Source organism: Bacteroides sp. AM37-9 (genome assembly GCF_003603455.1).
In the GTDB taxonomy this organism is placed as follows: Bacteria; Bacteroidota; Bacteroidia; order Bacteroidales; family Bacteroidaceae; genus Bacteroides; species Bacteroides xylanisolvens.
Genome location: NZ_QTNF01000036.1, coordinates 1 through 57,671, shown reverse-complemented (window position 1 = coordinate 57,671; position 57,671 = coordinate 1). Strand labels below are relative to the sequence as shown.

At 43.3% G+C, this 57,671-nt stretch carries 43 protein-coding genes and 1 tRNA gene (1 of these 44 running past the window's edge); 28 read left to right on the top strand and 16 right to left on the bottom strand.

Annotation, left to right across the window (positions count from 1 at the left end; genetic code table 11):
* From DW862_RS20800 to DW862_RS20790, 3 genes are all read left to right on the top strand, one after another.
* Positions 1-164 carry the 3' end of a glycosyltransferase family 2 protein gene (locus DW862_RS20800; RefSeq protein ID WP_004311596.1) on the top strand. The gene continues 1,051 nt to the left of window position 1, outside the view, so the window shows 164 of its 1,215 coding nt (coding positions 1,052-1,215); its start codon lies off the left edge, out of view; it ends in the stop codon at positions 162-164.
* A gap of 70 nt (positions 165-234) precedes the next feature.
* Positions 235-2,892, top strand: a complete 2,658-nt coding sequence (locus tag DW862_RS20795) for an ATP-binding protein (RefSeq protein ID WP_087321887.1) — start codon at positions 235-237, stop codon at positions 2,890-2,892.
* A gap of 45 nt (positions 2,893-2,937) precedes the next feature.
* Positions 2,938-4,038, top strand: a complete 1,101-nt coding sequence (locus DW862_RS20790; RefSeq protein WP_120070183.1) for an endonuclease/exonuclease/phosphatase family protein — start codon at positions 2,938-2,940, stop codon at positions 4,036-4,038.
* 230 nt (positions 4,039-4,268) lie between these two features.
* Here the strand turns inward: DW862_RS20790 and DW862_RS20785 are convergent, their stop codons facing one another.
* On the bottom strand, positions 4,269-7,622 hold the full coding sequence (locus DW862_RS20785) for a TonB-dependent receptor domain-containing protein (RefSeq protein ID WP_120070180.1): 3,354 nt from the start codon (positions 7,620-7,622) through the stop codon (positions 4,269-4,271).
* A 216-nt stretch (positions 7,623-7,838) separates the two neighbouring features.
* Positions 7,839-9,530, bottom strand: coding sequence for an energy-dependent translational throttle protein EttA (gene ettA / locus DW862_RS20780; protein ID WP_004311592.1), 1,692 nt, complete (start codon positions 9,528-9,530; stop codon positions 7,839-7,841).
* 121 nt (positions 9,531-9,651) lie between these two features.
* Between ettA and DW862_RS20775 the strand changes: the two genes are divergently transcribed.
* Positions 9,652-9,724 (top strand) — tRNA-Lys (locus DW862_RS20775).
* Positions 9,725-9,797: 73 nt separating this feature from the next.
* On the opposite strand, the gene DW862_RS20770 is transcribed toward DW862_RS20775, so the two are convergent.
* Both DW862_RS20770 and DW862_RS20765 read right to left on the bottom strand, forming a co-directional pair.
* Positions 9,798-11,669 (bottom strand): PAS domain-containing sensor histidine kinase, encoded by a 1,872-nt coding sequence (locus DW862_RS20770; RefSeq protein ID WP_049702950.1) that lies wholly within the window; start codon positions 11,667-11,669, stop codon positions 9,798-9,800.
* Between the two features lie 193 nt (positions 11,670-11,862).
* Positions 11,863-13,248 (bottom strand): GDSL-type esterase/lipase family protein, encoded by a 1,386-nt coding sequence (locus DW862_RS20765; protein WP_004326932.1) that lies wholly within the window; start codon positions 13,246-13,248, stop codon positions 11,863-11,865.
* Between the two features lie 91 nt (positions 13,249-13,339).
* On the opposite strand from DW862_RS20765, the gene DW862_RS20760 reads away from it, so the two are divergent.
* From DW862_RS20760 to mtgA, 3 genes are all read left to right on the top strand, one after another.
* Entirely contained in the window at positions 13,340-14,692 is a 1,353-nt protein-coding gene (locus DW862_RS20760; RefSeq protein ID WP_008643882.1) for an MATE family efflux transporter, read from the top strand.
* A 162-nt stretch (positions 14,693-14,854) separates the two neighbouring features.
* Entirely contained in the window at positions 14,855-15,571 is a 717-nt protein-coding gene (locus DW862_RS20755) for an OmpA family protein (protein WP_004311588.1), read from the top strand.
* Positions 15,549-16,292, top strand: coding sequence for a monofunctional biosynthetic peptidoglycan transglycosylase (mtgA, locus tag DW862_RS20750; RefSeq protein WP_004311587.1), 744 nt, complete (start codon positions 15,549-15,551; stop codon positions 16,290-16,292). Before DW862_RS20755 ends, mtgA begins: the two co-directional genes overlap by 23 nt.
* 270 nt (positions 16,293-16,562) lie before the next feature.
* Here the strand turns inward: mtgA and DW862_RS20745 are convergent, their stop codons facing one another.
* On the bottom strand, positions 16,563-17,066 hold the full coding sequence (locus tag DW862_RS20745; protein WP_004311586.1) for an RNA polymerase sigma factor: 504 nt from the start codon (positions 17,064-17,066) through the stop codon (positions 16,563-16,565).
* A gap of 240 nt (positions 17,067-17,306) precedes the next feature.
* Between DW862_RS20745 and DW862_RS20740 the strand changes: the two genes are divergently transcribed.
* From DW862_RS20740 to DW862_RS20730, 3 genes are all read left to right on the top strand, one after another.
* A complete protein-coding gene (locus DW862_RS20740) occupies positions 17,307-17,867 on the top strand; it encodes a LemA family protein (protein WP_004311585.1) in 561 nt (186 codons plus the stop codon).
* Between the two features lie 45 nt (positions 17,868-17,912).
* Positions 17,913-18,875 (top strand): M48 family metallopeptidase, encoded by a 963-nt coding sequence (locus tag DW862_RS20735; RefSeq protein WP_008643886.1) that lies wholly within the window; start codon positions 17,913-17,915, stop codon positions 18,873-18,875.
* 182 nt (positions 18,876-19,057) lie between these two features.
* Entirely contained in the window at positions 19,058-19,555 is a 498-nt protein-coding gene (locus DW862_RS20730) for a DUF4251 domain-containing protein (RefSeq protein ID WP_117683736.1), read from the top strand.
* A gap of 210 nt (positions 19,556-19,765) precedes the next feature.
* On the opposite strand, the gene DW862_RS20725 is transcribed toward DW862_RS20730, so the two are convergent.
* The gene (locus tag DW862_RS20725; RefSeq protein ID WP_120070177.1) at positions 19,766-20,389 is read right to left on the bottom strand and encodes a trimeric intracellular cation channel family protein; all 624 of its coding nucleotides are present in this window, start codon (positions 20,387-20,389) and stop codon (positions 19,766-19,768) included.
* A gap of 92 nt (positions 20,390-20,481) precedes the next feature.
* Here DW862_RS20725 and wecB point away from each other — a divergent pair, with 92 nt between their 5' ends.
* The 4 genes from wecB to DW862_RS20700 all read left to right on the top strand — a co-directional run bounded on the left by wecB (position 20,482) and on the right by DW862_RS20700 (position 26,892).
* Positions 20,482-21,567, top strand: a complete 1,086-nt coding sequence (wecB, locus tag DW862_RS20720) for a non-hydrolyzing UDP-N-acetylglucosamine 2-epimerase (RefSeq protein ID WP_004311581.1) — start codon at positions 20,482-20,484, stop codon at positions 21,565-21,567.
* A gap of 366 nt (positions 21,568-21,933) precedes the next feature.
* Positions 21,934-24,510, top strand: a complete 2,577-nt coding sequence (locus tag DW862_RS20710; RefSeq protein ID WP_049702954.1) for a DUF5686 and carboxypeptidase-like regulatory domain-containing protein — start codon at positions 21,934-21,936, stop codon at positions 24,508-24,510.
* Positions 24,511-24,516: 6 nt separating this feature from the next.
* A complete protein-coding gene (locus DW862_RS20705; protein WP_004316871.1) occupies positions 24,517-25,788 on the top strand; it encodes a replication-associated recombination protein A in 1,272 nt (423 codons plus the stop codon).
* 147 nt (positions 25,789-25,935) lie between these two features.
* Positions 25,936-26,892: a D-2-hydroxyacid dehydrogenase gene (locus DW862_RS20700; RefSeq protein ID WP_118418702.1), complete on the top strand. Its 957-nt coding sequence runs from the start codon at positions 25,936-25,938 to the stop codon at positions 26,890-26,892.
* Between the two features lie 234 nt (positions 26,893-27,126).
* Here DW862_RS20700 and cydB read toward each other — a convergent pair whose 3' ends face one another.
* The 3 genes from cydB to DW862_RS20685 are packed head-to-tail and all read right to left on the bottom strand — an operon-like array spanning position 27,127 to position 30,107.
* Positions 27,127-28,269: a cytochrome d ubiquinol oxidase subunit II gene (gene cydB / locus DW862_RS20695; RefSeq protein WP_087318342.1), complete on the bottom strand. Its 1,143-nt coding sequence runs from the start codon at positions 28,267-28,269 to the stop codon at positions 27,127-27,129.
* 33 nt (positions 28,270-28,302) lie between these two features.
* Complete coding sequence (locus DW862_RS20690; protein ID WP_120070173.1) at positions 28,303-29,850, bottom strand: cytochrome ubiquinol oxidase subunit I; 1,548 nt, start codon at positions 29,848-29,850, stop codon at positions 28,303-28,305.
* A 20-nt stretch (positions 29,851-29,870) separates the two neighbouring features.
* Positions 29,871-30,107, bottom strand: a complete 237-nt coding sequence (locus DW862_RS20685) for a DUF4492 domain-containing protein (RefSeq protein WP_004313359.1) — start codon at positions 30,105-30,107, stop codon at positions 29,871-29,873.
* 218 nt (positions 30,108-30,325) lie between these two features.
* Here DW862_RS20685 and DW862_RS20680 point away from each other — a divergent pair, with 218 nt between their 5' ends.
* The 7 genes from DW862_RS20680 (at position 30,326) to DW862_RS20650 (ending at position 37,551) form a co-directional block, all read left to right on the top strand.
* Positions 30,326-31,723, top strand: coding sequence for a TolC family protein (locus tag DW862_RS20680; protein WP_165861955.1), 1,398 nt, complete (start codon positions 30,326-30,328; stop codon positions 31,721-31,723).
* Positions 31,724-31,769: 46 nt separating this feature from the next.
* Positions 31,770-32,990 (top strand): efflux RND transporter periplasmic adaptor subunit, encoded by a 1,221-nt coding sequence (locus tag DW862_RS20675; RefSeq protein WP_120070169.1) that lies wholly within the window; start codon positions 31,770-31,772, stop codon positions 32,988-32,990.
* Between the two features lie 48 nt (positions 32,991-33,038).
* Positions 33,039-33,782 (top strand): ABC transporter ATP-binding protein, encoded by a 744-nt coding sequence (locus DW862_RS20670; protein WP_004313363.1) that lies wholly within the window; start codon positions 33,039-33,041, stop codon positions 33,780-33,782.
* A 177-nt stretch (positions 33,783-33,959) separates the two neighbouring features.
* Positions 33,960-35,180, top strand: a complete 1,221-nt coding sequence (locus DW862_RS20665; RefSeq protein ID WP_074910792.1) for an ABC transporter permease — start codon at positions 33,960-33,962, stop codon at positions 35,178-35,180.
* A 38-nt stretch (positions 35,181-35,218) separates the two neighbouring features.
* Positions 35,219-36,280 (top strand): sensor histidine kinase, encoded by a 1,062-nt coding sequence (locus DW862_RS20660; protein ID WP_120070166.1) that lies wholly within the window; start codon positions 35,219-35,221, stop codon positions 36,278-36,280.
* A gap of 96 nt (positions 36,281-36,376) precedes the next feature.
* Positions 36,377-37,075: a LytTR family DNA-binding domain-containing protein gene (locus DW862_RS20655; protein WP_004313366.1), complete on the top strand. Its 699-nt coding sequence runs from the start codon at positions 36,377-36,379 to the stop codon at positions 37,073-37,075.
* A gap of 263 nt (positions 37,076-37,338) precedes the next feature.
* Entirely contained in the window at positions 37,339-37,551 is a 213-nt protein-coding gene (locus DW862_RS20650; protein ID WP_087323879.1) for a hypothetical protein, read from the top strand.
* Between the two features lie 35 nt (positions 37,552-37,586).
* Here the strand turns inward: DW862_RS20650 and DW862_RS20645 are convergent, their stop codons facing one another.
* The 4 genes from DW862_RS20645 to gnd form a co-directional block, all read right to left on the bottom strand.
* The gene (locus DW862_RS20645; protein WP_087318372.1) at positions 37,587-38,537 is read right to left on the bottom strand and encodes a Dyp-type peroxidase; all 951 of its coding nucleotides are present in this window, start codon (positions 38,535-38,537) and stop codon (positions 37,587-37,589) included.
* A gap of 39 nt (positions 38,538-38,576) precedes the next feature.
* Positions 38,577-39,308: a 6-phosphogluconolactonase gene (gene pgl, locus DW862_RS20640; protein ID WP_162612979.1), complete on the bottom strand. Its 732-nt coding sequence runs from the start codon at positions 39,306-39,308 to the stop codon at positions 38,577-38,579.
* Positions 39,305-40,801: a glucose-6-phosphate dehydrogenase gene (zwf, locus tag DW862_RS20635; protein WP_004314090.1), complete on the bottom strand. Its 1,497-nt coding sequence runs from the start codon at positions 40,799-40,801 to the stop codon at positions 39,305-39,307. The genes pgl and zwf overlap by 4 nt, the downstream gene beginning before the upstream one ends.
* 331 nt (positions 40,802-41,132) lie before the next feature.
* Positions 41,133-42,608, bottom strand: a complete 1,476-nt coding sequence (gnd, locus tag DW862_RS20630; protein ID WP_008022076.1) for a decarboxylating NADP(+)-dependent phosphogluconate dehydrogenase — start codon at positions 42,606-42,608, stop codon at positions 41,133-41,135.
* Positions 42,609-42,717: 109 nt separating this feature from the next.
* Here gnd and DW862_RS20625 point away from each other — a divergent pair, with 109 nt between their 5' ends.
* The 5 genes from DW862_RS20625 to DW862_RS20605 all read left to right on the top strand — a co-directional run bounded on the left by DW862_RS20625 (position 42,718) and on the right by DW862_RS20605 (position 49,515).
* Positions 42,718-43,887: a dicarboxylate/amino acid:cation symporter gene (locus DW862_RS20625; RefSeq protein ID WP_008022075.1), complete on the top strand. Its 1,170-nt coding sequence runs from the start codon at positions 42,718-42,720 to the stop codon at positions 43,885-43,887.
* 93 nt (positions 43,888-43,980) lie between these two features.
* Positions 43,981-45,051, top strand: a complete 1,071-nt coding sequence (gmd, locus tag DW862_RS20620) for a GDP-mannose 4,6-dehydratase (protein ID WP_004316341.1) — start codon at positions 43,981-43,983, stop codon at positions 45,049-45,051.
* 107 nt (positions 45,052-45,158) lie between these two features.
* Positions 45,159-46,229: a GDP-L-fucose synthase gene (locus DW862_RS20615; RefSeq protein WP_087323906.1), complete on the top strand. Its 1,071-nt coding sequence runs from the start codon at positions 45,159-45,161 to the stop codon at positions 46,227-46,229.
* A gap of 424 nt (positions 46,230-46,653) precedes the next feature.
* Positions 46,654-48,312, top strand: a complete 1,659-nt coding sequence (locus DW862_RS20610) for an AMP-binding protein (protein WP_008022073.1) — start codon at positions 46,654-46,656, stop codon at positions 48,310-48,312.
* Positions 48,313-48,366: 54 nt separating this feature from the next.
* Positions 48,367-49,515, top strand: a complete 1,149-nt coding sequence (locus tag DW862_RS20605) for an LA_2272 family surface repeat-containing protein (protein ID WP_120070163.1) — start codon at positions 48,367-48,369, stop codon at positions 49,513-49,515.
* Between the two features lie 200 nt (positions 49,516-49,715).
* Here the strand turns inward: DW862_RS20605 and DW862_RS20600 are convergent, their stop codons facing one another.
* The 3 genes from DW862_RS20600 to DW862_RS20590 all read right to left on the bottom strand — a co-directional run bounded on the left by DW862_RS20600 (position 49,716) and on the right by DW862_RS20590 (position 54,257).
* Entirely contained in the window at positions 49,716-51,710 is a 1,995-nt protein-coding gene (locus tag DW862_RS20600) for a fructose-bisphosphatase class III (RefSeq protein ID WP_008775961.1), read from the bottom strand.
* 65 nt (positions 51,711-51,775) lie between these two features.
* Positions 51,776-53,440, bottom strand: coding sequence for a putative transporter (locus tag DW862_RS20595; protein WP_008022070.1), 1,665 nt, complete (start codon positions 53,438-53,440; stop codon positions 51,776-51,778).
* A gap of 370 nt (positions 53,441-53,810) precedes the next feature.
* Positions 53,811-54,257 carry a hypothetical protein gene (locus tag DW862_RS20590; protein WP_008644218.1) on the bottom strand — a complete coding sequence of 149 codons (447 nt, stop codon included), beginning with the start codon at positions 54,255-54,257 and terminating at the stop codon, positions 53,811-53,813.
* 213 nt (positions 54,258-54,470) lie between these two features.
* Between DW862_RS20590 and DW862_RS20585 the strand changes: the two genes are divergently transcribed.
* Positions 54,471-56,045 carry an AAA family ATPase gene (locus tag DW862_RS20585; protein ID WP_120070193.1) on the top strand — a complete coding sequence of 525 codons (1,575 nt, stop codon included), beginning with the start codon at positions 54,471-54,473 and terminating at the stop codon, positions 56,043-56,045.
* Positions 56,020-57,447: a hypothetical protein gene (locus tag DW862_RS20580; protein WP_207895174.1), complete on the top strand. Its 1,428-nt coding sequence runs from the start codon at positions 56,020-56,022 to the stop codon at positions 57,445-57,447. The genes DW862_RS20585 and DW862_RS20580 overlap by 26 nt, the downstream gene beginning before the upstream one ends.
* The last annotated feature ends 224 nt before the right edge of the window (positions 57,448-57,671 follow it).

Below are 57,671 nucleotides of genomic sequence, written 5' to 3'. Positions count from 1 at the left end.
GATATTGGGGATATTATCTATCCACCAAACAGATAAAAAACAAGTTGCTTTTTATCCCCTACTATTTCTTATTTATGAATGTCAATGTGCTGAAAGGCATCCGTTATCTGAAAAAGAAAAAAGGAAGCGGAGCCTGGGAAAAGGCGAAACGCGCTGAAAAGTAAAACAAATGCTATTATCTTTTGTTATCCTTACTATAAGACATTAGTCTCTATCATCTAATAAAAAACAGACATGAACAGAATATTACATGATGCGAATAACGCACAAAGAATATTGAAACTGACGGCAGATACAATGCTATTGGTTGACAGGCACGGAGTCTGCGTAGACATTGAGCCTCATTGTGATCTATGGTTTCTGCAAGAGGATATACTTTTAGGAAAAAATATATTTGAGCTTTTACCAGAATATACGAGAGAGAGGGTGATGCCCATCTTCCAGATTGTACTCGAAGAACAAAGAAGCATCAGCAAGAACTTCAAGTTGGTGCTGAAAGGCGAAACTTTTTACTTCAAATGCCTCATGTTCCCTTATGACGGTATGGTGCTTTGCCAATATCGCGACATCACGCAAAGAAGCAACGTAAAAAGACAGTTGGAACAGGCAAATCTCACCCTGCGGGCTATTCAAAAGGTAGCCCAGATAGGACAATGGACGTACAATACGAAACAGAATATTTTTCATTATCTTGGATATACCGGTGTTTTGTGCGAGGAAAATGTGCAAAACCTTGCCATTGAGAAATATGTGGAACTGATTGTAGAAGAAGACCGTCAGAGTTTTATGGAATGGTGTCGGGTGAACGAAAAAGAACTCAACATGGAAAGCATCAGCTACCGGGTCCGCCTGAACGGAGAAATCTTCTATATGCGTATCCAGACTTATCTGCGTGAACAACGCTCCGACGGTAGTTTCAATATCGAAGGCTATATCCAGAACATCACGGACATACAGCATCGTAGAAATGACATCAATACACTGACTCATGCCATCAACAACGCCAAAGAAAGTATCTTTGCCGCCAAGCCCGATGGCACGATTATCTTTGCCAACCGTCGTTTCCTGTACAATCATGGTATTTCAGAAAACGAAGACATCAGTCAATTAAAGATTTACAATGTCGCCGCAGATATGCCTACACAAGAGGCTTGGAACGAACGTTGCAAAGATGTCATACACGGTGGCAGCAGTAACTTTGTGGCTCATCACCCATCTAAAATCAATAAAGGTATATTGGCTTATGAAGGCACGATGTACAACGTGACCAATGATTCCGGAGAAGAAAGTTACTGGTCGTTTGCCCATGATATTTCCGAGAGGATTCGGTACGAAGCCCAAATCAAACGGCTCAACCAAATCATGGATACAACCATCAACAATCTCCCTGCCGGGATTGTAGTGAAGGAAATCAACAACGACTTCCGATACATTTACCGGAATCGGGAGGCCTACAACCGCGATCTTTATAAGAACGACCCTGTCGGCAAGAATGACTTCGATTTCTACCCGCCTATCGTAGCCGAAAAGAAGAGACAAGAAGATATCCAGGTGGCCACCACCGGAAAAGGTCTGCACTGGACTGCTGAAGGAAAGGACAGAAACGGAAACATGATTATCCTCGACAAACGGAAAATCCGGGTGGACGGTGACGAATTGTCTTCGCCTATCATCGTCAGCATCGAATGGGACATCACGGAGCTGGAAATAATAAAACGGGAACTTCAGTCGTCGAAAGAGAAAGCGGAAATGTCTGATAGCCTGAAGTCGGCCTTCCTCGCCAATATGAGTCATGAAATACGTACGCCGCTGAATGCTATCGTAGGTTTCTCGCATCTCATTGCCGAAAGCGACGATGCGGAAGAACGGAAGACGTATTATAACATCGTAAACGCGAACAACGAACGTCTCCTGCAACTTATCAACGAGATTCTCGACCTCTCGAAGATTGAATCGGGAACCATCGAGTTTTCCTTCGGACCGGCTAGTCTCCATAATCTCTGCCGGGAAGTGCACGATGCTCATATATTCCGTACTCCGCAGGGAGTAAGCCTTGTCTATGAATCCTCGGACGAAAGTCTGATGATTGAAACGGACAAGAATCGAGTATTCCAGGTGATTTCAAATCTGATTGGAAATGCTGTCAAGTTTACGAAGGAAGGAAGCATCAGTTATGGTTACAAACTGGCGGACAATCAGATTGTATTCCACGTAACGGATACCGGAACAGGAATTGAACCGGAGAAAGTGGGGCGTGTGTTCGAGCGTTTCGCAAAGCTGAACAATCATGCACAGGGCACTGGGTTGGGATTATCTATCTGTAAGTCTATCGTTGAACGTCTCGGGGGCAAGATTTCCGTCAGCTCCGAATTTGGTAAGGGAACGACGTTTACATTTACTTTGCCATACACGATTGCAAATCCTGCAAATGTGGATTCTTCAAAGAAAGAGAATGGTGAAGGAAACATCGCTGGAATAGCATCTGCCGGAAAAACTGCTGATTCGAGTGTTGACAATTCTGCAAATACACGGCATGCCTGTATTTTGGTTGCCGAAGATACGGACAGCAATTTCGACTTATTGAAGGCTATTCTAGGTAAAGACCATCAGCTTATACGTGCGCATGACGGAATGGAAGCTGTCACGATGTTCGATGAAGTGAAACCGGATCTTATCTTGATGGATATCAAGATGCCGAATCTGGACGGACTGGAAGCTACAAAAATCATCCGTGAACTGTCTGCCACTGTTCCTATTATTGCTCAAAGTGCCTTTGCATACGAACAGGACCGGAAAGCGGCTGAAGAAGCGGGGTGCAATGATTTTATAGCTAAACCAATAGCGGATGATAAGTTGAAAGCAATGATTCATAAATGGTTGCTTCCTTCGTAGAGAGCTTAATCCCTCATGATATAACCAGCAAATAATTTAGATTAAATGAAAGCCTTTTACAGACTGTTTTATTACATATCCATCGTGCTGACCAGTATTTTGGCAGGAGTTACCATTGCGGGTGCTTTCGTAGGCAATGCCGCACCGGATAGTTTCAAATTTATGCCTTTCATCGGTTTGATACTGCCGATACTTTTATTGGCTAATCTTGCTTCTGCTATCTACTGGACGATTCGTTGGCGGTGCTGGGTTTTCATCCCTCTGATTGCTATATTCAGCAATTGGGGATATATGAGCTGTGTATTACAATCGCCTTTTTTCAGTCCGGCTTCGTCACCGATGGTTAAAATGAATGTATATACTCCGGGAGTGTTGACGGTTGCTACTTACAACGTCGATGCCTTTAACCACGAGCATACCGGCTACTCATGCAAGGAGATTGCTTCTTACATGAGAAATCTGCAAGCAGATATTCTCTGTTTTCAAGAATTTGGCATTAACGATGAGTTTGGCATCGATAGTATATCCGCAGCTCTTTCTAATTGGCCGTATCACTATATTCCTTCTTCGCCCGAAGGGAAGAATCTGTTGCAACTGGCTGTTTTCAGCCGTTATCCTATCAAGGAGGAGCATCTTATCATCTATCCTGATTCGAAAAATTGCAGTCTTGCATGTGATATTGAAATCAATGGTCGCACCATCCGCCTGTTCAACAATCATCTCCAAACAACAGAAGTAAGCCAGAATAAACGCAAACTGGAAAAGGGACTTCGTACGGATGATTCCCAAAGAGTGGAACATGCTGCCCTGGGACTTATCGACGGCTTACATGAGAATTTCCGGAAACGGGCCGTACAAGCTGATCTTCTCAAGCAACTGATAGCCGCCTCCCCCTATCCTACTCTAGTCTGCGGTGACTTTAACTCTCTGCCGTCTTCGTATGTTTATCATACTATAAAAGGTGATAAGTTGCAGGATGGTTTTCAGAGGAGCGGGCATGGGTATATGTATACTTTCAAGTACTTCAAGCATCTGTTGAGAATCGACTACATTCTCCATTCACCGGAACTGAATAGCACGGATTACTTCTCGCCGGATCTTAATTATAGCGATCATAATCCGGTGGTGATGAGGGTAAAGTTGTAAACTACATATAAAAAATAATCATATTATAATATAAGTAGTAAATCGCTTATTATGGTCCTTACAATCATTATTTAACCTAAACATGGGATTACTTCTATTTTTATTTATCTCTCTATATTCATAATGACCAATTTGTAAATCCCAATTATATACAATTCCATTTTTATACACAAAAAAGCCGGATAACTCAAAGTCGTCCGGCTTTCTAATATTATAAGATTAATTCTCGATTAGTTAAAAATGTAACGTACACTAAATTGTACCGAATAAGTAGATCTAAAACTTTGATATGTCCGATATGTATCGGTCAACACATTGTTTCCATTCTTATTCATTGTGAACTCTCCATTCTTATAATTAAGCAAAGAAGTATTATTTACTTGTTTATATACCCCCCAATCATTATTAAGCAAGTTAGGAAGATTCTTTATATCCACACCTACTTGTAGAATATTCTTCTTTCCATTAACATTCAAGAAGAAGTCCTGATTCAATTTAAAATCAATCTGATGATGCCACGGCATTTTAGCTCCACCTCTCTCTGTATATTTACCCTTGCGACTTTTCAAATATCTATCTTGGTTAATGTAATTCCAAAAATCATCTTTTTGATCTTTAGCTGCATAAGTAACATTACCTGATTTATCTTTTGAATCTACAAAGTTCCAGCTGTCTAATTCTTCACGTGTTGCAGGAACATACAACAGATTGTTTGCTCCATAATCACCAACCACATTTCCACCAAAAGTATATGAATAACGACTGTATGAATAACTACCAGCAAAACCCATTTGCATACCTTCATACAATAGTGATACACTTGTTGCAAAATGTTTTCCGTATTCTTTGCGATATCCGATTGTCGCTAATACTCTATCTGGTGCTACATAAGTACCATATCCCAATTCATGTTCATTAATACCATTAACAGAATAAGTATTAGTCTTATAAGCAGACGTTACCTGATCACCAATACCATCACTGTAAGACCGTGCCTTTGAGTGAGTATAAGCAAATGATACATCAAGACCAAAATCAAAATTCTTACGTAATTGTGCAGAAATAGAATAATAGTATGCACCCTTTTTCCAATTCTCTAACAAATATACATTTTGATATTTATTTCTCCAAGTTGCATCACTATACATTGTATATGTATTACGTACATCTCCCGGAGCTAGAGTTACTGTCGTTTCAGATGGTTTGTAACCTGTATTGGAAACAACTACAGGATTATAATCGCGACTATAAATACCCTCAACTGTAAAATCAATATCACCAGGCAATTTCATATCAAATGCTAAAGATGTTTTCCAAGTGGATGGCATCTTCAAATTTGTATCAATAATAGTTGGAGATTGTGGAGCAACAACTTCATTCGGAGTAAATTTCCCATCATAAAGATCTTTCAAAATATCATTTACATTTGTATGGAAATCGGGTTGTTTGCCTGTGTTAGCATCCACCTTATTATAAAAATATTGCGTTTGCCCAACATTTGAGTTTCCGACAGCAGATACTAACCATACGAACGGCAAACGTCCCACGAATAATCCTGTACCACCACGAAGCACATATTTACGTTCGCCTGTCAAATCCCAGTTAAAACCAACACGAGGCGATACAGAAAGCTTAGCATCAGGTAACTGATCAGTAGAATAACGAGTTCCTCCAAAATCCAATTTTGCAAAGTCTTCATTATAGTTATTCTTCAATGAGGGATAAATTGGTAATTCAAAGCGAAGTCCACCTGTAACCTTAAGATTTTCAGACAATGCTATTTCATCCTGCAAATATAGAGAGAATTGTTGAAATTTCATTTCTGCATAAAACTGTGATAAATCCGCAGCATTAGAGTGAGTTATACCAAAAGCAGCAGGTTTCTTACCATTTACAAAATCATCCCATGAGCTATAAACATAGTAACCTCCACCAGCTTGCATATAGCCATTTGTAGCCTTAGTATGTTCATACTGGAAACCAGCCATAAACTTATTTATCCCAACATTCCAATTAAACTCATCCGTTACTGTATATACTGAAGTTTTACGTAAATTACCTTGTGTAAATACATCCATACCAAAACCTGCATATGATGCACCATCTTTTAATATATCAACGGTCGGGAATGGATTACCATCATATTCACGCGGCTCATTCTGATAAGAATATGCAAAACGTAACATATTATTCATAGCTCCATTAGCGAAACGAGAGTTCCATTCACCAGCTACAGATGTAAAATCACGCACTTGATAATAGTTTGAGTTCTCAAAACTCATAGAATATTTAGTACTACGTCCAGAGTCCTTTCCTTTTGGAATACCCAATCCTGTATCACCTGGATAAATATCATCAGCACTCAAAGGACTAGTAGAGCTTGATGGGAAATTTGAATCTTTTGTATGAGTCTTTGTAAAACGGAGACTTAACTTATTATTCAGATTTGCATTCCAATCCAAACGAGCCATAATACGATATGCCGGAGTATTTACAGAATAGTTATTATAACGTCCTGGATCATAGTTATATTTCTCTTTCAAATATTGTCTCATATCATTCAAGCCAACCCAAGTCTCATTTCCGTCAACAATTGTATTTTCAACAGGACGACGTACATTTCCCGTATATTCTTGATCTAAAGATGTACGTGGTTGATAACTTGAACCAGCTGTTACATTGTCCTCATATTCTCCATTCACAAAAAAGAACAACTTATCTTTAATTATAGGACCACCAAAACTTGCACCATAAGTATAATACTGTGATTTAGAACGAGTCAGTTTATAATCCTCAACCTTATCACCACGCAGGTTCTCATTATTAAAATAACCATAAACCGTTCCACGGAATTGATTATCTCCCGAACGAGTTACCGCATTAATTGCACCTCCTGTAAAACCACTCTGGCGCACATCAAATGGAGTTACAGCAACTGTAACTTGTTCCAAAGCATCCAAAGAAATTGGAGATCCGTTAGCTGGAAGATTACCTCCCAACCCGAATGTATTATTAAAAGCAGCACCATCAACTGTTACAAATGACTGACGATAGTTACCACCACCTACTGCAAAACCGTTACCAACATCAGCACCTTGCGGAGAAAGACGCATAATATCGCTAATGCTACGAGAAATAGTTGGAGTGTTACTAATCATATCACGATTAGCATTCATAATAGCACCAGCTCTATCAGACTTCATATTACTCTCTTTAGAAGCAGTCACTACTACTTCGTCCAACAGTTCAGAACTCTCTTTTAAAGAAACATTTAAAACATAATTCTCTCCCAACAACAGATTAATTCCCTTGTAAATTGCTGTTTGATAACCAACATAAGAAATTTCTACTTTGTAAGGGCCGCCGGTACGCATACCTTGCAGATTAAATTGACCGCTAACGTTAGTCACAGTACCATAACGAGTACCTGATGGTTCATGAACCGCAACGATTGTTGCTCCAATGATTGGTTCATCCTGTGCGGTCACTTTACCACTCATCGTGGCTGTAGTAACCTGCGCGCTCATCGTGACGGTAATAAATAACATTACTAGCACTAAAAAAGATCGCATTCTCTTTAACATAAATGTAGTTGATTAGTTAATATAAATTGTTTGCTTTTAAAAACTGTGCACAAATATAATTAATAATATTTAGAACTACATTACGATTATACTACAATTTTTTAAGAGAGATAAACGTTTTCCCTTGTTATAAAACGATAAAGGCTCTACAATATTTGCAGAGCCTTTTATTTTGAAACAGAAAGCATTATAAATGCTTCAATCTATTACTTTATACTAGTCAGTCATTAACTTTCTATAACGAACGCGTTTTGGTTCTTCATTTCCCAAACGTTTCATTTTGTTTTCTTCATATTCTGAATATGAACCTTCGAAGTAGAATACATTGGAGTCTCCTTCAAAAGCAAGGATATGTGTACAGATACGGTCGAGGAACCAACGGTCGTGCGAGATAACTACTGCACAGCCGGCGAAATCTTCCAAACCTTCTTCCAAAGCACGCAGAGTGTTTACGTCGATATCATTGGTAGGCTCATCGAGCAACAGTACATTACCTTCTTCTTTCAAAGCCATCGCCAAGTGTAAACGGTTTCTTTCACCACCAGACAATACACCGCAGAGTTTTTCCTGATCGCCTCCGGAGAAATTGAAACGGGAAAGGTATGCACGCGCATTCACGTCACGTCCACCCATGCGGATCAACTCATTACCACCGGAAATTACCTGATATACGCTCTTATTCGGATCAATATCTCTGTGTTGCTGGTCTACATACGCCACCTTTACAGTCTCTCCTACTTCAAATTCTCCTTTATCCACTGTTTCCAATCCCATAATCAGGCGGAACAATGTCGTCTTTCCCGCACCATTAGGGCCAATCACACCGACAATACCATTAGGAGGAAGCATAAAGTTCAAATCGTCAAACAACAATTTATCACCGTATGCTTTAGCCACATGTTTGGCTTCAATGACCTTATTACCCAGACGGGGACCATTCGGAATAAAGATTTCAAGTTTCTCTTCTTTCTCCTTCACGTCCTCATTCAGCAATTTGTCATAAGAGTTAAGACGTGCCTTACCTTTCGCCTGACGGGCTTTCGGAGCCATGCGTACCCATTCCAACTCACGTTCCAGTGTTTTACGACGTTTGCTGGCGGTCTTTTCTTCCATTTCCATACGTTTGGTCTTCTGTTCCAACCAGGAAGAGTAGTTACCTTTCCAGGGGATACCTTCACCACGGTCTAGTTCGAGAATCCATCCGGCAACATGATCGAGGAAGTAACGGTCGTGCGTCACAGCAATAACCGTACCTTCATATTGTTGTAGATGTTGTTCCAACCAGTCAATAGACTCTGCATCCAAGTGGTTGGTAGGTTCGTCCAGCAAAAGCACATCCGGTTTCTGCAGCAACAAACGGCAAAGAGCTACCCGGCGACGTTCACCTCCGGAGAGATTTTCTACCGGCTGATCTTCAGGCGGACAACGGAGAGCATCCATTGCACGCTCCAACTTGCTATCCAGATTCCATGCATCAGTTGCATCAATGATATCTTGCAATTCACCCTGGCGAGCAAAAAGAGCATCCATCTTATCCTGATCCTCATAATACTCCGGCAAACCGAATTTCTGATTGATTTCTTCGTATTCTGTCAGTGCGTCAACAATGGGTTGCACACCTTCCATCACTACTTCTTTTACTGTCTTTGTGTTGTCTAAATAAGGTTCCTGTGCCAAATACCCCACGGAATATCCCGGAGAAAACACGACTTCTCCCTGAAAGGATTTCTCCAAACCGGCGATGATCTTCAATAACGTTGATTTACCAGAACCGTTCAAACCGATAATACCGATTTTCGCTCCATAGAAAAACGACAGGTAAATGTCTTTCAGCACATTCTTATTAGGAGTGAATGCTTTGCTCACTCCTACCATTGAGAAGATAATTTTTTTATCGTCAGCAGCCATAATGTATGATTATATATTGTTGATAATGGCACAAAGATAAGAAAAATGTTTGAATTCTTTTGGAGTTATAAAAAAATGTTCTACCTTTGCACCCGCATTCGAAAGAAAGCACTGAAGGATTGATTCGCTAGCTCAGCAGGTAGAGCACAACACTTTTAATGTTGGGGTCCTGGGTTCGAGCCCCAGGCGGATCACGAAACATAAAATTAATCCCTTGATAATCAGTCGTTATCAAGGGATTTTTATTTTAATATTCTTCACATATACTTATTCTACAAGCATAGAGCGACACGGTAATTCGATTATAAAAGTAGTACCTATCCCCAGTTGGGAATCGACTAATATCCGCCCGTTCATCTTCTCGACGATCAGTTTGCAGATAGGTAAGCCCAGACCGGCCCCTTGAGCAAAGGAATCCAATTTCTCAAACCTTTCGAATATCTTTTCAAGCATATTCTGTGGGATGCCCCGACCGGTATCTTTAACACCGATTCTGACAGATTGGTGATCTACCTCATAGAAGACTTCCACGTGTCCGGTGGTAGTGTTCTTTAAGGCATTCGAAAGGAAATTACTCAAGATCTGTTTGATACGCAATTTGTCCAGTTCTACCAGAGAATCATGTGCCGGATAGTTAGTCAGAAGTTCAACGCCGGATGGTACTTGATGAACATACTCCGCTACACTCTCGTCAAGAAGCTCGGTAAGGTTAACCCAGTCCGGACGCAATTCCAGATAACCGGATTCTATTTTAGAAAGATCAATTACATCATTAATCAGATTTAATAATAGTTTGTTGTTATGTCCAATCAGAGAATTATATAGTTCCTTTTCCGCTGCATTTTCCGTACTAGTCAACAGGCTTGAAAAGCCGACAATAGCATTTAAAGGAGTACGGATTTCGTGACTCATATTAGCCAGGAAAGCAGACTTTAACCGATCGGACGCTTCAGCTTTATCACGTGCCTTGACAAGCATTTCTTCTGTCCTTTTCAGTTCTGTGATATCATAATTGATGCTGATAATCTCGATAATCCGGTCTTGCGGGGCATATTTCTTTACTAACAGATTGACATGCGTCCATGTGTATGTGCCATCCTCCCTAAGAACACGCATCTCTTTGCTAAGTTTGGTAGTAAGTCCCTTTCGTGCGTCGTCCAAAAACCGAATCAACAAGGCACGGTCATCGGGATGGAAATGCCGGTATGTGCCAAAGATGTCGGACAACGGAGTTTCATCCGCTTCACCCACATTTCTGTACCAGCTTTTTTGGGCATAGCCGTGTCCACTCAAAATATTGAAGTGGGCATAACCGACCTTGGCATAATCACCGACCAGTTCAAAAAACTCCTCAAACTCCTGAATCTTATTATAGGCTACCGTTGTTTCTGTCTTATCCGCATTAATCAATAGATAGTTTATTGGCTGATGCTCACTATTATATAATGTAGTCACTTTAGTCATCAGATCAATCGTACCCTGTTTTTGGGTATTCTGATAATACGATCCAACCTTCGAGAAGTCATAACGGAAAGTAAAGTCGGCATCTTCATTTTTCTTCAGCCGTTCTTTCATTTCTTTCGGAAAAATAGGATTATCAAAAATATTGATACCCAATACGTCTTCTTTCTTCTCTATATGAAACATTTCTAATTCCTTATCGTTCAAATCCACTAATACCCCATCCATATCGTATAATTCGATACCAATAGGCAAACACTTGAAAATGTTAGATAAGAGACGCTCACTGTATTGCAAAGCTTGGTAAGCAGATGCCATATCAGGACCATCTTGCACTTCGGATATACCATAAATGATTTCGTTTCCGTCTTCATCCGTTTCTTGAAAGCATACCTTGCTACGTACCCAAACAGATCCTTTCACCGTATCAAGCAAATACACCACCTCCGGCCGTTGATACACACCATAAGAATGAACAGTTGTAGAAAGTTGTTCCTCTTTCTGAATACGTTTATTGAAATCTTCAAAACTAATAACTCCGGTCTGATCCAGACCTAATAACTCTACTATAAAGTCAGAACATTCATAATTCGCAGTTGATAAATTGGCTTTCCACCATCCCATATTAGCGTTAGCCATCAACTGCGAGAAAAAGGTAAAATCTTGTAGTCTATTCATAACGCTATTTATCATTTTATTATTTTTCGGGCGCAAAAATACAGATTGGTAACAAATCTAACTTTCAGAAAGACACTTTTTTTAGCATATTATAAGAAGATTATTTGTGATTAAACTAAAAAATTTCCGGTTAAAATTTTCTGTAAAAGAGATTATTTCAACCGGAAATTTTACAATCGTCAAGTTCCTTATTTTACTTTTTCAAGGACTGATAAACAGCTTTTGCCATCACTTTAGCCCCTTCTTCATTCGGATGGATCTTATCCGGAAACAACTGGGGCATTCCGTCCATTGCTGCGTGAAGATCGATGACAGACAAGTTATTTTTCTTGGCAACCTTCTTTATCATCGGAATGATTTGTTTAGAGATGATATCATCGTTGATATTATCACCGGTCTGATAGGCTTTAGAAGGATAACAAAGATAAATCTTCGGTTGAGCTGGCAACGCTTTGAAAGCATCGACCATTGTTTGCAGATCTTTCGTGAAGTCGGCCTTATATTTCCAGTTGAATGATTTACTGTCATTCGTACCCAACTTGATAACAACGATATTAGGATTGAAAGCCAGCGCATCCTGATAAGCTTTTTCATTCATATAAGGATGATCGCCCTTGTTCAGCAGAGTGCGTGCACTGACTCCGAAATTCTTTACCCAATAAGCCTCTCCCAACATACGGCTCAACACGGCCGGATAACTGTCACGATCACGATTCTTGATACGTGCTCCATACGTAATACTATTTCCAATGCAAGCTACACGGATAGCATCTTTATGAGGAACTTTGAAACTACGGAGCCAAGACGTCAGTTCGTCCAACATTTCATTCTTATAGAGGAAACCCTCGCGAATTCCCCATCCATGTCCACCGGAAGGATAAATATGAAGCACTGAAGGAACATTGTTCTTGTTCAGCGCCAAATAATAATTAACTCCGTTAGCAGGCGGAACAACTTTATCATCATCACTATATACGATAAAAGCACGCGGTGTATCTTTCGTCACTTGCTTTTCATTAGAATATTCAAGTTCCAATTCAGCAGAAGCATCTTTTCCCAAAAGGTTGTCGTGAGAGCCTCTATGGGTATAAGATTTATCCATCGTAATCACAGGATAGAAAAGAATCTGAAAGTTCGGACGAAGTTCGGGCTTGGCATGAGTGGCAATGGTAGAAGCCAGATGTCCACCGGCAGAAGAGCCCATGATACCAATGTCATTCGGGTTCAAATTCCAGACATCAGCACTGTCACGCACCAATTTCATTGCTGCTTCAGCATCCGAAATGGGTAATGTACGATCACCGTTCGGCATCCGGTATTTTAGCACAATCAATGCAATACCTTGTTTATTGAAATAGGGCGCCCAATCACAGCCTTCGTGTTCGAATGCCAAATGTGAATATCCACCTCCCGGACACGCAACCACAGCACGTCCTGTAGCCAGTTCCGGCGCAGGAAGAAATACGCGAAGTGAAGGTTGTTCAATATCAAAAGGTTTCGGAGCATTTTGCGCTACCACTCGTGAACCAGCAAAAAAGAGAAGCAGCAAGATAAAAATAGTAGAGAATTTCTGTTTCATAGTATCTATGTACTTTGATTAATGAATAATTAGATGCGCGAAGATAGTAATTTTGCGTATCTTTGCACCCCATTTTGATTAGAAAAATTATATGCAAGGAATAAAGAATCTGACACAAGGCCCTATCAATCGTCAACTGTTTAATCTGGCAATGCCGATCATGGCAACGTCGTTTATCCAAATGGCATATAGCCTCACAGATATGGCGTGGGTAGGACGACTGGGAAGTGAAGCCGTAGCCGCCATCGGTTCTGTCGGAATCCTGACCTGGATGTCCGGTTCTATCTCCTTATTAAATAAGGTAGGATCTGAAGTGAGTGTCGGACAATCCATCGGTGCGCAAAGCCAGGAAGATGCCCGCAGTTTCGCGTCTCATAACATCACGATTGCTTTGATTATTTCCATCTGTTGGGGCACACTCCTTTTTATATTTGCAGAACCTATCATACGCATCTATGAACTCGAGGATCATATTACGGCCAATGCCATCCAATACCTGCGGATTGTCTCTACCGGATTACCTTTTGTCTTCCTCTCCGCCGCCTTCACCGGAATTTATAATGCGGCAGGGCGCAGTAAAGTCCCGTTCTTTATCAGCGGCACAGGATTGATACTGAACATCATTCTGGACCCGCTCTTCATTTTCGGTTTCGGGCTGGGAACCAATGGTGCGGCATACGCTACCTGGATTGCGGAAGCAAGTGTTTTCCTGATTTTCGTTTATCAATTGCGTTGCCGGGATGCTCTGCTTGGCGGTTTCCCTTTCTTCACGCGGCTAAAGAAAAAATATACACGGAGAATCTTTAAACTGGGATTACCCGTAGCTACTTTGAATACGTTATTTGCTTTCGTCAATATGTTCCTTTGCCGCACCGCCTCGGAACAGGGAGGACACATCGGACTAATGACTTTCACCACCGGAGGGCAAATTGAAGCAATCACCTGGAATACCTCACAGGGATTCTCCACCGCACTAAGTGCCTTCATCGCCCAAAACTACGCCGCCGGACGAGTGGAACGGGTACTTAGAGCCTGGTATACGACTCTATGGATGACGGGAATCTTCGGAACATTCTGTACATTGCTATTCGTGTTCTTCGGGAATGAAGTTTTTGCCATATTCGTCCCCGAACAGGCGGCCTACGAAGCCGGAGGTGTATTCCTCCGTATCGACGGATATTCGCAGCTTTTTATGATGCTCGAAATCACCATGCAGGGAGTATTCTACGGCATCGGACGCACCATCCCTCCTGCTATTATCAGCATCAGTTGCAACTATATGCGTATTCCGCTTGCCATCCTGTTTGTACGGATGGGTATGGGAGTGGAAGGAATCTGGTGGGCAGTCTGCATCACCACGGTTGCCAAAGGGTTAATTCTTTTGAGTTGGTTCATTATTATTAAAAAGAAGTGTTTGAGTATTCCTTCAACGATAAAAGGATAATTATCATTTCCCTTTATTAACAAACAAAGGGGCTCATCCGAGTTATTTTAACTTAAAAAGTACACGCTTGCCAAATAATATGTATCTTTGCATTGTTATTAATAATGCGAAGTGATTCGTATAAAAACATTTTTTATAAACCAATTAAAAAACATCAACATTATGAACAAGATGAAATTTATGGTTCTCTTCATGAGTATTGCCATGATATTTGGTAGCTGTGGAAGTATGAACAACACTGGTAAAGGTGCTGCTATCGGTGGTGGTTCGGGCGCTGCACTAGGTGCGATCCTGGGAGGTGTTATCGGTAAAGGTAAAGGTGCTGCTATCGGTGCTGCTATTGGTACGGCAGTAGGTGCAGGTACAGGTGCTCTTATCGGTAAGAAGATGGACAAAGCAGCAGCAGAAGCAAAACAAATTGAAGGCGCACAAGTAGAACAGATAACAGACAACAACGGATTGCAAGCCGTGAAAGTAACATTCGACTCGGGTATTCTTTTCACTACCGGTAATGCAAATCTAAGTGCTGCTGCTAAATCTGCTTTAAGCAAGTTTGCCAACAATGTGCTCAACCAGAACCGGGATATGGACGTGTCTATCTACGGATATACCGACAACCAGGGCTGGAAGAACAGTACTGCTGCACAAAGCCAGCAAAAGAACCTGAACTTATCACAAGAACGTGCGCAAAGTGTGTCCAGTTACTTGTTGAGTTGCGGTGTTTCCACCAATCAAATCAAGAGTGTACAAGGAATGGGTGAAAGCGATCCCGTTGCAAGCAATGACACTGCTGCCGGTCGCGAACAAAACCGTCGTGTAGAAGTATACATGTACGCAAGTGAGCAAATGATTAAAGATGCACAAGCAGCTACTCATTAAAAAATTACTGCGCTATACGCGCAACCTGCTGATTTTCTTCTTTGCATCAACACTACTGGCAGTGATTATTTATCGTTTCATGCCGGTTTATGTAACTCCGTTGATGGTTATCCGAAGCGTTCAGCAAGTTTTTTCAGGAGATAAACCCACGTGGAAGCACACGTGGGTTTCTTTTGATAAGATATCTCCCAACCTGCCGATGGCGGTCATAGCCTCCGAAGATAACCGTTTTGCCGAACACAACGGGTTCGACCTCGTAGAAATCAAGAAAGCGATGAAAGAAAACGAAACACGCAAACGGAAACGGGGAGCAAGCACCATCAGTCAGCAGACAGCCAAGAATGTATTCTTATGGCCGCAATCGTCGTGGGTACGCAAAGGGCTCGAAGTCTACTTTACGTTTCTCATCGAACTCTTCTGGTCGAAAGAGCGAATCATGGAAGTCTATCTCAACTCTATAGAAATGGGAAATGGCATCTACGGCGCACAAGCAACCGCAAAAAATAAGTTCGGAACAACAGCCGACAAGCTGACCCGGGGACAATGTGCACTCATCGCCGCCACCCTCCCCAACCCAATACGATTTAACTCGGCGAAACCTTCGTCATACATACTAAAACGACAAAGTCAGATATTACGGCTGATGAATCTGGTTCCTAAATTCCCACCGGAAGAGAAGGCCGTTGAAAAGAAAAAAAGCAAAAAAAAGAAAAGCAAATAACAAGAAAGAATTTATAACCTAGTTTAATTTACGATTAGACGAATAGGTGATTTACGATTAGACAATTTACGATGTACGATTGAAATAACTTTTGGAATTATAAGTACTTATCTTTGCATAAGTATCTCCTCATTCACAATTCAAATTTCAATCGTACATCGTAAATCGTTTAATCGTAAATAAAATTAGGTTATAAAAAAGGAAGGAGCAATGAGAATCTATCTCTTTGCTCCTTCTGCTAATAAGCTTGTTTGTATGCGCTATCCTCATTTATACAAAATCTTTCAATTCCTGTTGTAAACGTTGACGTGTGAAGAATATGCGGCTCTTCACTGTGCCTAATGGTAATCCTAATTTCTCTGCGATTTCGCGGTATTTAAAACCAGATACGTGCATAGAGAAAGGAATCTTATACTCCCGGGGGAGTGCGTTGACGATACGGTGCATTTCTTTCAGGTCGTAAGCACCTTCTGTACTCTCAAATCCTGAATCTTGTGGCAGATTTAAGTGATAATAATTATCGGTTGTGTCAACAAAAGTTTGATCGCGTACTACTTTACGGTAGTTATTTATAAAGATGTTACGCATGATAGTGTACATCCATCCTTTGAAATTTGTGTCCGGAACATATTTTTCTTCATTATCTAATGCTTTTAAAGATGTTTCCTGCAATAAGTCATTTGCTTCTTCACGGTTGGCCGTCAATTTATAAGCAAAACGAAGCAACTCTTCCTGTACTCCAATTAAATCTTTTCTGAAACTTAAACTTTTCATACTTTAATGGTTTTATGGTTAATATTTCGTTTTTCTCGATGTTTGCAAGTTTAAAGGTATTTTGCTTATCAAGCAGGGTAGGATCCGTTATTTTTTAGGGTGAAATTCTATCAATTGACAGATTTTGGGTGCTTTCTGACAGTTTTTAGGTGGTATTAGCGAAATTTACCCCCTACTACTTGGTTAAAAGAACCAAATAGATTACTTTTGATTTTATATTATTAAATAAAACAAAAAGCTATGACCATACTTATTATTGTAGGGATTATTGTATTGCTGGGCATCTTCTTTGCTTCCATGTACAACTCATTAGTGAAATTGAGAAACAATCGTGAAAATGCGTTCGCCGACATCGATGTACAGTTGAAACAACGCCATGATCTCATTCCCCAACTGGTAGACACCGTGAAAGGATATGCCGCACACGAAAAGGAAACGCTCGACCGGGTGATTCAGGCACGTAACGGTGCAGTCGGCGCAAAAACGATTGATGATAAGATAGCTGCCGAAAACCAGTTAAGCTCTGCTCTTGCAGGATTGAAAATCACTCTCGAGGCTTATCCCGATTTGAAAGCTAATCAGAATTTCCTGCAATTACAGGAAGAAATTGCTGATGTAGAGAATAAACTGGCTGCTGTCCGCCGTTACTTCAACTCGGCAACTAAAGAATATAATAACGCCGTACAGACATTCCCATCGAATATAGTAGCAGGAATGACCGGATTCCAAAGAGAAATCATGTTCGACCTAGGGAAGAATGAACGTGCGAATCTGGATCAAGCACCTAAAATAAGTTTCTAAACTCATTATTCACACCGTCCACTCAATTACAAAAGTTGAACACGCATGCAATACGTCGGAATCCAAACACAGCAGAGCCGGAATAATCTGCGCTCTGCGTTTCTACTGTTCCTGTTTCCCTGTCTCGTGGCAGCACTCCTCTATTTATCCTGCTACCTGTTGGTTCTTTTTGGATACGGAAAGAGTATGGAAATAGAAATAATGCCAATGGTCAATCATTTCTTTCTCTCTTCGTTGCCATACACCATGGGAATCGTAATCATCTGGTTTCTGATTGCCTACTGGGCCAACACAAGCATTATCAATTCTGCCACCGGTTCCAAACCGCTGGATCGTATAGAGAATAAGCGCGTTTACAACCTGGTAGAAAACCTATGTATGTCGCAAGGCATGAAGATGCCGAAAATCAATATCATCTATGACAGTTCTCTGAATGCATTTGCAAGCGGCATCAATGAACGTACATACACTGTTACCCTCTCGGAAGGTATCATCAAAAAACTGAATGATGAAGAACTGGAAGCAGTGATTGCGCATGAGCTAAGTCATATCCGCAACCGTGACGTGCGCTTGCTGATAATATCCATCGTCTTTGTCGGTATCTTTTCCATGCTGACAGAAATCACCCTATATACCATCACACACATACGTGTACGCAGCAACAGCAAAGGTAGTGGCGGCATTTTTCTTTTCATTCTACTCGCTTTAGTGATAGCTGCCATCGGTTATCTTTTCTCAAGCCTGATGCGTTTTGCCATTTCACGCAAACGCGAATACATGGCAGACGCGGGATCGGCAGAAATGACGAAGAATCCGTTAGCACTGGCCAGTGCTCTCCGCAAAATATCGGCAGATCCTGCCATCGAGGCAGTAGAAAGGAAAGACGTGGCACAATTATTTATACAGAATCCTAAAAAGAAATCGAAAAGTATATTCAGCGGAATCAACGGATTGTTTGCCACTCATCCTCCCATTGAAAAACGAATTGAAATACTGGAACAGTTCTAAAAGCCTGTTCTAATTTTCTTCCCAAGCGTTTTTATTCAAAAGTTGATTATGCCCTTAATTGGTCTAAACTTATAAATAACAGGGATTTCTGTTTAATTTTCATTAAAGGAAACAGAACTATCCCTGTCTTTTTCTTATATTTGGTTGTTATACATATATACATCAACCTAAATACAACTGATATGAGAACGAAGAAACAAATCTTTATGCTGTTACTAGCCTTGCTAGTGGGCATCCCTACCCTTTCGGCTCAAAGTAAAAAGGAAAAGAAAGAACAGAAGAAAGAAGCTGTAAAGAAGCTGATTGAATCTGAAAACTACAAGATAGATGTCAACACCGCCATGCCGATGCGCGGACGCTCCATCCCTTTGACATCTTCCTACTCACTGGAAATCAGAAACGATTCGGTCATTTCTTATCTGCCTTATTATGGACGGGCTTACAGCATCCCCTATGGCGGAGGCGACGGGCTAAATTTTAAAGCTGTGCTCAAAGAATACAGTATGAAAATGGATAAGAAAGGAAATGCTGTCATCGAGTTTATCGCACGCAATCCCGAAGACAGGTATGAATACAGAGTCAAAGTATTCCCCAATGGTTCGGCAAGCATTGATGTCAATATGCAAAACCGTCAGTCCATTAGTTTTCAGGGGGAGCTGTATATAAAGGAAGAGAAGTAAGAAACAGAAAACAAGTAAGAAGAACGGGCTGAATAATTTTGTATTATTAGGCGTGGATTGCACGGATTACACGGTTGTTAGAATGATGATTACCATACAGCAACCGTGTAATCCGTGCCTAATTTTATAATATAAACTATTAAGATAATATACTTATTAGCTATCCGATAGAAACAAGATGAACACATTCACTTGGGCAGCATCGTTTTTTTATTCTTCCGGCTCTTCACCACCTTTTAATATAGGCAGGCAAATGTGATATTTCACAGCTAAGATGCGAGTCAGAAATACGACTGATCCGCCAATCAACTGACAAGCGTAGGACTCCATACCTGCGAGATCGCAAATCCAATATGCAATACCGCCTACGACGCAAGCCATTGCGTAAATCTCCTTTCGGAAGATAAGAGGTATTTCATTGATAAATACGTCACGAATCACCCCACCGGCTGCTCCCGTAATGCTACCCATGATAATCGCCACCCAAAAAGGATAACCCAAAGCAATGCTCTTGCCTACACCTACCACGGTAAACAGTGCCAGACCGATGGTATCAAAAATGAAGAAAGTATTATTGAGCCGGATGAGCCAGCGTCCGAAACAGATGACCCATAACAAAGCCAGTCCTGTACAAATCAGATAGATAGGGTCAGTCATCCATCCCGGTGTCACGTCGAGCAGTACATCACGGATGGTACCGCCGCCGATAGCCGTAGCAAGTCCTACCACATAAGCGCCGAACCAGTCGAAACGTTTCGCCGAAGCTAGTCGGATACCACTAATAGCAAAGGCAAATGTGCCTATAAAATCAAGAATTTGAACGAATGTGGGCATATATTTGTTATTTTGTATGCAAAGTAACGAATAAATTCCGTAAGAAAATGTACTTTTGCTTCACGAATTAAACCGAATTAGGTAGAAACAATATGAAAATAACAATTGTTGCGGGGGCACGCCCCAATTTTATGAAGATAGCTCCCATTACACGCGCTATTGAAGCCGCACGGGCGCTGGGTAAAAGTATCTCTTACCGACTGGTTTATACCGGGAGGAAAGACGATACGAGTCTGGATGCTTCTCTCTTTTCGGATCTCGACATGAAAGCTCCTGATGTATATCTGGGAGTGGAAAGCAGTAATCCAACGAGTTTGACAGCCGGAATCATGGTAGCCTTTGAACAAGAACTGACGGAAAATCCGGCACACGTAGTCCTTGTGGTAGACGACTTGACCGCAACCATGAGTTGTGCCATCGTTGCCAAGAAACAAGGTATCAAGGTAGCGCATCTCGTAGCCGGAACCCGTTCTTTCGATATGAAAATGCCGAAAGAAGTCAACCGTATGATTACAGACGGACTATCCGACTATCTGTTCACAGCCGGTATGGTTGCCAACCGCAACCTGAACCAGACGGGAACGGAAAGCGAAAACGTATATTATGTAGGCAACATTCTGATTGATGCCATCCGCTATAACCGGAACCGCTTGCTTAAACCGATATGGTTCTCCGTCCTGGGACTGCAAGAAGGAAATTATCTCCTATTTACTCTCAACCGTCGTGTATTACTCGGCAACAAGGAGAATCTGCGTCAGTTGATGAAAACAATCATCGACAAGTCTGCCGGTATGCCTATCGTTGCACCGCTGCACACCTACGTGCGCAATGCCATCAAAGAGTTGGACATCGAAGCTCCGAATCTCCATATCATGCCGCCGCAGAACTACCTGTTCTTCGGTTATCTGATAAACAAGGCGAAAGGAATCATAACAGATTCGGGAAACGTAGCCGAAGAAGCGACCTTCCTGGGTATTCCTTGTATCACACTCAACACGTATGCCGAACATCCGGAAACGTGGCGCATGGGAACCAACGAACTTGTCGGAGAAGATCCTGCCCTGCTTGCCAAAACCATGGATACACTGATGCACGGTGAATGGAAACGTGGCGAACTTCCCGAACGTTGGGACGGACGTACCGCAGAGCGTATTGTACAGATACTTACGAGCAAATAACATTTACCCGGCATGTTCCATTCCGTTTCCCGGCATGGGACTGTTAGTTTCACGCCTTGAAACTAATAGTTTCACACCGGGAAACAAAGTGTTTCACACCGAGAAACCAACAGTTTCATGCCGGGAAACAAAAAGTTTCAAGGGTCGAAACAAAAAGTGTCCTACAACGGGAGCAAAGGTTTCAAATACCGAAACCGGGAGAACGAAATGCGGAAACGGTCTTATCAAAAGGATTAACAGCGGGATGTTCTTTGAATTATCGTACGATATATGCTTGTAAACAACAAAAAACGATGGGTAAAAAAAGTTATATATTCTGTTATCCTTAGAGTTATTTGTTAACTTTGCAGCCCTACTACAAACGTTATGATACAACGATATAACAAAATACTTATACTGTTCTTACTCGTATTGGTAGCTTCCAATGCTTTTGCGCAGCAAATTAAAGGGGTAGTCACTGATTCGGTTACCCACGAGCCATTGATGTATATCTCTGTTTACTACCAGGAAAAGAGAGATATGGGTACCATCACCAATATTAACGGAGAATACAGTCTTGAAGCCCGCAGAAACGGAGGAACACTGGTATTCTCCGCTGTAGGTTATATCAGTAAAACGGTTCGGGTTGGTTCCAACAATCAGACAGTGAACGTTAAGTTAGCTCCGGATAATGTGCTCCTGAACGAGGTTGTCGTGAAACCTCAAAAGGAGAAATATTCCCGCAAAAACAATCCGGCAGTGGAATTCATGAAGAAGGTAATCGAACACAAAAAGGCACAAGTCCTCGAAGTGAACGAGTACTATCAGTACGACAAGTACGAGAAGATGAAAATGTCTATCAACGACCTCACACCGGAAAAGCTCGAAAAAGGTATCTACAAAAAATATTCATTCTTAAGAGACCAAGTGGAAGTGTCGGAAACAACCAATAAGTTGATTCTCCCTATTTCCGTACAAGAAACGTCCTCGCAAACCATCTACCGCAAAAATCCCGAAAACAAGAAAACGATTATCAAAGGAAAGAACTCCAATGGTATAGAAGAATTTTTCTCTACGGGAGATATGCTTGGCACCGTACTGAAAGACGTATTTGCCGACATCAATATCTACGATGATGATATCCGGTTGCTTCAGCAGCGTTTCGTCAGTCCGATCGGTAACAATGCCATCTCATTTTATAAATATTATCTGATGGACACATTGATGGTAAACAAACGCGAATGTGTCCACCTCACTTTTGTTCCGCAAAACTCGCAAGACTTCGGATTCACCGGACATCTGTATGTATTGAATGATTCTACATACGCCGTTCAGAAATGTACAATGAACCTGCCTAAAAAGACCGGAGTCAACTTTGTCAACCGCATGGACATCACGCAACAGTATGAGCAACTGCCCAACGGCAACTGGGTGTTGGCGGATGATGACATGACCGTAGACCTTTCCTGGAATTCCAACAAAACAGCAGGTGGATTGCAGGTGGAACGAACCACGAAATATAGTAATTATAAATTCGATCCTATTGAACAACGACTGTTCCGGTTGAAAGGCAGCGTAATAAAAGAAGCGGATATGCTCTCGAAAAGCGATGAGTACTGGGCGAGTGTCCGTCAAGTACCATTGACAAAGAAAGAAAGTTCGATGGACGTATTCGTCAACCGCCTCGAACAGATTCCGGGATTCAAATACATCATCTTCGGAGCGAAAGCACTGATTGAGAACTTTGTAGAGACAGGAAGCAAAGAGCATCCGAGCAAAGTGGACATCGGCCCTATCAACACCATGATTTCGAGCAATTACATTGACGGTACCCGTTTCCGGTTGAGCGGTATGACTACGGCTCATTTCGACAAGCACTGGTTCTTGAGCGGATACGGAGCGTACGGTCTGAAAGACGAACGCTGGAAATATAGCGGAACGGTGACTTATTCGTTCAACAAACGCGATTATGTGGTTTGGGAATTCCCGAAACATTATCTTTCGGCAACGTACAGTTATGACGTAATGTCTCCGATGGACAAATTCCTGTTTACGGATAAAGATAATATCTTCTTGTCAGTCAAGACAACGACAGTAGACCAAATGTCGTATATGCGCGACGCCACCATTAATTATGAACTCGAAACGCTGACCGGATTCGGAGTGAAAGCCATGTTGCGCCACCGTAACGACGAGCCTACCGGCAAACTGGAATACCTGCGCAATGATGCCGCACAAACCCGTGTGCACGATGTCACAACTTCCGAAGCAAGTCTGACGCTGCGCTATGCGCCGGGCGAATCATTTGTCAACTCCAAGCAACGCCGCGTGCCTGTGTCGCTGGACGCTCCTATTTTTACGCTCACTCATGCTATGGGTTTCAAAGGAGTATTGGGTGGGGATTACAACTTTAACCGTACGGAAGCAAGTGTGTGGAAACGTTTCTGGCTCCCGGCTTCCTGGGGAAAGATTGATTGCAGCGTGAAAGCAGGTGCAGAATGGAACACAGTTCCTTTCCCGTTGTTAATCCTGCCGGAAGCCAACTTGTCCTACATCACCCAGCGCGAAACGTTCAACTTGATTAATAACATGGAATTCCTGAACGACCGTTACGCTTCCATGTCATTATCCTACGACATGAATGGAAAACTCTTCAACCGTATTCCTCTTATCAAGAACCTGAAATGGAGGGAAATGTTCCGTGTACGTGCTCTGTGGGGAACATTGACGGACAAGAATAATCCGTTCAAGAGCAACAATCCCGATTTGTTCCGTTTCCCGACACGCGACGGTAAGTTCACCAGTTTCGTGATGGACCCGAAAGTGCCGTATGTCGAAGCAAGTGTAGGTATTTACAACATTTTCAAGTTGCTGCACGTTGAGTATGTACATCGTTTCACTTATCGTGATAATCCGGGTATCAACAAAAACGGTATCCGCTTCATGGTATTAATGGTATTCTAAAAAATTATGCAACCACTAGCAGAACGGTTACGGCCAAAGACTTTGGATGATTATATCGGTCAGAAACATTTAGTTGGACCGGGGGCTATCTTGCGGAAAATGATTGACGCAGGACGCATCTCTTCGTTTATTCTCTGGGGACCTCCCGGAGTGGGTAAAACAACCCTTGCGCAAATCATTGCCAACAAACTGGAAACACCTTTCTATACGTTAAGTGCCGTGACTTCCGGTGTGAAGGATGTGCGCGAAGTGATAGAACGTGCCAAGAGCAACCGCTTCTTTTCACAGTCCAGCCCGATTCTGTTTATTGATGAAATCCATCGGTTCAGCAAGTCGCAGCAGGATTCTCTGTTGGGAGCGGTAGAGAACGGAACAGTCACGCTGATTGGCGCAACAACGGAGAATCCGTCGTTTGAGGTCATCCGCCCTCTCCTGTCCCGCTGCCAGCTTTATGTGCTCAAATCTTTGGAGAAAGAAGATTTATTGGAACTTCTGCAACGTGCCATCACCACGGATGCCGTATTGAAAGAGCGCAAAATTGAATTGAAAGAAACAACAGCCATGTTGCGCTTCTCCGGTGGAGACGCCCGCAAGCTGCTTAATATATTGGAACTCGTTGTACAATCGGAAACGGAAGAGACTGTCGTCATCACCGATGAAATGGTGACCGAACGGTTGCAACAAAATCCGCTGGCATACGACAAGGATGGAGAGATGCATTATGACATTATCTCCGCTTTCATCAAATCTATTCGTGGCAGTGATCCCGATGGAGCGATCTACTGGCTTGCCCGTATGGTGGAAGGAGGCGAAGATCCTGCTTTCATTGCCCGCCGACTGGTGATTTCGGCTGCCGAGGACATTGGTTTGGCAAACCCGAACGCACTGCTTCTCGCTAACGCCTGCTTTGAAACATTGATGAAAATCGGCTGGCCCGAAGGACGGATTCCTTTGGCTGAAACAACGATTTATCTGGCTACCAGTCCGAAGAGTAATTCGGCATACAGCGCGATCAATGACGCACTAGAGTTAGTCCGTTCAACCGGTAATCTGCCTGTCCCCTTGCATCTGCGCAATGCTCCGACCAAACTGATGAAGCAACTGGGCTACGGACAGGAATATAAATATGCACACAGCTATGAAGGTAACTTTGTCAAACAGCAATTCCTTCCGGACGAACTGAAAGACAAACGGATATGGCAACCGCAAAACAATCCGGCAGAGCAGAAGCATGCCGAACGGATGATACAGTTGTGGGGAGACAAATTCAAGAAATGATATTTTCAGGCATAGATTACACGGATTACGCAGATGCTTCATGCAAAGCATATTTTAAGAAAACGTGAAATCCGTATAATCCGTGCCTATAATATCAATATGTTGTTAAGAAAACACGTATAACTTATTATTAATATTGAAATTGAAATGAAGATTGTAGTTTTAGACGGCTTTGCCGCCAATCCCGGAGATTTATCCTGGGAAGGTATGAAAGTTCTTGGAGAATGTACAATTTATGATCGTACAGCTCCGGAAGAGGTATTAGAACGTGCAGCCGGTGCAGAAGCAATTCTGACTAACAAGGTAATCATCAATGCAGACCACATGGCTGCACTGCCCGAACTGAAATATATCGGTGTATTGGCTACCGGATACAACGTGGTAGACACAGCTGCTGCCAAAGAACGGGGAATCATCGTTACTAATATTCCTTCATACAGCACCGCTTCCGTTGCTCAAATGGTATTTTCGCATATCCTGAACATCACTCAACAAGTGCAACACCACTCCGAAGAAGTGCACAAAGGCCGTTGGACAAACAACAAGGATTTCTGTTTTTGGGACACTCCGTTGATGGAACTGCGCGAGAAGAAAATCGGTCTGGTAGGACTGGGAAACACCGGATATACCACAGCGCGTGTTGCTATCGGATTCGGTATGCAAGTGTACGCATTGACTTCTAAATCCCACTTCCAATTGCCACCGGAAATCAAGAAGATGGATATGGATCAATTGTTCAGCGAGTGCGATATTATCAGTTTGCACTGCCCGCTTACGCCGGAGACACGCGAAATGGTGAATGCACGCCGTCTTGCTATGATGAAGCCGACAGCTATCTTAATCAATACCGGTCGCGGACCGCTTATCAACGAACAAGATCTTGCAGATGCTTTGAACAGCGGTAAGATTTATGCAGCCGGCGTAGATGTGCTTTCTACCGAACCGCCTTGTGCCGACAATCCATTGTTGACAGCAAAGAACTGCTACATCACTCCGCACATTGCCTGGGCAACCATAGAGGCTCGCGAACGTCTGATGAATATTGCAATCAGCAATCTTCAGGCTTACATTTCCGGCAAACCGGAGAATGTAGTCAATAAATAATTAACATTAGTGTAATTCATAATGCCCGAAGTGTTTAGGCACACACGTTAAGTATAAAATATATAAAAAGCTCCCCTTATTTTATCTCTCTACCATGACTTAGAGTGATGTTAAATAAGGGGAGTTTATTTGTTCCGACTAGAATCTCTATTTCGAAATTCTATATGGACAAAGTATGAGTGTATGGACAAAGTTATTAGTACACAGACAAAAGACTAATATACAAATGATATATTAGTATGAGTGTCCTCCTTCATCCATTTCTTTCTCGGTAATCTTATGCCGGTCGATACTACGCCAAGCGTAGAAAATATAAGCAATCACAAACGGAACAAGAATGGAAACATAAGCCATTGTCTTCAGTGTAAATTCACTGGAGCAGCTATTGGCTAATGTCAATGAGCTTTGCAGGTCGGTGTATGACGGATAATAGGCAGTGTTGTTGTACCCTGTTACCAGTAGCAAAGATAAAACAGTCAGCACCGTACCGATTCCTGCAAACCAGATACCTTTATCAAAAGTCTTTTTAAGCAATGTCTTTCCGATACCGAAAAGAACCAATACCACCCCAATCAGGAATAAAGCCAGCACTACCGGCATCTCGATAAAGTTTGTGAGATACTTGTATGGCTGCATATAAATCTCCTGTGTTTCCGGGTTAACGGCAAAGCCTTCGGATACCAGTGTACGAATGACAAACGACAAAAAGAATACAAGGAACAAGACTGTGTTATTGCGTACTGCACGACGACATTTGTCGGTCAGTTCTTTGTCATCAATATTATTAATGAAATAGAGTGCTCCCAATACACGAGCAAGGAAGAAGACAGCCAATCCGAGAATTACATTCCAGATATTCGTCAACGCATCCAATCCGTGCCAGCCATTTCCCCAATGACTGATTACCGGCATAATAGTGTCTGTCATATTGGCCTTATTAATATAGAAATCAGAACCGGTGAAGAAAGTAGCCACCGCCCCGCCAAGTAACACAGGACCCACTACCCCATTAATCACCAAGAAAGTCTGATATGTCTTTTTACCTAACAGATTTCCTGCCTTACTCTGAAACTCATAACTGACAGCCTGCAATACAAAACTGAAAAGTATAATCATCCAAAGCCAATAAGCACCACCGAAACTGGTACTGTAGAACAACGGGAAAGAAGCAAAGAAAGCTCCTCCAAACGTCACCAACGTAGTAAACGTAAACTCCCACTTACGCCCGGTAGAATTCACCATCATCTTACGATGCTCTTCGGTTTTACCCAGACAGAACAATAATGAATTACCTCCCTGCACAAACAATAAGAACACGAGTATGGCCCCCAGCAAGGAAACGACAAGCCACCAATATTGTTGCAAAAATATATACATAAGTTTCAAGTATTAAGTAATAAGTATTAAGTATTATGCGTCCGGTCCTTTCTTGATAGCTTTCACCATAATTCTGACACCTGCAATCAGCATCACTGTAAACAGGAGCAGGAAGATAAAGAACGTAGTTTGCACGGAGCTTACATCCAGTTTGGAGATAGCAGCCATCGTAGGCAACATATCGCGGATAGCCCACGGCTGACGACCACATTCGGCAACCACCCATCCGGCTTGTCCGGCGATGTAACCCAAAGGAATTGTCAGCAGAGCAATCCAGTGCATCCAGCGCATCTTACTCAAATCCTTTTTATAGATAAAGAAAAGAACGACTATAAAGAACAGGATGAAATATCCGCCCAAGATTACCATTATACGGAATGCGTAGAAGTTGAGAGGAACATTCGGAACCAGTTGGTTCACGTCTTTGATATATCCGTAGCCAAAATAGGGAATATTTTCCTGCAATACATTATATGCAATCTTCGCATCTTCCTCGTGTCCGGCACTCTTTGCAGCACGATAGGCAGCCAATGCGCCGATAGCCGTTTTACCACGTTCTATCTTCTCGGCAGCAGAGAGAGCCTTCGATCCGTCTTTCAACTGATACCCACCTTCGATGATATTCGTAATGCCCGGAACGTAACCGTCCACATTACGCTCGGCAAGGAAAGAAAGCATACTCGGGATTTCAAAACGGAAGAGGAAAGGATCTTTTCCATCGTTGTAAGTCTTCTTTTCAGGGTTCAATACTCCTATTCCGACCAGACCGACATTCGTTCCGCCTTCATACAGACCTTCCACTGCTGCCAATTTCATCGGTTGTGTCTGGGCAATCTGATAACCGGAACCATCGCCCGTCCAAACAGAAAGCAACGATGCTACCAGTCCGAAGATTGCACCAATCTTGATGCTGGCCAGTGCAAACTCACGATTACGTTTCTTCAACAAGTACCAACAACTGATACCGACTACAAAAATAGCACCCAACACCCAGCCGGACAATACCGTGTGAAAGAACTTATTGACTGCTACAGGCGAGGTAGCCACCGCCCAAAAATCGACCATCTCATTACGGACAGTGTCAGGATTGAATTCCATGCCTACCGGATGCTGCATCCATGCGTTGGCAACGAGAATCCACCAGGCAGAAATCGTAGCTCCCAATCCCGTCAGCCAGGTGGAAGCCAAGTGGAAACGTTTACTTACTTTTCCCCATCCGAAGAACATAACCGCGATAAACGTAGCTTCCATAAAGAATGCCAGAATACCTTCAATAGCCAACGGAGCACCGAAGATATCCCCTACAAACCACGAATAATTGCTCCAGTTCGTACCGAATTCAAACTCCAGAATCAAACCCGTTGCCACACCGATGGCAAAGTTAATACCGAAAAGTTTCATCCAAAACTGGGCAGTCTTTTTCCAAAATTCGTTGCCTGTTTTATAATACAGCGTCTCCATGATTCCCATCACCACTGCCAGTCCGAGTGTGAGGGGAACAAAAATCCAGTGGTACATGGCTGTCATCGCAAATTGGGCTCTCGACCAATCGATCAGCGAGGTGTCAATACTTTCAATCATAATCCTATGTAGTTTAAGAGTTAAAAATCAGTAGATTTATCGGGGATGGCACGTTCTATCAGTTCATTTCCCACGTATGTACCTTTGTCGGCATCCGTTGGGTGGTCGCCGAGGAAATCAGGGAAAAAGAACATTTTGAGGATGAAGAACATGACGAATAATTTCAGCAAAATAATAACCCATAGAGTACGTCCTAAGGTCATACTACGGAAACCCTCCAAATAGAAGTTCCAGATCGTAAGCAGTGTATTCTTCATATGTTGACGTTATAATTTGTAATGAGTACAAATATACATTTTTTATAATTAAAACAAACAAGTAGTCAAAAAAGTTGCAAGATTTGTCGTGTTTTTCTTCAAAAACCTACCTATCGACAGAAAAAAATCATTTAACGGCGAAATAACGTCATCCGTCTATCGTTTTTGCGGCATATATAATATGTACGTACCTTCGCTAACAGTAAATCAATAGAAGTATGAATATGATAAATGTAAGAAGATTGACAGTGATGACATTTCTTGGAACAGGTATGCTGTCCAGCATATCTGCCCAGATTTCTCCGCTGCAAGTCGATACGCTGAAAGAAACGAAAATCCCGGATCAATGGGATTTGCAGTCATGCATCGATTATGCAAAGGAGCAGAACATTACAATTCGCAAGAACCGGATCACTGCGACCAGCACGCAGATTGATGTGAAGACAGCTAAAGCTGCCATGTTCCCCAGTCTTTCGTTTTCTACCAGCCAACAGGTGGTGAATCGTCCGTATCAGGAGACGAGTAGCCGGGTGAGCGGTAACGAGATTATCAGTAGCAACAGCAAAACGAGCTACAACGGTAATTATGGACTGAATGCTTCGTGGACTCTATATAATGGTAATAAACGACTAAAAACCATCCAACAGGAAAAGTTGAATAATCAGATGGCCGAGCTGGATGTGGCGACTTCCGAAAATAATATTCAGGAGTCCATCGCTCAAGTATATATCCAGATTCTTTATGCAGCCGAATCTGTGAAAGTAAACGAAAACACCCTGCAAGTTTCCATTGCGCAGCGCGACCGAGGACAGGAACTTCTGAATGCCGGAAGTATTGCCAAAAGTGACCTCGCGCAACTGGAAGCACAGGTGAGCACCGACCGATACCAACTTGTCACAGCGCAAGCCACTCTTGAAGATTACAAATTGCAACTGAAACAACTGCTCGAGCTGGATGGGGAGAATGAAATGAACATCTACCTCCCTGCCCTGTCCGACGAAAATGTACTGGCTCCGCTGCCTACCAAAAGAGATGTGTACATCAGCGCATTGAGCCTTCGTCCGGAGATTGAAGCGAGCAAACTGAATGTAGAGGCTTCTGAACTGGGTATCAATATCGCTAAATCGAGCTATTTCCCTACCATCAGCCTTAGCGCAGGAATCGGAACCAACCATACCAGCGGTAGCGACTTCACCTTCGGAGAACAAGTGAAGAACGGATGGAACAACTCTATCGGATTGTCTGTCAGTGTGCCTATCTTCAATAACCGTCAAACGAAAAGTGCCGTACAAAAAGCTAAATTGCAGTACGAAACGAGCATGTTATCCTTGCTTGACGAACAAAAGGCACTGTACAAAACCATTGAAAGCCTTTGGTTGGATGCCAACAGCGCGCAACAGCGTTATGCTGCCGCAAACGAAAAGCTGAAAAGTACACAAATCAGCTATGAGTTGATTAGCGAACAGTTTAATCTGGGAATGAAGAATACCGTAGAACTCCTTACTGAAAAGAATAATTTGCTGCAAGCACAGCAGGAACAGCTTCAGGCTAAATATATGGCTATACTGAATACGCAGTTGCTGAAGTTCTATCAGGGAGATCAATTAGCTTTATAAAGAGTATAAAATCAGCATTATAAATAAGTAAAAGCATAATAAACGAATGAAAACGAAAAAGATTATTCTAATCGCCGTAGTAGTCGTTGTGGTTGTAGGAGCAGGAATATGGCTCTTTGCCGGTTCACCGGCCAAACACAAAGTGACGTACGCCACCGCTACTGTCAGTAAAGGCGATATTTCAAATTCGGTGACTGCTACAGGGACCATCGAACCGGTGACGGAAGTAGAAGTCGGTACGCAGGTGTCCGGTATCATCGACAAGATTCACGTAGATTACAACTCGGTAGTAACCAAAGGACAGCTGATTGCTGAAATGGACCGCATCACATTGCAAAGTGAACTGGCCTCACAGCAGGCAACTTACGATGGTGCGAAAGCCGAATATGAATATCAGAAGAAAAATTATGAACGCAGCAAAGGCTTGCACGAAAAGTCATTGATTAGTGATACGGACTTCGAACAGGCGCTCTACAATTATCAGAAAGCGAAAAGCAGCTATGACAGCAGCAAGGCATCGCTCGCGAAAGCGGAACGTAACCTGTCTTACGCTACCATTACTTCACCGATTGACGGAGTTGTTATCAGCCGTGATGTAGAAGCAGGACAAACCGTTGCTTCCGGATTCGAAACTCCGACCCTGTTCACCATTGCTGCCGACCTGACACAAATGCAGGTAGTAGCCGATGTGGATGAAGCAGATATAGGCGGTGTAGTGGAAGGTCAGCGTGCCAGCTTCACGGTAGATGCTTATCCGAATGATGTATTCGAAGGGATCGTTACCCAGATTCGTTTGGGCGACGCAAGCAGTACGAGCAGCACGAACAGCACTTCAACAGTAGTCACTTACGAAGTAGTCATCTCTGCCCCTAACCCCGACTTGAAACTGAAGCCGCGTTTGACGGCTAATGTCACGATCTATATCCTTGACAAAAAAGACGTATTGTCCGTTCCGAACAAAGCCTTACGATTCACACCGGAAAAACCGTTAATCGGCAATAATGATATCGTGAAAGATTGCGAAGGCGAACACAAACTTTGGACTCGCGAAGGAACTACATTCACCGCTCATCCGGTAGAAGTGGGAATCAGCAACGGCATATCCACCGAAATTATCAGTGGTATTCCTGAAGGGACAAAGGTGGTAACAGAAGCTACTATAGGTGTAATGCCCGGTGAAAACATGGGACCTGAAGGAAATATGGAAAATGGCGGAGAAAGAAGTCCGTTCATGCCAGGCCCTCCGGGAAGTAAGAAGAAAAAATAATTATTCAATGTGCCAATAACGAATTGGCGCATTAGCACATTATTGACGATGAAAAAAGTAATTGAAATACAAAATATCAAACGTAACTTTCAGGTAGGCGACGAGACCGTTCACGCATTGCGGGGCGTTTCGTTCAATATCAATGAAGGGGAGTTTGTCACCATCATGGGTACTTCCGGTTCGGGAAAATCCACGCTGCTTAATATATTAGGCTGCCTGGACACCCCGACAAGCGGAGAGTATCTGCTCGACGATATTCCAGTACGTACGATGAGCAAGCCTCAACGTGCGGTACTAAGAAACCGGAAGATTGGATTCGTGTTCCAAAGCTACAACCTGTTGCCTAAAACAACGGCAGTGGAAAATGTGGAACTACCGCTGATGTATAACTCTGCCGTCAGTGCTTCCGAACGTCGTCGTCGCGCTATCGAGTCTTTACAGGCCGTAGGATTGGGGGATCGTTTGGAACACAAATCCAACCAGATGTCCGGCGGACAGATGCAACGGGTGGCCATTGCACGTGCATTGGTCAACAACCCGGCAGTGATTCTTGCCGACGAAGCGACCGGAAACCTCGATAGCCGTACTTCCTTCGAGATACTTGTACTGTTTCAGAAACTTCATGCAGAGGGACGTACGATTATCTTTGTGACACATAATCCCGAACTTTCGCAATATAGCAGCCGGAATATCCGGCTGCGTGACGGTCAGGTTATAGAAGATACTGCCAATCCGAAAATTCTGTCTGCCGCCGAAGCACTGGCGGCATTGCCGAAGAATGACGAGGATTAATTAATGTGATAAGGAGTAATGAAGTTATAAGAAGCAATTCATGTGATAAGGAACAATGAAGTTATAAGATGATATGCTTAGAGCATCATGCCAACATTTTACAGTCTCATAACTTTATAACCTTATAATAGCCTTATACCTTCAGAACCCCATTAATAACTCCATAACTTTATAAACATGAATGGAACTAATTTATTAAAGATAGCTCTCCGGGCATTGGCGAACAATAAGCTGCGTGCTTTTCTAACCATGCTCGGTATCATTATCGGTGTTGCTTCCGTCATCACGATGCTGGCTATCGGACAAGGTTCGAAGAAAAGCATCCAGCAGCAGATTTCCGAAATGGGATCGAACATGATTATGATTCATCCGGGAGCCGATATGCGTGGAGGTGTCCGGCAGGACCCGTCTGCGATGCAGACCTTGAAGCTAGCCGACTACGAGGCCTTGCGCGATGAGACCAGTTTCCTGTCTGCCATCAGTCCCAATGTTTCGTCATCGGGACAGCTTATTGCCGGTAACAACAACTATCCGGCTTCGGTGAACGGTGTCGGAACAGAATATCTCGATATTCGCCAACTGACTGTTGAGAATGGAGAGATGTTCACAGAAGCCGACATACAGAGTTCGGCCAAAGTGTGCGTGATCGGAAAGACCATAGTAGACAATCTTTTTCCGGACGGAAGTGATCCGGTAGGTAAGATTATCCGTTTCAGCAAGATACCTTTCCGTGTGGTAGGTGTGCTCAAAGCAAAAGGGTACAACTCTATGGGACAAGACCAGGATGCCGTAGTGCTTGCACCATATACCACCGTAATGAAACGTCTGCTTGCCGTTACGTATTTGCAGGGAGTATTTGCCTCTGCCCTCACCGAGGATATGACGGACTATGCAACTGACGAAATCAGTACAATCCTCCGCCGCAACCATAAACTGAAGGCTTCGGATGATGATGATTTCACCATCCGTACCCAACAGGAATTGAGCACGATGCTCAACTCAACCACCGATTTGATGACTACCCTGCTTGCTTGCATCGCAGGTATTTCGCTGGTAGTGGGTGGTATCGGGATTATGAATATCATGTATGTATCCGTTACGGAGCGTACCCGTGAAATCGGTCTGCGTATGTCTGTCGGCGCACGCGGGGTCGACATTCTAAGTCAATTCCTCATCGAAGCCATCATGATTAGTATCACGGGAGGTATCATCGGAGTGATTATCGGCTGCGGAGCCAGTTGGATTGTCAAGAGCGTAGCGCATTGGCCTATCTATATCCAGCCGTGGAGCGTATTCCTCTCCTTCGCAGTATGTACAGTTACAGGAGTCTTCTTCGGATGGTATCCGGCTAAGAAAGCAGCAGATTTAGATCCGATAGAAGCCATCAGATACGAATAAAATGGATAATTACCAATAAAAGAATTATCTTTGTCTTTATGAAACAAACCTTTACATCCGCACGTCGTCCCCTGGAAGTACTGATACACATTATCAGCTGGGGGATTATGTTCGGTTTCCCGTTCTTCTTCGTCGAACGTGGAAACGGGAACATCAACTGGATGGCTTATACACGCCACCTTGCCGTACCACTCTCTTTCATGATTGTGTTCTACGTGAATTATTTCATTCTTGTACCCCGCTATCTTTTCCAGAGTCAGGCCAAAAGATATGTGGTCTACAATATTATCTTTTTATGTGCCATCGGTGTGTTGCTTCATCTCTGGCAAAGTCTGACGTTCGATCCGTCATTCGCTCCCAAATCAAAAAGACCAGGGATGCCTCCGGGATGGTTGTTTTTCCTTAGGGATATGTTGAGTCTCGTATTCACTATCGGACTAAGTGCCGCTATCCGCATGAGTGCCCGATGGACACAGAACGAAGCTGCCCGAAAAGAGGCGGAACGGAACCGTGCGGAAGCGGAACTGAAGAACCTGCGAAACCAACTGAACCCTCACTTTCTGCTGAATACGCTGAATAACATCTATGCATTGATTGCATTTGATTCGGACAAGGCGCAACAGGCAGTTCAGGAGTTGAGCAAACTGCTTCGTTATGTGTTATATGATAACCAGCAGACATACGTTCCTCTCTGTAAGGAGGTCGATTTTATCGGCAATTACATCGAACTGATGCGCATCCGTCTGTCCGCCAACGTGCAGATGATTACTAAATTCGATATTCAGCCCGACAGTCAGACGCTCATTGCCCCGCTTATCTTTATCTCTTTGATAGAGAACGCTTTCAAGCATGGCATCTCCCCTACTGAATCGAGTTTCATCAGTATTCATATTTTGGAGAATGACAACGAAGTGGTGTGTGAAATCCGCAATAGTAATCATCCTAAGACAGTGGAGGATAAGAGTGGATCGGGCGTGGGATTGGAACAAGTCAGCCGCCGGTTGGAGATACTTTATCCCGGAGCTTATACGTGGTTGAAAGGCGTCTCAAAAGATGAAAAGGTATACGAATCGAGATTGAGTATCAAGATTAGAGAGTAGAAAGAAAGACGTTCAGTATAAAACGTCAAGTACCAATGTTTAGTATAAAGCGTCAAGTACAAGATTTTGGATATAAAACTTTAGATATAAAATAGTATGATGTTACGTTGCGCAATCGTTGACGATGAGCCTTTAGCTCTTAGCCTGTTAGAGAGTTATGTGAATAAGACTCCGTTCCTGCAACTTGCAGGAAAGTATTCCAGTGCGGTTCAGGCGATGAAAGAATTGCCGGGCGAAGAGGTCGACCTCCTGTTTCTGGACATTCAGATGCCGGAGCTTAACGGTCTGGAGTTCTCGAAGATGGTAGATCCGCATACGCGCATTGTATTTACCACTGCTTTCGGACAGTATGCCATCGACGGTTATCGTGTCAATGCACTCGATTACCTGCTGAAACCAATCTCATACGTTGATTTCCTGCAAGCTGCCAACAAAGCTCTCCAATGGTTCGAACTCGTGCAGAAACCGGAAGAGATAGACAGTATCTTTGTGAAAAGTGACTACAAACTGGTACAAGTGGACTTGAAGAAAATCATGTATATCGAAGGACTGAAAGATTACATCAAAATATATACGGAAGACGCTCCCAAACCTATCCTGTCACTGATGAGTATGAAAGCCATGGAAGAGCTCTTGCCATCCAGTCGTTTCATACGTGTGCACCGCTCCTTCATCGTACAGAAAGATAAAATACGTGTGATTGACCGCGGACGTATCGTGTTTGACAAGACATATATTCCTATCAGCGATAGTTACAAGCAAGTTTTTCAGACTTTTCTTGACGAAAGGAGCTGATTATTCATTATTTTATCGGTAAAAAAGTGATTTTTGTCGATTATAGTTTGCCAAAATCCGTTTTATATCTACCTTTGCAAAGAACAGAAAGGGATTGTGAAATTCCAAGAATAGAATAGTTTAGTTAAGTCTAGTTTAGTTTTTGTGTTGATAGCTCCCTCGTCGGCGGACGAACTAGGGAGCTATTTTTATATATTACAAGAATATTATTGCACAAAATATACATATTTTCCATAACTTTGCAGCGATAAAGTCTCACACAAATGGAATATAGCGTAGAAGAACTAAAAAATGCATTAATTGAGAGATGCGAAAAAGAGGGTATTCTATATGCAACGGTGGCAATGGATAGACGTACCAAAGAGATGATTCTTCCTGATACTTTAGAAGGAGCCCTGAAACATCCGGAATACTTTGTATGTACCTGCAAGAGAGTGAAAGATCAATATATAGTGGAGGAGATTACCAAAGTGTAATCCTCCTCCAATCTTTTATTCTTATTTTTCTTTTTTTATTCGCCCAATTCTCCCAGCAAATCGTAGGAAGGAGCAAAGAAAAGTGTTCCTGTTACAGCTGTGCTGAAGTCAAGCAAACGATCGGTATTCCCTACCGGATTGCCGATGAACATACTTTCCAACATCTGCCGGGTCGTACTGAACGTACTTGCATAACCGATGAAGTATGTGCCATATTCTCCCTTAGACGTATTGGCAAATGGCATGTTGGCACGCACAATTTTCAGGTCATCACCAATATTAGTGACGGCATTATGCGCATTTTGAGGTTTCTCCTCGTCAGACAGTTCGACATCGTTAAACTTACGACGACCGATCACTTTCTCCTGTTCTTCCACAGGCAGAGCGTTCCATGCAACCATATCGTGAATGTACTTCTGTACAAAAACATAACTTCCTCCTGCAAAATCAGCATCCTCCTCTCCTACCACCGCAAAATGATAAGGATTCTCATCAACTGCCGGATTCTCTGTTCCGTCTACAAAGCCGATAATAGCCTTGCCGTCCATATATCTGAAACCGTGAGTTTCATCGACAGGTTCAACTACGCCTTGGAGCTTCTCGTCAATGATGGAAGCAAACTCAAAACACAACCCCATCTGTTTTGCACGGATATGAAACAAGATGTCGCCCGGAGTAGAGACTGCCGTGTGCTTTCCGCCTTTGATCTCTTCAAAAGTGTTCAGTTCTTTCGGCTTTCCCTTTTCCGGGAAAAGACGGCTCCAGGCATCGGCGCCAAAGCCCATCGTGCAACTGAACATCAGTTCGGGGAAACGATTACGCATGCTGCGAATCATGGCCGAGAAATTAGCGCATACATCTTTTACTTTATCAAGAGTTTCGGGAGTATCTTTTAGAGTATAAACAATAAAAATGACATTTTCACCTTGTTTCCCGGCTACGTCCTGCGGGATATTACCTCCAAATGAATTTTGATAAGGATTCATATTTTTCTTTTTTCTGTTAGTTTCGTCAACGAAACAGTTCTAGTTCATCTTTTTATTACTATCGTCAATATATGCGGCAGCCGCTTTATCCACAAATAGCTCTACATTCTGCGCGTGATGAGCTATATAGGCTGCGGGACCAGTGTCTCCCGAATGACAGATTTCTTCTACTACGTCGACTTTATTTTTTCCGGTAATCAGGAAAATGACATAGCGGGCATTCTGAATGGGGTATCCCGTCATTGCGATGCGCTTCTGCCCGTTACGTGGATGGGCGCTGACTACATAAATAGAGTTTGAAGTCAGCAAATCTTCTTGTCCGGGAAAGATGGAAGACGTGTGTCCGTCGTCTCCGGCCCCCAACAGTACAATATCAAATTCGGGCCAGCCACGCTTTTGCGGCACTTGCTGCCGGACTAACTCCGAATAGCGAACCGCTTCTTTCGCAGGCTTCGCCTCTCCACGAATACGGAATACATTTTCATACAAAATAGGAGTCAAACCCAAAAGAAGGTTGCGCATCATTCCGTAATTACTGTCCGAATCATCGGGAGGCACACAACGTTCATCCACCCAATAAATCCGCATACGATCCCACGGGGTAATATCCATGTATTCATTCGCCCACAAATCGAACATCAGAGCAGGTGTGTTGCCACCGCTGACTGCGATATTGAACACTCTGTCCGGCTCTTCATTCATGATTTCCACCAAGCGGAGTATCAATGCTCGTGAAGTTTCAATAGATGAGGGAAAAACTGATAGTTTCATAATTCACAATATTGATCTGTATTCGTCAAATTCTTACAAGGATTCGTCCAGTCGGCCCCATGTTCATGCATCATCGCTTCGCTTTCCAAAGGTCCCCACGTACCTGCGGGATAACCGTAGAGAGGTGCGTCGGGGTTGTCTTTCCAATAACGGAGTACCGGATCGAAAAATTTCCATGAGGCTTCTACTGCGTCACTTCGAGTAAATAAAGTCGGATCACCCTGGATGCAGTCGTCTATCAGACGGGCATAAGCGTCGCCACTGGGTACGCCGCCCAACTGCGCGTAACTGAAATCCATCGTCACCTGACGCACTTCAAAACCTGCACCGGGGACTTTCATTCCGATTTTGAGCACTATTCCTTCATTCGGTTGCAAACGAAGAATCAATTTATTAGCCCGCGGACAGTTGCCACCGGCACAATGAAACATCTGATGAGGTGTCTCACGGAAATGAACGACGATTTCCGTTACTTTCGTCGGCATTTGTTTACCTGTACGAATGTAGAACGGAACGCCACTCCAGCGCCAGTTGCTAATGCCCAGTTTCATGGCAATATAAGTATCCGTGCGCGAATCGGGAGCCACTCCTTTTTCTTCACGGTAGCCTTTTTTATTGCCGGAGGCTGTATATTGTCCACGAACGATATGTTCGTTCAAATCCACTTCATTCAACGGGGTGAGAGATTCGTAGACCTTCACCACTTCGTTGCGGAAATTGTCCGCGTTGAAAACAGCGGGCGGTTCCATAGCCGTAAGGGCTACGAGCTGTATCAGGTGATTTTGCACCATATCCCGCAGTGCACCTGCCGTCTCATAGAATCCGCCACGTTGTTCGATACCCAGATTTTCTACGGCTGTGATTTCTACGTAGTCGATATAGTTACGGTTCCAGAGAGGTTCGAAGATACCGTTGGCAAAACGGAAAGCCAGTACATTCTGGGCTGTTTCCTTACCGAGAAAATGGTCGATACGGTAAATTTGATGCTCATTGAAAACAGAAGCATACGTTTTATTCAGTTCACGTGCCGATTCAAGATCATAACCGAAAGGTTTCTCGACGATGATACGTGAATGGGGAGTGTTGAGTCCGGCAGCTTTGAGGTATAAGGGCACTACTCCGTACAGTGACGGCGGAGTGGCTAGGTAGAACAGCAGGTTGTCCGGGTCTACCTCACCGGTCAAGTCGACCAGACGTTGGCGGAGTTGCGGGTAACCTTCTTCTTTTGCCGGGTCCATCGGTAGATAATAGAGATGGGAGACAAACGAAGCCATCAGAGCTGTGTCCTGTTCTTCGGACTTTACGAACTGTTGCAGTTCTTCTAAGATATAGGAACGGTAGTTATCGTCAGAGTAGACCGTACGCCCGATACCCAATATAGAATACTCTCCGGTCAACCGCTTTTCACGGTAGAGGGAGTAAAGGGCGGGCATCAGCTTACGCTTGGTCAGATCACCCGACGCACCGAAAATTATCATTGCAAATTTATCCATTTTTCAAGAGTTGTTTTAATTTCTGTTTTGAGGTGGTAAATGATAATTTTACGGAGTGCCCTGAAAGGGCTTAATTATATAGTAAAAGCGACAATCTGAATTTGCGCCCTGAAAGGGCATAATTGTATACAGTTCCGCCCTTTCAGGGCTTGTAGCTGGTGTGTTTTTTTCGTAGGGCGTTGCCCTACGCTATATAATTAGGCCCTTTCAGGGCACCCCAATAAATATATAATTGTAAGGCTTTCAGCCTAACTGCAAAATTCCCATTTAACCGCTAAATTCCCATTTATCATTTCAAATTCCCATTTATCATTTCAAAACTGTTTTCTATTTAAACATTATATGTACCCGATTTCGTATCTCCTCCGTGACCTGTCCAGTTCTCGTGGAAGAACTGTCCACGCAACTCGTCTTTGCGCTCGAAAGTGTGCGCACCGAAATAATCGCGTTGTGCCTGCACAAGATTGGCGGGCAGATCGGCAGATGTGAGCGAATAGAAATAGTTCAGCGCAGAAGAGAAAGCAGGAACAGGAAGTTCTTCTTTCATGGCTTCCGCCACCAAGTTCTTCCATCCGGGAAGCAATGTTTTCATTTCTTCTTTAAAATAAGGAGCCAACAACAAGTGTTTAGGCTTGTCGGTGGCTTCGAAGGCGGCAGCAATGTCGTTCAGGAATATACTGCGGATGATGCATCCTCCACGCCACATACGGGCAATGGAAGCCAGGTCGAGATGCCAGTCGAAAGCGTCGGAAGCACGTTGCAACACGGCGAATCCCTGGGCATAAGAGACGAGTTTGGAAGCATAAAGAGCAGAAAATATATTCTTTACGAGTTCCACCTTATTATATATAGGTTGTGTATGTTGACACTGATATTGTCTGGAAGCCTGATGACGCAAGTCTTTCTGCGCAGAAAGGCTTCGTTCGAATACCGCCGTAGCGATCAATCCCAACGGCATGCCGAGTTCCATAGCGTTGATAACCGACCATTTGCCGGTTCCTTTCTGTCCGGCCGCATCCAAGATTTTATCAATCAGATACCCTCCGGATTTGTCTTTATGCCGCAGGATGTTGGCGGTGATTTCGATCAGGTAGCTGCGTAGTTTGCCTTCGTTCCAACGGGCAAAGACATCAGCCATTTCCTCATTGGTCAGATCCAGTAACTTTTTCATCACCCAATAGGCTTCGGCAATCAACTGCATATCACCATATTCGATACCGTTGTGAATCATCTTCACAAAATGACCCGATCCGGCAGGACCTACCCATTGGCAACAGGGAGTGCCGTCCGGTGCTTTTGCCGCAATGCTTTGAAGAATCGGTTTCACTTCCGGCCATGCTTGCTCCGAACCGCCGGGCATGATAGAAGCTCCATTCAAGGCTCCTTCTTCACCGCCGGACACTCCGCTACCGACGAAGAGAAATCCTTTCGACTCCGCCAGTTTGACGCGGCGGTTGGTATCTTCGTAATTGGAGTTACCGCCATCAATAAGAATGTCTCCCGGTGAAAGCAACGGGAACAGCTGATCCATCAGTTCGTCAACCGGACTTCCGGCACGAACCATCATCATTATCTTACGGGGAATAGCTATCGAATCTACAAATGCTTTTATATCCGTGAATCCTTCGATGTTTTTACCTTTTGCACGACCATTCATAAAGCGATCTACCACTCCTTCCTCTACTCCGGGAACTGTACGGTTATAAACCGACACATGCCATCCCTTACTCTCCATGTTTAAAGCAAGATTCTCGCCCATCACAGCCAAGCCGATAAGTCCGATATCTGTTTTATTCTGATTTGCCATAACTTATATATTTTGAATATTCTTTATCTTAGTAACAGTTGAAATGCACATTTGTTCGCAATATTTTAGATTAAAATATTATTTTTGTGGTCTACAAATAAAATCAAGGATGAAGAAGATCAAAATCGGTTTGTTGGCACGCATCGTAATCGCCATCATTTTGGGTATTGCCATCGGCACTTTTTTCCCGGCTCCGCTAGTGCGAATATTCGTTACTTTCAACGGCATTTTCAGCGAGTTTCTCAATTTCTCTATCCCGCTGATTATCGTCGGACTGGTAACGGTGGCTATTGCCGACATCGGAAAAGGTGCAGGAAAAATGCTGCTCGTGACGGCTCTGATTGCTTATTTCGCCACCCTGTTTTCGGGATTCCTCTCCTACTTCACAGGAGTCACCGTATTTCCGTCACTCATCGAACCGGGAGCGCCGCTTGAAGAAGTGAGCGAAGCACAAGGAATCCTCCCCTACTTCTCCGTCTCCATCCCACCGCTGATGAACGTCATGACGGCCTTGGTATTGGCTTTCACCTTGGGCTTGGGACTGGCGTCACTGAACAGCGACGCATTAAAAAACGTGGCACGTGATTTTCAGGAAATTATCGTACGAATGATTAGCGCAGTCATTCTGCCTTTGCTGCCGCTTTATATCTTTGGCATATTCCTCAACATGACACATTCGGGACAAGTATATTCCATCCTGATGGTGTTTATTAAAATTATCGGAGTCATCTTTGCTCTTCATATCTTCCTGTTAGTTTTTCAGTATTCCATCGCGGCACTGTTTGTACATAAAAACCCGTTTAAATTACTTAGCAAAATGTTGCCGGCTTACTTCACGGCATTGGGCACACAGTCTTCGGCAGCCACCATCCCTGTAACGCTGGAACAGACCAAAAAGAACGGTGTATCTGCCGAAGTGGCCGGTTTCGTGATTCCGCTCTGCGCCACCATTCATCTGTCGGGCAGCACACTGAAAATCGTAGCCTGCGCACTGGCATTGATGATGATGCAGGGAATACCGTTCGACTTCCCCTTGTTTGCCGGATTTATCTTCATGCTGGGCATCACAATGATAGCCGCTCCGGGGGTTCCGGGCGGAGCTATCATGGCCTCTCTGGGAATTCTGCAATCCATGCTCGGCTTCGACGAATCGGCACAGGCTTTGATGATCGCGCTTTACATCGCAATGGACAGTTTCGGCACAGCCTGCAACGTGACGGGCGACGGAGCTATCGCTTTGATTATCGACAAAATAATGGGGAAAAACCGTGCTGAATGACTGTGCTGAAAAATAATTGGGTAGTAGCTTGGCTGGCTCACAAAAAATGCCGACATTTGCACCCACATTTTCAATTATATTAAATAATAGCGTATGAAAAAAGCCCTAATTTCAGGCATCACCGGGCAGGATGGTTCTTATCTTGCCGAATTTCTATTGCAAAAAGGTTACGAAGTACACGGTATACTCCGTCGTTCTTCTTCGTTCAATACAGGACGTATTGAACATTTGTATTTTGACGAGTGGGTGCGCGACATGAAACAGAAACGTACGATCAATCTGCATTATGGGGATATGACAGATTCTAGTTCGTTAATTCGTATTATTCAACAGGTGCAACCGGATGAAATCTACAATCTCGCTGCTCAAAGCCACGTGAAGGTTTCATTCGACGTTCCGGAATACACGGCCGAAGCGGATGCTATCGGTACGTTGCGTATGCTCGAAGCGGTACGCATCCTGGGACTGGAAAAGAAAACCCGCATCTATCAGGCTTCTACTTCCGAATTGTTCGGTAAGGTGCAGGAAGTTCCACAAAAAGAGACAACTCCATTCTATCCCCGTTCTCCGTATGGGGTAGCCAAACAATATGGTTTCTGGATTACTAAAAACTACCGCGAAAGCTATGGTATGTTTGCCGTAAACGGAATCTTGTTCAATCACGAGAGTGAACGCCGTGGCGAGACATTCGTTACCCGTAAAATTTCGCTTGCTGCCGCACGTATCGCACAGGGCGAACAGGACAAACTGTATCTGGGTAATCTGGATGCACGTCGCGACTGGGGATATGCCAAGGATTACATCGAATGTATGTGGCTGATCCTGCAACATGACGTTCCCGAAGATTTCGTAATTGCTACCGGAGAAATGCACACAGTACGCGAATTCGCAACGCTGGCATTCAAGGAAGCAGGCATCGAACTTCGTTGGGAAGGTGAAGGCGTGAATGAAAAAGGTATCGACGTAGCTACCGGAAAGTCTTTGGTAGAGGTTGATCCTAAATATTTCCGTCCGTCAGAGGTGGAACAACTGCTGGGTGACCCGACTAAAGCAAAAACATTGTTAGGATGGGATCCATGCAAAACATCATTCGAAGAACTGGTAAGTATCATGGTTCGCCACGATATGGAAAAAGTGAAGCGGATGATTGCTACCAAACATTAAATGAATTTCATTTCACCACAGATTAACACAGATTTCCACAGATTATAGATATAAAAAAATTCTGTGGAAATCTGTGTTAATCTGTGGTGAAAATAATAAAAGATAGAATGGAAAAGAATGCAAAGATATATATAGCAGGACACCGCGGACTTGTGGGATCTGCTATCTGGAAGAATTTGCAGGATAAAGGATACACCAATCTGATAGGCCGCACGCACAAAGAGCTTGACTTACTGGATGGAATGGCGGTCCGTAAATTCTTCGATGAAGAACAGCCGGAATATGTATTCCTTGCCGCTGCCTTTGTGGGTGGTATCATGGCGAACAGCATCTACCGTGCCGACTTTATATACAAGAATCTGCAGATTCAACAGAACATTATCGGAGAGAGTTTCCGTCACAACGTGAAAAAGTTGCTCTTCCTCGGTAGTACGTGTATTTATCCACGCGATGCCGAACAGCCGATGAAGGAAGATGTATTGCTTACTTCACCGTTGGAATATACCAACGAGCCGTATGCAATCGCCAAAATTGCCGGACTGAAAATGTGCGAGAGCTTCAACCTGCAATATGGAACGAACTACATCGCCGTGATGCCGACAAACCTTTACGGGCCGAATGATAATTTCGATTTGGAACGCAGCCATGTATTGCCTGCCATGATTCGCAAGATTCATTTGGCACACTGTCTGAAAGAAGGAAACTGGGAAGCTGTACGCAAGGATATGAACCTGCGTCCGGTGGAAGGTGTCAATGGCGACAGCTCGAAAGAGGACATTCTGGCTATTCTGAAAAAATACGGAATCAGCGAAACAGAGGTCACTCTCTGGGGTACGGGTACTCCTCTCCGCGAATTCCTCTGGAGCGAAGAAATGGCGGATGCCAGTGTCTTCGTTATGGAGCATGTGGACTTTAAAGATACCTATAAAGAAGGTAGCAAAGATATCCGCAACTGCCATATCAACATCGGAACCGGTAAGGAAATCACCATCCGCCAACTGGCCGAACGGATCGTTGAAACAGTAGGTTATCAAGGTAAACTGACCTTCGACAGCAGCAAACCGGACGGCACAATGCGCAAGCTAACCGATCCTTCAAAACTGCATGCACTGGGCTGGCACCACAAAATTGAAATCGAGGAAGGCGTACAAAGAATGTACGAATGGTACTTGAAATAAGAAATGAAGTTACTGTAAATATGCTATTAGCTGAATGTTTTTTTGCTAATAGCATATTTTTTTTAGCTATAATGATAATTAAATTAGCTATAATGATAATCAGTTTTGCTATAATGATAATCCAATTAGCTATAAGCATAATCTGTTGAGCTATGAGCATAATCTTTTTTTATACTACAAGTCAATCTATTTTATTATAAGTTAATCCCTTTTGTGATAAACCTTCATCCAACTAAGCATCATTTATCCAACCATAAACACCATTCATTCAATTATAAGCCTCATCCATTGTATTTATAACGTATCGCCACACAAATTCCCCCACTACTCTCTCCCCCATTTCCAAAAATTCTTCACTCTTAATTCTTCATTCTTAATATAATTGCTATATTTGCACAATTTAATACCAAATGTGCAAAAAACAATGGAACAAAGTTTTATAGCCTATATTGAGAATAGTATCAAGAATAATTGGGACCTGGATGCCCTGACCGATTATAAAGGTGCAACTTTACAGTATAAAGACGTAGCTCGTAAAATCGAGAAACTCCATATCATCTTTGAAGAAAGCGGAATCCGCAAAGGAGACAAGATTGCCGTTTGTGGAAGAAACAGCTCTCACTGGGGAGTTACTTTCCTTGCCACACTGACGTATGGAGCCGTTATTGTACCTATTCTCCATGAATTTAAAGCAGATAACGTGCATAATATCGTCAACCACTCCGAAGCTAAATTACTGCTTGTAGGAGATATGGTATGGGAAAACCTGAACGAGTCGGCAATGCCGCTACTGGAAGGTATCCTGATGATGAACGACTTCACCCTATTAGTGTCACGCAGCGAACGACTCACGTATGCACGCGAACATCTGAACGAAATGTTCGGCAAAAAATATCCGAAGAATTTCCGTAAAGAGCATGTCGCTTATCACAAAGACGAACCGGAAGAACTGGCAGTTATCAATTATACTTCGGGAACAACGAGTTATTCCAAAGGAGTAATGCTCCCCTACCGCAGTCTGTGGTCGAATACCAAATTTGCTTTTGAAGTGTTGGAACTGGAAGCCGGAGATAAAATCGTTTCCATGCTTCCTATGGCACACATGTACGGATTGGCTTTTGAATTCCTTTATGAGTTCTCCGTAGGTTGCCACATCTACTTCCTCACCCGTATGCCAAGCCCTAAGATTATCTTCCAGGCTTTTGAAGAAGTGAAACCCAGTCTGATTGTTGCCGTACCACTCATCATCGAAAAGATAATCAAGAAAAGCGTACTTCCGAAGTTGGAAACTCCGGCGATGAAGATATTGCTGAAAGTGCCTATTATCAATGACAAGATAAAGGCAACAGTGCGCGAAGAGATGATTAAGGCATTTGGCGGAAACTTCAAGGCAGTCATCGTAGGAGGTGCAGCGTTCAATCAGGAAGTGGAACAATTCCTGAAAATGATTGATTTCCCTTATACGGTTGGATATGGAATGACGGAATGTGGCCCGATTATCTGCTACGAAGATTGGAGAAAGTTCAAACCGGGTTCTTGCGGAAAGGCTGTGCCACGGATGGATGTACGGGTATTGTCATCTGATCCCGAAAATATCGTTGGTGAAATTGTATGTAAGGGCCCGAATGTGATGTTGGGCTATTACAAAAACGAAGAAGCCACTCAGGAAGTCATCGACAAGGACGGCTGGTTGCATACCGGCGACTTGGCTTTGATGGATGAAGAAGGTAATGTTACAATCAAAGGACGCAGCAAGAACCTGTTATTGAGCTCCAGCGGACAGAATATCTATCCGGAAGAAATTGAGGATAAGTTGAACAACCTGCCATACGTGGCTGAAAGCATTATCGTTCAGCAAAACGAGAAACTTGTCGGACTTGTTTATCCCGACTTTGACGATGCGTTCGCTCACGGCCTGAAGACTGAAGACATCGAACAAGTAATGGAAGAAAACCGCGTGACACTGAACACCATGCTACCGGCATACAGCCAGATATCCAAGATGAAAATCTATCCGGAAGAATTTGAAAAGACACCGAAGAAGAGCATCAAGCGTTATTTGTATCAGGAAGCAAAAGGCTGATAGATTGTCAGCTGCATAGAGAAAGATATAACTTAAACCGAAAAAGAGAAAGGAATGAAGATAAAGAAAACAATACTTACGGCAGCTATACTAATGGCTGCCGTTTCTTTACCGGCACAGAACAAGAGTGCAGGGATCAATATATCCATCTGGAAAGATATATGCACGCAACCGCATGACAGTACACAGACGACCTATGTAAACATCGGCCTCCTGTCTACCATGAACCGTCTGAACGGTGTGGGTATCAACGCATTGGGAAGCGTGGTTCATGGTGACATGAACGGAGTACAAATCACCGGATTAGCCAACTTGGCAGGGGGTACTATGCGGGGCGTTCAGCTGGCTGGTATCAGTAATATCAGCGGCGATAACACCGTAGGGCTTTCTGCTGCCGGATTGGTAAATATCACCGGCGACAAAGCACAGGGAGTAGTCATATCCGGGCTAACGAGCATCGGAGGAGACAACAACTCGGGGTTAATGATTAGTGGTTTCATGAATGTGACGGGCAATATGGCTTCGGGCTTACACTTTTCCGGAGTAGCAAATATCACCGGACAGAGCTTCGGTGGTCTGATGGCTTCGGGACTTTTAAATGTAGTAGGCGAACACATGAACGGTTTGCAGATAGCAGGAATTGCCAATATAACCGCATCAAAGCTGAATGGAATGCAAGTAGCATTATGCAACTACGCAACGAAAGCGCGCGGACTTCAAATTGGTCTTGTCAATTACTACAAAGAAGATATGAAAGGTCTCCAACTTGGTTTGGTGAATGCAAATCCTGACACAAAAGTGCAAATGATGGTATACGGTGGAAATGCAACGCCTGCCAATATCGGGGTACGATTCAAGAACCAGTTGTTTTATACAATATTGGGAGTGGGTTCCATGTATCAGGGATTGAATGATAAGTTTTCGGCGAGCGCATCCTATCGTGCCGGTCTGTCTTTCCCCCTTTACAAGGGGTTATCCATCAGCGGAGACCTCGGATATCAGCATATCGAGGCTTTTGACAACAAAGATGAGGTCATCCCGAAACGCCTGTACGCATTGCAGGCACGTGCAAATCTGGAATATCAATTTACCAAGAAGTTCGGCATCTTTGCAACAGGTGGATATGGGGTAACCAGATTCTATAATAAATCGAGCAATTACGATAAGGGAGCTATTATCGAAGCGGGTATTGTTCTTTTCTAAACTTATTCACCACAGAGGACGCAGAGGACACAGAGGTTTACTATTTTTTATTCACTATAGAGTAACACAGAGTCTCATGTATTTAGAATCGTATTTATCGCTCTGTTTTACTTGTAGAAAGAAAAAAACCTCTGTGTCCTCTGCGTCCTCTGTGGTGAATAAATTCAGAAACGTGCAACTTTGAGCATACTGATTACTAATTATACCTTTTCTTTTATCAGACCGGTACGATAAGCAACGAGCAATTTCTTCAAATCCTGTATTTGAGTCACCAGTTCTTTTCCTTTATCGGTATCTTTCACCATCATCCGTTGCGAATTGAATTCCAAGACAAAGTTGGTAGATTTGATATCAAGTCCCTCTTCTATGGCTTTCTGACGAGACTGGAACGGCTCGTGCTGCACAAGCTGCATACCATGAGAGTGATAAACAAGCGTATATCCCGCAATTCCCGTTTCCGGCTGATAAGCTTTTGAGAATCCGCCATCAATAACGAAAAGCTTGCCATTGGCTTTCATTGGCTGTTCTCCCTGAATTGTTTTCACAGGCACATGCCCGTTGATGATATGCGAGTGAGGGCCGGAAGCTCCAAACTCTGCCAAAATCTGATCGCAGACATCTTCCCGGTTACGCAATGTATAATAATAACCTTTCTTCTCTTTATGCAATTCTTTATCCTCTACGAAATAACGCTCAAAAGTCGCCATCTTATCCTTATCGAACAAGGGAGCTTCCGGACCACACCACATATACCAAATGTAATCCATAGCAAATTCCTTATCCTCCTCCCCTTCTTCATCGAAGTACGCAGTACGAATCAGTTGATCGGCTTTATCCAGCAATTTACGCCCCCAATATTCCTTACCACGTATTTTGACATGCTTAAAGCTGCCATCCTCATTCAGAGGGACAGAAGCGTGATAAAGAAGATTCGAATTTGACACCAGATACATTCCGCCGTATGTAAACAGGCAACGCATGTGTTTCTTCAGCTTTTCACTATTCATAAATGAATAATGAATCTTTTCTACCAATTCGCGTTCTTCTTCCGTCAACCGGTAAGGGTCGGCAGGATCTACGGTCGGGAAGTTGGTATCGCGCAAAGCATATTCTTTTCCTTCGTATACAAAAACGCCACGTTCAAAATCAATCTTTTCCAGCAGTTTGCGGTTCGTCATTCCAAACTCCGGACGACGATCGATGATTTCGGCCTCCAGCTTAAACTGGATAATGGTAATGGCTTTATGCATTTGAGTGATCAAGCGCAGAGTCTTCTCATTATAATGAGCGTCGGCAAAATTCATCTTCGGCATGAAGATGGTGCAAGGATCATCGGCATACGTATCCATTGCAAAAGTAGCCAATGGAAGCAGATTGATTCCGTATCCGTCTTCAAGCGTGCCCAGGTTGCCGTAGCGCATGGACATACGTATCACGTTGGCAATACAGCTGTCGTTACCGGAAGCTGCCCCCATCCAGAGAATATCATGATTTCCCCATTGAATATCGAAGTTATGGTAATTGCACAACGTATCCATGATGATATGCGCGCCAGGGCCACGGTCGTAAATATCGCCTACGATATGAAGAGAGTCAATAGTCAGACGCTGAATCAGATTGCACATAGCGATAATGAAATCGTCGGCACGCTTGGTAGTGATAATCGTGCTGATAATTACATTGATATAGGCATGCTTGTTCGGCTCGATGGACGATTCGTGCAATAATTCCTGAATAATATAAGAGAACTCGGCAGGCAGCGATTTACGAACCTTCGAACGGGTATATTTGGAAGATACATTCTGACAGACCTTCACCAGTTGGTTCAGGGTAATCAGATACCAATCATCCAAATCCTTTTCACGGGCTTTCACTAATTGAAGTTTCTCTTCGGGATAGTAAATCAACGTGCAGATTTCTTTCTTTTCAGCCTCGCGGAGAGTGTTGCCGAATATTTCATTTACTTTACGTTTTACCGCACCTGAAGCGTTTTTCAGTACGTGCTGAAAAGCCTCGTATTCTCCATGAATGTCAGTCAGGAAATGCTCTGTCCCTTTAGGTAGATTTAAGATAGCCTCCAGATTGATTATTTCCGTACTAGCATCGGCAATCGTAGGAAAACTTCGGGAAAGCAGTTGCAGGTAACGGAGATCACCCACAATGCTTTCAGGAGTTATGTTACTTTGAGCAGTCATTTTATTTACTATTTTACTATTTACAATTTACTAGTTACTAATTACGATCCAGCAATATACTATTCTCAATTTAACAAGAACATCAACAACACTTGGGCGATAATTACCCGCAGGAACATACATAGCGGATAAACAGTCGCATAGGCTACGGATGGGTTGTCGCCGGGGATTGTATCGTTTACATAGTTCAGTGCCATCGGATTTGCCATACTTCCGCACAACATACCGGATACAGAACCGAAATCGATCTTCATCATCTTGAAGGCCACGAATCCAACCAACACTGTTGGAATGATAGTCAATCCGGCTCCCAAACCAATCCATAATAAGCCTTCCGGACGGAATACGGTATCGAAAAAGTGAGCTCCGGCATCCAGTCCCAGACAAGCAAGGTACATGGAAAGTCCCAAAGCACGCAACATCAGGTTCGCACTACGGGTGGTATAGGTAATCATGTGTATCCGTGGTCCAAAAGTCCCCAGAAGGATACCGACAATGATCGGTCCACCCGCTAATCCCAACTTCACAGGAGTACTGACACCCGGAAAAGAGAAAGGAATAGCCCCCAGTGCCAAACCAAGCACGATACCGATAAATATAACAACCAGATTGGGTTCTTTCAGGCTTTTCACGGCATTTCCCAATACTTTCTCCACATTCTGGATAGCAGCAGCCTCGCCCACCACTGTCAGGCGGTCGCCCAACTGAAGTATCAATCCCGGAGTAGCAAGCAGTTGCACCCCCGACCGGTAAACACGGCTGATATTAATTCCGTAATGGTTTCTCAACCGGAGTGCACCGAGTTTCTTACCATTCAGTTCGGGACGGGTGACAACGATACGCTGCGAGATCAATTCGCTGTCAATCGCATTCCAGTCAATGTCCTCTTTATTCCAATCCGTATTTTCCTGTTCACCAAAAAGTACCGTCAGGGCCAAAGCGTCTTTTTCCGCAGTTATCACCAGCAGACGGTCGCCTTCTTTCAGAATTTTGTCTGAAGTCGGAATACTGACATGTCCGTCACGCCACAAACGGGATATGACAAACTTCGGGTAACTCATACGAGCTATATCCTTGATACTTTTATTGAAAATAGCAGGATTGTGTACTTGAAACGCTGCAATATAAGTTTTGTTCGCATCGTCTTTCTCTTTTATCTCCAAATCTTCTTTGCGAACCAATACTTTACGGATTAATAAAACGGCAAGGATTACGCCGACTACTCCCATCGGATAGGCCACCGCACATCCTAAAGCAGGCGTACTGCTGTTTATTCCCATCTGTTTCAGAGTTTGTTGCGCAGCTCCCAATGCCGGAGTGTTTGTCGTTGCTCCACAAAGGATGCCCACCATATCAGGAAGAGAGACACCCGTTGCATAACTAGCCACCACCGTCAACAACGTTCCCAGTAGAACTACTCCCAACGCCAACATATTCAGCGTTACCCCACCTTTACGGAAAGAGCTAAAAAAACCGGGACCGACTTGTAGCCCGAGGGAATAAACGAAAATGACCAGTCCGAAACTTTCTGCGTAGTTTAACATCTGCGGATCGACCGAAAGCCCGAGATGGCCGGCCAGGATACCCGCAAAAAAAACAAAAGTGACTCCCAGGGAAACTCCCCAGAAATGCACTCTTCCCAAGCCCAAACCAATGGCAGAAATCAGTGAAAGTACCACAACAGCCTGTAAGGCAGAATGTTCGATGAATAGACTATATAACCACTCCATGTATATAAAAACTAATAGGGCGCAAAGATAAAAACTATTTAGTCCGGTTCAAAACTTTTAAGCTTTCATTTCGCGCCCCAATTATACCCTGATTCATATATCCTGAAATCTTATTGATTACCCTTTTACACTGTTACCTGTTATTTTGTTTCTAATATCTGTTATATTTCTATCTTAACAATCTTATCCTTTCTCTTTTTACCCGCATCGTGTTATCCTTCCAAAGATGCTTTTTTACCTGTTTCTTCCTTACGCTTACCTATCTCTTTATCTTTTTCTAATTTCTTTATCTCTCCTAATTTCTTAACCTTTTCTTATTTCTTCCTGCTTCACGTTTCTTCCTGCTTTACGCTTCATCTTGTTTCACGTCTCATCTTTTCCCTTGAAACTCCACAAAGTTATTTCGTCCGTCCAGATAACCGCTCAATCTGTTTCCACCGATATATACATCATCCAGGTATGAAACATCATTCGGTCCGTATGACATACGAATGGAAGTCTGTGCATAATTTTCCCAACTCCAACGGAAATTATATTCATATTGATCGACTGTTCCATTAGGATATTCCACCCGTATATAGTCGATTCCGGTACGGTCTAAAAAGAAATCCAGTTCCTGACGGCAATAGTTACCGTCCATGTCGCGGTAGAAACTAACCCAGGTTCGGCTACATAAATCAGCCGAACGGTTATAGTACCCTGCACCATTATTATCATCATCATAGAAACTGTCTATTTCCACTTCGCAAGAGGTAAAACTTACCATCAATATAGCCATCAACGCCAAACCGAAGTATTTAAATGTGCTCGTTTTCATATTCCTTTATTTTTAATGGTTCTCTAATTATTATATATCATTTATCTTTCGATAGAACAAAAGTAGAGAATGAATTTTCCCCATGAAACTGAAAACTCCTACTTATCAGGAGGAAATTGCCTAAATCTAGGAGTAAATCCCTCCGGCGAAGTCTATTTCAAAGAATTCTTGTATCTTTGCCTCTTGCTAACAACACATGAAATTATCCGTCGCATGAAGTCTATCAAATCACATATCACCCAATTATTGAAGTCTCTCAATGAGGGAGTATTCGAAAAAGAGCATACCATCGCACTGTCTCTGCTATCCGCCATGGCAGGGGAAAGTATCTTTCTGCTGGGCCCTCCGGGAGTAGCTAAAAGTTTGGTAGCACGCAGGCTAAAACTGGCATTTAAAGGCGCAGATGCTTTTGAGTATCTGATGTCCCGCTTCAGTACACCGGACGAAATATTCGGCCCCGTCTCCATTTCAAAATTGAAGGATGAAGATACGTACGAACGCATCACAAAAGGATACCTGCCGACAGCATCAATTGTCTTTCTGGATGAAATATGGAAGGCCGGCCCTGCTATCCAAAATTCCCTTTTGACGGTAATCAATGAAAAGATATACCGCAACGGACAATTTACGGTGCGTGTACCCCTGAAAGCATTAATTGCCGCTTCCAACGAACTGCCGGCAAAAGGTGAAGGACTGGAAGCCTTATACGACCGTTTCCTGATCCGTCAGTTTGTCGGATGTATCGAACAGGAATATGCGTTCGATCAGATGATTTCTTCTACGCGGGAAATAGAACCTGAAATCCCTGAAAAGCTCCAGGTGAACGATGAATTATACAACCAGATACAAGCTGAAAGCGAAAAAGTAGGTATTCACTATACCATCTTCGAGCTGATTCACAATATCAAACGAGAAATTGAACAATACAACACAGGACGGGATGAAAACACCCCTCCTATCTATGTATCCGACCGCCGCTGGAAGAAAATAGTAGGTCTGCTCCGCACATCAGCCTATCTGAATGAATCTCCGGGAATTCATTTCTCCGACTGCCTATTGATGAGCGCCTGCCTATGGGATGAAATTTCGCAGCTCCCCATTATCGAAGAGATTGTAGAACAGTCGATAGCACGAGGCATCAATACCTATCTGTTAGGAGAAAAACGGCTGGAACAAAAACTGGACACACTGAAAGAAAACATGAAGTCCGAACACAGCCTGCGTGAACTTAGCGATCCGGGAATTCAGGTAGTAGACACCTTCTATCATCGCATAGAAGGTTATCACATTACCGGAAATCTACTCATTTTTGCTTCCGATTACCAGTCTTTGAAGAAGGACAGCAACCGGCTATTTTATATCCAACAAGATAAATTCCGTCCGGTCAACAAAATCCTGAAAACCTACGATTTTGTAAAGAACAGAAATATCGCGCAAAAGAATATCTATTCCCTCCGAAAAGGAAGACGGTCTGTTTTCGTCAACAATCAGGAATATCCGTTACTATGTTATGACAATTGTGATCCTTTGCCTGCACAACAGGATGGCAACACTCCGTTCGAATTTACATTGCAGGAAGTGATCGACTTGCTGCATCAAATGGAAGTGGAATATAAAACAATCTCCGAGCGGGAAACAGCATATACAAAAGAGCATCTCTTCTTAAGCTCATCGCAAAAAAGCAAGATCAAACGAATTTTAGGAGAGACTGCACATATCATAGAGAATTACCGGAACGAACTCCGCATCATCGCTCATGCCCATGAACAAGAGAACAGAGAGTATTAGGCTCAAACACCTGCAAGACATTTATTACGAAAAATTGCAGGGAATAGCCTACGATGTGTATGACGAACAACTGCACAACCTGATTATCCGTCCCGAAGAACTGGATGCGGATATTCACCGGTATTTTCGTCACACGCAACCCTCCCTGCAAGATTTCTACTCCCACTACGCGTCGCAATGGGAATACTTTCATGAAATGGATGAAGCATCCGACACCAAGTTTCTCCAATTCCTGAAAAACAGCGCCTACCCGTTCTCAATGAAATATCACCTGGTAGACCTCAACGTAAAATACTACCTCCAGCGTTTTGACGCAATCAGCCCGCGCTCTAAAGAATGGAAAGCCTTGCGAACTCTCTTCTTCGACAAATGGCACACACTGCTCTCGAACAACGAGTTCAACTATCAGATGGAACATATCGAGCGGCTTTGTGATGATTTTTACCGTCTTCAGCTATCACTTGCCAAAAATCTTCCGGTACGTGGCGGCTCACGCCTCGTCTGGTTACTCCGCAACCATAAACAGATAGCAGAACAGATTTTAGAATACGAAGAAACGATCAAACGAAATCCCGTTATCCGTGAACTGGTAGAAATCTTGGGCAAGAAACACCAAAGCAGCCGGAAACGTTTCAAAATGACTGCCGGTATTCATCGGGAACAAATTATATCTCATGCCACCCGAAGTGATATTGCAGGTATTTGCGAAGGAAACGACTTAAACAGCCTTCTTCCATTGGAATATTGTTATCTGGCCGAAAAAAGCCTGCAACCCATTTTCTTTGAGCGTTTCATTGAGAAGAGATTGCAAGTCATCGACTATCAATCACATGAAAAGCAAACCATCAACGACAAGAAAACAATAGGGAACGAAGTTTCCGAAGAAGCCGAAGGCCCTTTCATTGTTTGTCTGGACACTTCCGGTTCCATGGCAGGCGAACGGGAAAGAATCGCGAAATCCACCCTACTTGCCATTGCCGAACTGACGGAAGTGCAACATCGGAAATGTTACGTCATCCTGTTTTCCGATGATATCGAGTGCATTGAAATCACAGATTTAGGCGGCAGTTTCGATCGCCTGGTCGATTTCTTATGCCAATCCTTTCATGGCGGAACTGATATGAAACCTGTTATCACGCATGCTTTGCGGAAGATCAGCGAAGAAGGATATATGGAAGCGGACATTATCACCGTATCGGACTTTGAGATGCGTCCTGTCGATCAACTACTATCCCGAACCATCGAACACGCAAAAGCGAAACAGACAAAAATGTACGCTATTTCTTTAGGTGGCAAGAGTGCCGAGACCAGCTATCTGAAATTATGTGATAAATATTGGGAATATAGCATTCAAAACGCCGAAAGTCTTAATAAAAATAGAATTGAGGAATCAAATATTTAATCAATGTTATAAAACATCTCTTTTTTCTTGTTTTATTTGCAAAGTTGACAGAAGTCCGTATATTTGTACTGTGTTTTTCATAGTATTAGATTTAAGGTTAACAAAAAGATTGGCTGTCTGGGATAGATAGCCTTTTTTTATGTCCTTTTCTTACGTCAAATATACCGTCACTATGGCTCACCCGATAATCATTGGGGGTATGCATAAATCTTAGCCAGTCTAAA

Bases quoted from the DNA above. Each gene is read 5' to 3' on its own strand.
- mtgA (WP_004311587.1), top strand. From the start codon at position 15,549: ATGCACAAGCAGCTACTCATTAAAAAATTACTGCGCTATACGCGCAAC.
- DW862_RS20615 (WP_087323906.1), top strand. From the start codon at position 45,159: ATGGAAAAGAATGCAAAGATATATATAGCAGGACACCGCGGACTTGTG.
- pgl (WP_162612979.1), bottom strand. From the start codon at position 39,308: ATGAAACTATCAGTTTTTCCCTCATCTATTGAAACTTCACGAGCATTG.
- DW862_RS20730 (WP_117683736.1), top strand. From the start codon at position 19,058: ATGAGAACGAAGAAACAAATCTTTATGCTGTTACTAGCCTTGCTAGTG.
- DW862_RS20725 (WP_120070177.1), bottom strand. From the start codon at position 20,389: ATGCCCACATTCGTTCAAATTCTTGATTTTATAGGCACATTTGCCTTT.
- DW862_RS20625 (WP_008022075.1), top strand. From the start codon at position 42,718: ATGAAGAAGATCAAAATCGGTTTGTTGGCACGCATCGTAATCGCCATC.
- DW862_RS20690 (WP_120070173.1), bottom strand. From the start codon at position 29,850: ATGATTGAAAGTATTGACACCTCGCTGATCGATTGGTCGAGAGCCCAA.
- ettA (WP_004311592.1), bottom strand. From the start codon at position 9,530: ATGGCTGCTGACGATAAAAAAATTATCTTCTCAATGGTAGGAGTGAGC.
- DW862_RS20610 (WP_008022073.1), top strand. From the start codon at position 46,654: ATGGAACAAAGTTTTATAGCCTATATTGAGAATAGTATCAAGAATAAT.
- DW862_RS20600 (WP_008775961.1), bottom strand. From the start codon at position 51,710: ATGACTGCTCAAAGTAACATAACTCCTGAAAGCATTGTGGGTGATCTC.
- DW862_RS20755 (WP_004311588.1), top strand. From the start codon at position 14,855: ATGAACAAGATGAAATTTATGGTTCTCTTCATGAGTATTGCCATGATA.
- DW862_RS20585 (WP_120070193.1), top strand. From the start codon at position 54,471: ATGAAGTCTATCAAATCACATATCACCCAATTATTGAAGTCTCTCAAT.
- DW862_RS20650 (WP_087323879.1), top strand. From the start codon at position 37,339: ATGGAATATAGCGTAGAAGAACTAAAAAATGCATTAATTGAGAGATGC.
- DW862_RS20705 (WP_004316871.1), top strand. From the start codon at position 24,517: ATGCAACCACTAGCAGAACGGTTACGGCCAAAGACTTTGGATGATTAT.
- DW862_RS20680 (WP_165861955.1), top strand. From the start codon at position 30,326: ATGAATATGATAAATGTAAGAAGATTGACAGTGATGACATTTCTTGGA.
- zwf (WP_004314090.1), bottom strand. From the start codon at position 40,801: ATGGATAAATTTGCAATGATAATTTTCGGTGCGTCGGGTGATCTGACC.
- DW862_RS20745 (WP_004311586.1), bottom strand. From the start codon at position 17,066: ATGAAAAGTTTAAGTTTCAGAAAAGATTTAATTGGAGTACAGGAAGAG.
- DW862_RS20710 (WP_049702954.1), top strand. From the start codon at position 21,934: ATGATACAACGATATAACAAAATACTTATACTGTTCTTACTCGTATTG.
- DW862_RS20675 (WP_120070169.1), top strand. From the start codon at position 31,770: ATGAAAACGAAAAAGATTATTCTAATCGCCGTAGTAGTCGTTGTGGTT.
- DW862_RS20735 (WP_008643886.1), top strand. From the start codon at position 17,913: ATGCAATACGTCGGAATCCAAACACAGCAGAGCCGGAATAATCTGCGC.
- DW862_RS20595 (WP_008022070.1), bottom strand. From the start codon at position 53,440: ATGGAGTGGTTATATAGTCTATTCATCGAACATTCTGCCTTACAGGCT.
- DW862_RS20770 (WP_049702950.1), bottom strand. From the start codon at position 11,669: ATGAATAGACTACAAGATTTTACCTTTTTCTCGCAGTTGATGGCTAAC.
- DW862_RS20785 (WP_120070180.1), bottom strand. From the start codon at position 7,622: ATGTTAAAGAGAATGCGATCTTTTTTAGTGCTAGTAATGTTATTTATT.
- DW862_RS20670 (WP_004313363.1), top strand. From the start codon at position 33,039: ATGAAAAAAGTAATTGAAATACAAAATATCAAACGTAACTTTCAGGTA.
- DW862_RS20760 (WP_008643882.1), top strand. From the start codon at position 13,340: ATGCAAGGAATAAAGAATCTGACACAAGGCCCTATCAATCGTCAACTG.
- DW862_RS20605 (WP_120070163.1), top strand. From the start codon at position 48,367: ATGAAGATAAAGAAAACAATACTTACGGCAGCTATACTAATGGCTGCC.
- cydB (WP_087318342.1), bottom strand. From the start codon at position 28,269: ATGTATATATTTTTGCAACAATATTGGTGGCTTGTCGTTTCCTTGCTG.
- DW862_RS20765 (WP_004326932.1), bottom strand. From the start codon at position 13,248: ATGAAACAGAAATTCTCTACTATTTTTATCTTGCTGCTTCTCTTTTTT.
- DW862_RS20660 (WP_120070166.1), top strand. From the start codon at position 35,219: ATGAAACAAACCTTTACATCCGCACGTCGTCCCCTGGAAGTACTGATA.
- DW862_RS20740 (WP_004311585.1), top strand. From the start codon at position 17,307: ATGACCATACTTATTATTGTAGGGATTATTGTATTGCTGGGCATCTTC.
- DW862_RS20580 (WP_207895174.1), top strand. From the start codon at position 56,020: ATGAACAAGAGAACAGAGAGTATTAGGCTCAAACACCTGCAAGACATT.
- DW862_RS20645 (WP_087318372.1), bottom strand. From the start codon at position 38,537: ATGAATCCTTATCAAAATTCATTTGGAGGTAATATCCCGCAGGACGTA.
- DW862_RS20685 (WP_004313359.1), bottom strand. From the start codon at position 30,107: ATGAAGAATACACTGCTTACGATCTGGAACTTCTATTTGGAGGGTTTC.
- gnd (WP_008022076.1), bottom strand. From the start codon at position 42,608: ATGGCAAATCAGAATAAAACAGATATCGGACTTATCGGCTTGGCTGTG.
- DW862_RS20790 (WP_120070183.1), top strand. From the start codon at position 2,938: ATGAAAGCCTTTTACAGACTGTTTTATTACATATCCATCGTGCTGACC.
- DW862_RS20795 (WP_087321887.1), top strand. From the start codon at position 235: ATGAACAGAATATTACATGATGCGAATAACGCACAAAGAATATTGAAA.
- DW862_RS20665 (WP_074910792.1), top strand. From the start codon at position 33,960: ATGAATGGAACTAATTTATTAAAGATAGCTCTCCGGGCATTGGCGAAC.
- gmd (WP_004316341.1), top strand. From the start codon at position 43,981: ATGAAAAAAGCCCTAATTTCAGGCATCACCGGGCAGGATGGTTCTTAT.
- DW862_RS20655 (WP_004313366.1), top strand. From the start codon at position 36,377: ATGATGTTACGTTGCGCAATCGTTGACGATGAGCCTTTAGCTCTTAGC.
- DW862_RS20590 (WP_008644218.1), bottom strand. From the start codon at position 54,257: ATGAAAACGAGCACATTTAAATACTTCGGTTTGGCGTTGATGGCTATA.
- DW862_RS20700 (WP_118418702.1), top strand. From the start codon at position 25,936: ATGAAGATTGTAGTTTTAGACGGCTTTGCCGCCAATCCCGGAGATTTA.
- wecB (WP_004311581.1), top strand. From the start codon at position 20,482: ATGAAAATAACAATTGTTGCGGGGGCACGCCCCAATTTTATGAAGATA.